Annotated in this window: 50 protein-coding genes, 1 tRNA gene and 2 pseudogenes (1 of these 53 cut by a window edge); 27 read left to right on the forward strand and 26 right to left on the reverse strand. The window is 62.4% G+C overall.

What is annotated here, in order from left to right; genetic code table 11:
* Both serA and RX329_RS06415 read left to right on the forward strand, forming a co-directional pair.
* Window positions 1-948, forward strand: partial view of a phosphoglycerate dehydrogenase gene (gene serA / locus RX329_RS06410; protein ID WP_018453562.1) — the 3' portion only. Its footprint begins 642 nt before the window's first position; the window shows 948 of its 1,590 coding nt (coding positions 643-1,590); its start codon lies off the left edge, out of view; its stop codon occupies window positions 946-948.
* Between the two features lie 151 nt (window positions 949-1,099).
* A complete protein-coding gene (locus RX329_RS06415; protein WP_085360557.1) occupies window positions 1,100-2,272 on the forward strand; it encodes a thiolase family protein in 1,173 nt (390 codons plus the stop codon).
* A 257-nt stretch (window positions 2,273-2,529) separates the two neighbouring features.
* On the opposite strand, the gene RX329_RS06420 is transcribed toward RX329_RS06415, so the two are convergent.
* The 3 genes from RX329_RS06420 to RX329_RS06430 form a co-directional block, all read right to left on the reverse strand.
* Window positions 2,530-3,264 carry a hypothetical protein gene (locus RX329_RS06420; RefSeq protein ID WP_240543164.1) on the reverse strand — a complete coding sequence of 245 codons (735 nt, stop codon included), beginning with the start codon at window positions 3,262-3,264 and terminating at the stop codon, window positions 2,530-2,532.
* Between the two features lie 570 nt (window positions 3,265-3,834).
* Entirely contained in the window at window positions 3,835-4,062 is a 228-nt protein-coding gene (locus RX329_RS06425) for a hypothetical protein (protein WP_085348786.1), read from the reverse strand.
* Window positions 4,063-4,104: 42 nt separating this feature from the next.
* Window positions 4,105-4,293 (reverse strand): hypothetical protein, encoded by a 189-nt coding sequence (locus RX329_RS06430; RefSeq protein ID WP_018453567.1) that lies wholly within the window; start codon window positions 4,291-4,293, stop codon window positions 4,105-4,107.
* A gap of 151 nt (window positions 4,294-4,444) precedes the next feature.
* Here RX329_RS06430 and RX329_RS06435 point away from each other — a divergent pair, with 151 nt between their 5' ends.
* A complete protein-coding gene (locus RX329_RS06435) occupies window positions 4,445-6,448 on the forward strand; it encodes a BTAD domain-containing putative transcriptional regulator (protein ID WP_085360553.1) in 2,004 nt (667 codons plus the stop codon).
* A gap of 3 nt (window positions 6,449-6,451) precedes the next feature.
* On the opposite strand, the gene RX329_RS06440 is transcribed toward RX329_RS06435, so the two are convergent.
* Window positions 6,452-6,919: an MAPEG family protein gene (locus RX329_RS06440; RefSeq protein WP_085383823.1), complete on the reverse strand. Its 468-nt coding sequence runs from the start codon at window positions 6,917-6,919 to the stop codon at window positions 6,452-6,454.
* 117 nt (window positions 6,920-7,036) lie between these two features.
* On the opposite strand from RX329_RS06440, the pseudogene RX329_RS06445 reads away from it, so the two are divergent.
* A pseudogene (locus tag RX329_RS06445) lies at window positions 7,037-7,183 on the forward strand (acetyl-CoA C-acyltransferase); the annotation flags it as partial.
* Window positions 7,184-7,273: 90 nt separating this feature from the next.
* Here the strand turns inward: RX329_RS06445 and RX329_RS06450 are convergent.
* Together RX329_RS06450 and RX329_RS06455 are read right to left on the reverse strand one after the other, a co-directional pair.
* Window positions 7,274-8,317, reverse strand: a complete 1,044-nt coding sequence (locus RX329_RS06450) for an AI-2E family transporter (protein WP_063745866.1) — start codon at window positions 8,315-8,317, stop codon at window positions 7,274-7,276.
* A gap of 316 nt (window positions 8,318-8,633) precedes the next feature.
* Window positions 8,634-12,044, reverse strand: a complete 3,411-nt coding sequence (locus RX329_RS06455) for a PAS domain-containing protein (RefSeq protein WP_085360547.1) — start codon at window positions 12,042-12,044, stop codon at window positions 8,634-8,636.
* A gap of 526 nt (window positions 12,045-12,570) precedes the next feature.
* On the opposite strand from RX329_RS06455, the gene RX329_RS06460 reads away from it, so the two are divergent.
* The 6 genes from RX329_RS06460 to RX329_RS06485 all read left to right on the forward strand — a co-directional run bounded on the left by RX329_RS06460 (window position 12,571) and on the right by RX329_RS06485 (window position 17,740).
* Window positions 12,571-13,002, forward strand: coding sequence for a phasin (locus tag RX329_RS06460; RefSeq protein WP_018453573.1), 432 nt, complete (start codon window positions 12,571-12,573; stop codon window positions 13,000-13,002).
* Window positions 13,003-13,197: 195 nt separating this feature from the next.
* A tRNA-His gene (locus RX329_RS06465) sits at window positions 13,198-13,274 on the forward strand.
* Between the two features lie 95 nt (window positions 13,275-13,369).
* Complete coding sequence (locus RX329_RS06470; protein ID WP_317245545.1) at window positions 13,370-13,897, forward strand: hypothetical protein; 528 nt, start codon at window positions 13,370-13,372, stop codon at window positions 13,895-13,897.
* 141 nt (window positions 13,898-14,038) lie between these two features.
* Window positions 14,039-15,571, forward strand: a complete 1,533-nt coding sequence (gene istA / locus RX329_RS06475; RefSeq protein WP_083843304.1) for an IS21 family transposase — start codon at window positions 14,039-14,041, stop codon at window positions 15,569-15,571.
* A gap of 11 nt (window positions 15,572-15,582) precedes the next feature.
* A complete protein-coding gene (gene istB, locus RX329_RS06480; protein WP_007605871.1) occupies window positions 15,583-16,326 on the forward strand; it encodes an IS21-like element helper ATPase IstB in 744 nt (247 codons plus the stop codon).
* 187 nt (window positions 16,327-16,513) lie between these two features.
* Window positions 16,514-17,740, forward strand: a complete 1,227-nt coding sequence (locus RX329_RS06485; RefSeq protein WP_317245546.1) for a hypothetical protein — start codon at window positions 16,514-16,516, stop codon at window positions 17,738-17,740.
* A 151-nt stretch (window positions 17,741-17,891) separates the two neighbouring features.
* Here the strand turns inward: RX329_RS06485 and RX329_RS06490 are convergent, their stop codons facing one another.
* Complete coding sequence (locus RX329_RS06490; protein ID WP_317246386.1) at window positions 17,892-19,682, reverse strand: adenylate/guanylate cyclase domain-containing protein; 1,791 nt, start codon at window positions 19,680-19,682, stop codon at window positions 17,892-17,894.
* Window positions 19,683-19,893: 211 nt separating this feature from the next.
* A complete protein-coding gene (locus RX329_RS06495; RefSeq protein WP_317245547.1) occupies window positions 19,894-21,843 on the reverse strand; it encodes a hypothetical protein in 1,950 nt (649 codons plus the stop codon).
* 846 nt (window positions 21,844-22,689) lie between these two features.
* On the opposite strand from RX329_RS06495, the gene RX329_RS06500 reads away from it, so the two are divergent.
* Both RX329_RS06500 and RX329_RS06505 read left to right on the forward strand, forming a co-directional pair.
* The gene (locus RX329_RS06500) at window positions 22,690-23,283 is read left to right on the forward strand and encodes a transposase (RefSeq protein ID WP_317245548.1); all 594 of its coding nucleotides are present in this window, start codon (window positions 22,690-22,692) and stop codon (window positions 23,281-23,283) included.
* A 325-nt stretch (window positions 23,284-23,608) separates the two neighbouring features.
* Window positions 23,609-23,836, forward strand: coding sequence for a hypothetical protein (locus tag RX329_RS06505; protein ID WP_317245549.1), 228 nt, complete (start codon window positions 23,609-23,611; stop codon window positions 23,834-23,836).
* A 647-nt stretch (window positions 23,837-24,483) separates the two neighbouring features.
* On the opposite strand, the gene RX329_RS06510 is transcribed toward RX329_RS06505, so the two are convergent.
* The gene (locus RX329_RS06510; RefSeq protein ID WP_317245550.1) at window positions 24,484-25,212 is read right to left on the reverse strand and encodes a recombinase family protein; all 729 of its coding nucleotides are present in this window, start codon (window positions 25,210-25,212) and stop codon (window positions 24,484-24,486) included.
* A gap of 128 nt (window positions 25,213-25,340) precedes the next feature.
* Here RX329_RS06510 and RX329_RS06515 point away from each other — a divergent pair, with 128 nt between their 5' ends.
* The 4 genes and pseudogenes from RX329_RS06515 (at window position 25,341) to RX329_RS06525 (ending at window position 29,301) form a co-directional block, all read left to right on the forward strand.
* Window positions 25,341-26,156 carry a helix-turn-helix transcriptional regulator gene (locus RX329_RS06515; protein ID WP_317245551.1) on the forward strand — a complete coding sequence of 272 codons (816 nt, stop codon included), beginning with the start codon at window positions 25,341-25,343 and terminating at the stop codon, window positions 26,154-26,156.
* Between the two features lie 93 nt (window positions 26,157-26,249).
* A complete protein-coding gene (locus RX329_RS06520; protein WP_317245552.1) occupies window positions 26,250-27,884 on the forward strand; it encodes an ATP-dependent nuclease in 1,635 nt (544 codons plus the stop codon).
* Between the two features lie 359 nt (window positions 27,885-28,243).
* A pseudogene (locus RX329_RS41845) lies at window positions 28,244-28,516 on the forward strand (GIY-YIG nuclease family protein); the annotation flags it as partial.
* Between the two features lie 26 nt (window positions 28,517-28,542).
* Complete coding sequence (locus RX329_RS06525; protein ID WP_085360545.1) at window positions 28,543-29,301, forward strand: hypothetical protein; 759 nt, start codon at window positions 28,543-28,545, stop codon at window positions 29,299-29,301.
* A 121-nt stretch (window positions 29,302-29,422) separates the two neighbouring features.
* Here RX329_RS06525 and RX329_RS06530 read toward each other — a convergent pair whose 3' ends face one another.
* Entirely contained in the window at window positions 29,423-29,953 is a 531-nt protein-coding gene (locus RX329_RS06530; RefSeq protein ID WP_085348779.1) for a hypothetical protein, read from the reverse strand.
* 38 nt (window positions 29,954-29,991) lie between these two features.
* Window positions 29,992-30,396, reverse strand: coding sequence for a nuclear transport factor 2 family protein (locus RX329_RS06535; protein WP_085348778.1), 405 nt, complete (start codon window positions 30,394-30,396; stop codon window positions 29,992-29,994).
* Between the two features lie 490 nt (window positions 30,397-30,886).
* On the opposite strand from RX329_RS06535, the gene tenA reads away from it, so the two are divergent.
* Window positions 30,887-31,561 (forward strand): thiaminase II, encoded by a 675-nt coding sequence (tenA, locus tag RX329_RS06540; protein ID WP_085348777.1) that lies wholly within the window; start codon window positions 30,887-30,889, stop codon window positions 31,559-31,561.
* A gap of 214 nt (window positions 31,562-31,775) precedes the next feature.
* On the opposite strand, the gene RX329_RS06545 is transcribed toward tenA, so the two are convergent.
* The 4 genes from RX329_RS06545 to RX329_RS06560 form a co-directional block, all read right to left on the reverse strand.
* Window positions 31,776-32,846 carry a hypothetical protein gene (locus tag RX329_RS06545; RefSeq protein ID WP_085354353.1) on the reverse strand — a complete coding sequence of 357 codons (1,071 nt, stop codon included), beginning with the start codon at window positions 32,844-32,846 and terminating at the stop codon, window positions 31,776-31,778.
* 240 nt (window positions 32,847-33,086) lie between these two features.
* Window positions 33,087-34,025 carry an AEC family transporter gene (locus tag RX329_RS06550; RefSeq protein ID WP_085348775.1) on the reverse strand — a complete coding sequence of 313 codons (939 nt, stop codon included), beginning with the start codon at window positions 34,023-34,025 and terminating at the stop codon, window positions 33,087-33,089.
* 6 nt (window positions 34,026-34,031) lie between these two features.
* Window positions 34,032-34,955 carry an HpcH/HpaI aldolase/citrate lyase family protein gene (locus RX329_RS06555; protein WP_085360601.1) on the reverse strand — a complete coding sequence of 308 codons (924 nt, stop codon included), beginning with the start codon at window positions 34,953-34,955 and terminating at the stop codon, window positions 34,032-34,034.
* Between the two features lie 2 nt (window positions 34,956-34,957).
* Complete coding sequence (locus RX329_RS06560; RefSeq protein WP_085348774.1) at window positions 34,958-36,124, reverse strand: CaiB/BaiF CoA transferase family protein; 1,167 nt, start codon at window positions 36,122-36,124, stop codon at window positions 34,958-34,960.
* A gap of 324 nt (window positions 36,125-36,448) precedes the next feature.
* On the opposite strand from RX329_RS06560, the gene RX329_RS06565 reads away from it, so the two are divergent.
* Both RX329_RS06565 and RX329_RS06570 read left to right on the forward strand, forming a co-directional pair.
* The gene (locus RX329_RS06565) at window positions 36,449-36,823 is read left to right on the forward strand and encodes a hypothetical protein (RefSeq protein WP_085348773.1); all 375 of its coding nucleotides are present in this window, start codon (window positions 36,449-36,451) and stop codon (window positions 36,821-36,823) included.
* A gap of 459 nt (window positions 36,824-37,282) precedes the next feature.
* Window positions 37,283-37,960 carry a ParA family protein gene (locus RX329_RS06570; RefSeq protein ID WP_007596685.1) on the forward strand — a complete coding sequence of 226 codons (678 nt, stop codon included), beginning with the start codon at window positions 37,283-37,285 and terminating at the stop codon, window positions 37,958-37,960.
* A 129-nt stretch (window positions 37,961-38,089) separates the two neighbouring features.
* Here RX329_RS06570 and RX329_RS06575 read toward each other — a convergent pair whose 3' ends face one another.
* The 5 genes from RX329_RS06575 to trxB all read right to left on the reverse strand — a co-directional run bounded on the left by RX329_RS06575 (window position 38,090) and on the right by trxB (window position 41,950).
* The gene (locus RX329_RS06575; protein ID WP_007596684.1) at window positions 38,090-38,269 is read right to left on the reverse strand and encodes a hypothetical protein; all 180 of its coding nucleotides are present in this window, start codon (window positions 38,267-38,269) and stop codon (window positions 38,090-38,092) included.
* Between the two features lie 96 nt (window positions 38,270-38,365).
* On the reverse strand, window positions 38,366-38,512 hold the full coding sequence (locus RX329_RS06580) for a hypothetical protein (RefSeq protein WP_162847256.1): 147 nt from the start codon (window positions 38,510-38,512) through the stop codon (window positions 38,366-38,368).
* Between the two features lie 172 nt (window positions 38,513-38,684).
* Window positions 38,685-39,593, reverse strand: a complete 909-nt coding sequence (locus RX329_RS06585) for a 4-hydroxy-tetrahydrodipicolinate synthase family protein (RefSeq protein ID WP_085383821.1) — start codon at window positions 39,591-39,593, stop codon at window positions 38,685-38,687.
* Between the two features lie 462 nt (window positions 39,594-40,055).
* A complete protein-coding gene (locus RX329_RS06590; protein WP_007614700.1) occupies window positions 40,056-40,979 on the reverse strand; it encodes a LysR family transcriptional regulator in 924 nt (307 codons plus the stop codon).
* A 5-nt stretch (window positions 40,980-40,984) separates the two neighbouring features.
* On the reverse strand, window positions 40,985-41,950 hold the full coding sequence (trxB, locus tag RX329_RS06595; RefSeq protein ID WP_018453588.1) for a thioredoxin-disulfide reductase: 966 nt from the start codon (window positions 41,948-41,950) through the stop codon (window positions 40,985-40,987).
* Between the two features lie 264 nt (window positions 41,951-42,214).
* Between trxB and RX329_RS06600 the strand changes: the two genes are divergently transcribed.
* Entirely contained in the window at window positions 42,215-42,694 is a 480-nt protein-coding gene (locus tag RX329_RS06600; RefSeq protein ID WP_007596676.1) for an Lrp/AsnC family transcriptional regulator, read from the forward strand.
* Window positions 42,695-42,811: 117 nt separating this feature from the next.
* Here the strand turns inward: RX329_RS06600 and greA are convergent, their stop codons facing one another.
* The 3 genes from greA to RX329_RS06615 form a co-directional block, all read right to left on the reverse strand.
* On the reverse strand, window positions 42,812-43,285 hold the full coding sequence (greA, locus tag RX329_RS06605; protein WP_007596674.1) for a transcription elongation factor GreA: 474 nt from the start codon (window positions 43,283-43,285) through the stop codon (window positions 42,812-42,814).
* Between the two features lie 212 nt (window positions 43,286-43,497).
* A complete protein-coding gene (gene carB / locus RX329_RS06610; protein ID WP_085348771.1) occupies window positions 43,498-46,962 on the reverse strand; it encodes a carbamoyl-phosphate synthase large subunit in 3,465 nt (1,154 codons plus the stop codon).
* 145 nt (window positions 46,963-47,107) lie between these two features.
* Entirely contained in the window at window positions 47,108-48,277 is a 1,170-nt protein-coding gene (locus RX329_RS06615; RefSeq protein WP_085394710.1) for an MFS transporter, read from the reverse strand.
* Window positions 48,278-48,390: 113 nt separating this feature from the next.
* Here RX329_RS06615 and RX329_RS06620 point away from each other — a divergent pair, with 113 nt between their 5' ends.
* Complete coding sequence (locus RX329_RS06620; RefSeq protein ID WP_018453591.1) at window positions 48,391-48,762, forward strand: ArsR/SmtB family transcription factor; 372 nt, start codon at window positions 48,391-48,393, stop codon at window positions 48,760-48,762.
* A gap of 263 nt (window positions 48,763-49,025) precedes the next feature.
* On the opposite strand, the gene RX329_RS06625 is transcribed toward RX329_RS06620, so the two are convergent.
* A complete protein-coding gene (locus RX329_RS06625) occupies window positions 49,026-49,727 on the reverse strand; it encodes a class I SAM-dependent methyltransferase (protein ID WP_317245554.1) in 702 nt (233 codons plus the stop codon).
* 113 nt (window positions 49,728-49,840) lie between these two features.
* On the opposite strand from RX329_RS06625, the gene RX329_RS06630 reads away from it, so the two are divergent.
* Window positions 49,841-50,365, forward strand: coding sequence for a Dps family protein (locus RX329_RS06630; RefSeq protein WP_007596666.1), 525 nt, complete (start codon window positions 49,841-49,843; stop codon window positions 50,363-50,365).
* Window positions 50,366-50,489: 124 nt separating this feature from the next.
* Here the strand turns inward: RX329_RS06630 and RX329_RS06635 are convergent, their stop codons facing one another.
* The gene (locus RX329_RS06635) at window positions 50,490-51,011 is read right to left on the reverse strand and encodes a hypothetical protein (protein ID WP_085360535.1); all 522 of its coding nucleotides are present in this window, start codon (window positions 51,009-51,011) and stop codon (window positions 50,490-50,492) included.
* A gap of 165 nt (window positions 51,012-51,176) precedes the next feature.
* Window positions 51,177-52,367 carry a glutamine-hydrolyzing carbamoyl-phosphate synthase small subunit gene (gene carA, locus RX329_RS06640; protein ID WP_026232561.1) on the reverse strand — a complete coding sequence of 397 codons (1,191 nt, stop codon included), beginning with the start codon at window positions 52,365-52,367 and terminating at the stop codon, window positions 51,177-51,179.
* A 146-nt stretch (window positions 52,368-52,513) separates the two neighbouring features.
* Between carA and RX329_RS06645 the strand changes: the two genes are divergently transcribed.
* From RX329_RS06645 to RX329_RS06665, 5 genes are all read left to right on the forward strand, one after another.
* Window positions 52,514-53,242 carry an alpha/beta fold hydrolase gene (locus RX329_RS06645; RefSeq protein ID WP_085360533.1) on the forward strand — a complete coding sequence of 243 codons (729 nt, stop codon included), beginning with the start codon at window positions 52,514-52,516 and terminating at the stop codon, window positions 53,240-53,242.
* A gap of 33 nt (window positions 53,243-53,275) precedes the next feature.
* Window positions 53,276-53,731 (forward strand): GatB/YqeY domain-containing protein, encoded by a 456-nt coding sequence (locus tag RX329_RS06650; protein WP_018453597.1) that lies wholly within the window; start codon window positions 53,276-53,278, stop codon window positions 53,729-53,731.
* A 160-nt stretch (window positions 53,732-53,891) separates the two neighbouring features.
* Window positions 53,892-55,028, forward strand: a complete 1,137-nt coding sequence (locus RX329_RS06655) for an epoxide hydrolase family protein (protein ID WP_085360531.1) — start codon at window positions 53,892-53,894, stop codon at window positions 55,026-55,028.
* Between the two features lie 118 nt (window positions 55,029-55,146).
* A complete protein-coding gene (locus tag RX329_RS06660) occupies window positions 55,147-56,757 on the forward strand; it encodes an acyl-CoA synthetase (protein WP_094183291.1) in 1,611 nt (536 codons plus the stop codon).
* Between the two features lie 9 nt (window positions 56,758-56,766).
* Window positions 56,767-57,234 (forward strand): MarR family winged helix-turn-helix transcriptional regulator, encoded by a 468-nt coding sequence (locus RX329_RS06665; protein ID WP_018453600.1) that lies wholly within the window; start codon window positions 56,767-56,769, stop codon window positions 57,232-57,234.
* Window positions 57,235-57,282: the final 48 nt, after the last annotated feature.

Raw genomic sequence — 57,282 nt, forward strand, 5'->3', positions numbered from 1 at the left:
ATCATCGACGCAGCCGCGATCGCCAAGATGAAGAAGGGCGTGCGCCTGATCAACTGCGCCCGCGGCGGTCTCGTCGACGAGCAGGCCGTGGTCAACGCTTTGAATTCCAAGCACATCGCCGGCGCCGCTTTCGACGTCTTTGTCGAGGAGCCCGCCACCGCGAATGTGCTGTTCGGTCATCCCAACGTGATCTGCACGCCGCATCTCGGCGCGTCCACCACCGAGGCGCAGGAGAACGTCGCGCTCCAGGTTGCCGAGCAGATGTCGGATTACCTGCTCACCGGTGCGATCTCGAATGCCGTCAACTTCCCCTCCATCACGGCGGAAGAGGCGCCGAAGCTGAAGCCGTTCATCGCGCTCGCTGAAAAGCTCGGTTCGTTCGCGGGACAGCTCACCGAGAGCGGCATCCTTAAGGTCGAGATCACCTATGAGGGCCACGTCGCCGAGATGAAGATCAAGGCGATCACCTCCGCCGTGCTATCCGGCCTGCTGCGGCCGATGCTGGGCGAGGTCAACGTCGTCTCCGCGCCCGTCGTCGCCAAGGAGCGCGGCATGGTGGTCGACGAGATCGTCCGCGCCGCCCAGAGCGACTATGAAAGCTTGATCACCGTCACCGTCACCACCGAGCGGCAGGGGCGGTCGGTCTCGGGCACGGTCTATGCCGACGGCAAGCCGCGCCTGGTCGACATCAAGGGCATCCGCGTCGACGCTGAATTTGGCAAGTCGATGATCTACGTGACCAACGAGGACAAGCCGGGTTTCATAGGCAAGTTCGCGAGCCTGCTCGGCGATGCCAAGATCAACATCGCGACCTTCCATCTTGGCCGCGTTGCGCCGGGCTCCGATGCCATCGCGCTGATCGAGGTCGACGGCGCGGTGCCGGCCGATCTGCTTGCCAAGGTGCAGGCCCTGCCGCAGGTCAAGCAGGTCAAGGCGCTGACGTTCTGATCCGCCGACATATTCCGACCCGCGGAACAACGCCGCCCTCTCGCGAGGGCGGCGTTTTTATTTCTCCCGCGACCGCCGGACATTGTGTACCAATGGCGCCGAGAAACCTCGACCGATGCTCCGGTCAAAATCGTTCGAAAGGGAGAAAACAATGCGTGAAGCCGTCATCGTTTCCTATGCACGCACGGGCCTCGCGAAATCCGGCCGCGGCGGGTTCAACATCACCCCGCCGATGTCGCTCGCGGCCCACGCCATTCACCACGCAGTCGACCGAGCCGGCGTCGAGAAGGACTATGTCGAGGATTGCTATCTCGGCAATTGCGCTCATGGCGCGCCGAACATCGGCCGCCAGGCCGCGCTGCTGGCGGGAATGCCGAAATCGACCGGGGGCGTCTCGGTGAACCGGTTCTGCTCGTCCGGTCTCCAGACCATCGCGATGGCCGCCAACTCGATCCGCTCGGACGGTTCCGACTGCATCGTCGCAGGCGGCGTCGAGAGCATCTCGATGCCGGGCGGCGGCACGCCGAAGGAGACGATCGATCCCGAACTGCTCAAGACGGCACCGGCGATCTTCATGGCGATGATTGACACCGCCGATATCGTCGCCGAGCGCTACAATCTCAGCCGTGAATATCAGGACGAGTATTCGCTGGAGTCGCAGCGCCGCATGGCCGCCGCGCAGCAGGCCGGCAAGTTCAAGGACGAGATCGTCCCGATGAAGACTAAGATGAAGGTGGTCGACAAGGCGACCAAGGCCGAGTCGATCGTCGATTACGTCGTCGACCGCGACGAGTGCAACCGGCCCGAGACCACGCTGGAAGGTCTCGCCAAGCTCGAGCCCGTCAGGGGCCCCGGCAAGTTCGTCACGGCCGGCAACGCCAGCCAGCTGTCGGACGGCGCCGCGGCCGTGGTGCTGATGGAAGCCAAGGACGCGGAGAAGCGCGGCCTCAATCCCATGGGCCGCTTCGTCGCCTGGGCGGCCGCGGGTTGCGAGCCGGACGAGATGGGCATCGGCCCGATCTTTGCCGTGCCGAAGCTGTTGAAGCGTCATGGCCTGAAGATCGACGACATCGATCTCTGGGAGCTCAATGAAGCCTTCGCCAGCCAGTGTCTCTATTCGCGCGACAAGCTCGGCATCGATCCCGCCAAGTACAATGTCAACGGCGGATCGATCGCGATCGGCCATCCGTTCGGCATGACCGGCGCGCGGCTCACCGGCCACATCCTCCAGGAGGGCAAGCGCCGCAAGGCGAAGTGGGGCGTGGTGACGATGTGCATCGGCGGCGGCCAGGGCGGCGCGGGACTGTTCGAAATCTACAGCTGAGATCGAGCCTCATGAATGCGGAAGGCACGGCGTCGCAAGCGCCGTGCCTTGTTGTTTGAGCACCAGGTCAGGCGTGTACTCTTTGGGTCATCGGTTTTGTGGGATGAAGCGGCTGAAGGATGGTAGTCTAAGACAAAGCTTGATGATGAGGGGAAGCGCGAGGACCGGGATGACGCACGCAGCGACATAACCTTCCGCCAGCGACGGCAGACCGAAGCTCGCCGCTGCCCACACGAGCGTGACGTTGCGGTTTCCGCTCACGAGACCGATGGTACCGGCGGTTTGCCACCCAGCCTCGCGAACGTCAGGGCAGCGAGGACGCACAGACCGAAATTGAACACGATCGCCGCGGCGAGCATCACGTCGAAACGCAGGGCGTTGCTGGTCCATTGCGCCCGTATGCCTTGCGAGGTGGCAAGCCCCACGATCATGAGCCCGACAACGGCGATCCCGGTGGCGGCGCTTTGATCGGGCATAACGGGAATCACATGACGACGAAACCTCATGGCTAAGAAGGCCACCAGGCCTGCAGCGCCGATAATGCTGAAGAGCCGGATTGCCAGCCCGCCCATGTCGAATGCAATTCCAAGCCCGAGCACCGTGGCAAAACTCGGAATCGAGATCGGCGTGAGCAAGGTCAGTGCGATGGAAACGAGCAGTGCAAGACGTGGTCGCAAACCGAGCATTCCGGCGATCGCAGCGGCGCTTCCGACCGGCGGCGCCAGCAGTGAAAGCAGAACGCCGGCCCGCAGCGCAGGATCAAGCGGAGCAAAGGACAGCAGAATCGCAGCAGCGAATGGCAGCACCAGGCCAACCCAGGCAAGTACCACGCCCATCAGGAGCGGACGAATGCTGGCTTCAGAGGGGGCAAGACCCGCCGTAAGAAACGAGCCCAGCGTCAGAAGAAATGCCGAAAAAGGCAAAAGATCGTAGCCGAGATGAGCGAAGGGAGTGATCATCAGCCCTGCGCAAAGCGAGATCACCAGGAGCATAGGTCCTTGTCCGCCAAGCGTGGACAATATCCGGCCAACGTACATCTCAGCTCCTCAGGACTTGCGCATCGACGACGATGCGTCTTCAGATTTCAGTCATGTCGGCCACCATTGCGAACGTCAGAAGAATCCGGCGCTCAAATCCAGGCCGTAGGTTCGTGAGAGCACGAACACAAAGGCGCACGCTGCGCATAACAGGAGGGCGTGCTTCGCCAATTCGGCACCGATGACCGAGAGGACCGTGCGGGAAATCGTGCGTATGATTGCTGGCAATGTTGCCTCCTGGTTTTCAAATCCCATGAACCGGCTGCATGTGGCGGCCGTCAGTCGGTGTGCGAAGCGAGGATCAGGGGCGGATCACCTCGCTCGGTCGACGCGCGCTGAATGAGGATCGCGCCGATCACGTGAACGAGGCCGAATCCCAGCAGAACGAGAATCATCAGGCGCGTCTCGCCGCCTGTTCGCTTTCTGTCGTGCGATGCCGGAGATCTGGCCCGAATTGGAGACGCAGCACGGTTGTGATTGTTCACGATTGTCCTCATATGCTTTGCTGTCGCTCGTCCCGATCGCCTACGGCGCCGGCGGGTTCGAAATGTAGTGGGTAACGAAATCGTCGGAGGCCAGGTTGGCTTGGCGCTCTCGGGGCGCCTTGCTCATTGCCGCGAAGGCAATCACCAGCGCCAGGAGCGAGCCATAGAAGGCGACCACTCCAAGTCTCCACATCGCAACCAATCGCTGTTCTTGATCGGACGCGAGAAACCTCTGCGATTGTCTTCCCTGCTGTGCGATGTCGGTCAATGCGACCTCCTGTTTGATGGCTGTTGTGATGCCGGCGTGCGATCAGTCGCCTCCGAAAAGGAGCGGTGCGACGGGCGGCGCCGACTGCGAAGCGGCCCTGAGTGTCGGGTGTGCAAAGGTCGTCAACGCTGCGTCGAATCCGGCGAGAACCACGAACAAGCCAACGACGATCATGATGAGGTGATGCGCGCGCACGCTGACTTCCGGATGAAATTGCTCCGCGTCGATCAACCAACCGGCATCTCGTCGCGATGCGATCTGAACCCACTGTCGTCGTCGCCGGCGTCACTCGGCCGTCACTGCAGCGTTAATATTGTTCGCTAAGGCGGCAATTCGTGTAGGATGTATATCCGTGAGCGCATCTGCTTATTTTTGAGGCGGAATGACCGAAACTGCACCCGCGCCCAGCCCAAGTTTTACTCTCGCACTTCTTGGACGTTTTGAACTGATCGGGCCGGACGGTGCCGTCAGCTTACCGAACAAGAAGCTCGCGGGATTGCTGGCCTATCTGGCCTGCACGGCACCTCAGCCTCAGCACCGCGAAAAACTCTCGACCTTGCTGTGGGGATCGCACTTCGAAGCGCAGGCGAAGCAAAACCTGCGACAGGCCCTGTTCAAGCTGCGTCAAGTTCTTGGTCAGAGTGCTCTCAGGAGTGACGGCGAATTCATTTCGTTGAATGCCGTTGTGATCACCTGCGATGTGCCGCAATTCGAGCGGCTTGTCAGAAAGGGCAGCCGTGACGCGCTGACCGCGGCGGCAGATCTCTATCGCGGGCGCCTCGTCGATGACATCGCGGTCAACGCTGAGGGCTGGAGCGAGTGGGTGGCCGGCGAACGCGAGCGGTTATCGGAGCTGGCTGTCGGCGCGATGGTAGCGCTCGGCGACCAGGAACTGTCCGACGGACGTGCCGGCGATGCCCTGCTCGCCGGCCAGCGCGCCAATGCACTCAACAGCATGCGTGAGGATGCGCACCGCCTGATCATGCGCGCGTTGTCCGCGGCCGGCCGCAACGCCGAGGCGCTCAAATATTATCAGGCCGTCGTTGCCTTTCTGAAGCAAGAGCTCGGCACCGCGCCCGATGCCACAACCAGCGCGCTGGCTGCGGAATTGCGCAAGGTCCAGGAGCAGAAGATCGTTCTGCCGGCAGCGGACCCGACGGCAGACCTTTCGCACCAGGCGGAGCACGTGTTCGGCAACGACAGGCCCTCCGTGGCGGTGCTTCCGTTCCGCAACATGGGTGATGAAACCGAACAGGACTACTTCGCCGATGGCGTCACTGCAGACATCATCACCGCTCTATCGCGCTTTCGCGAGCTGGTGGTGATCGCGGCCGGATCGAGCTTTGCCCTTCGGGACAAGGGAATGACCAGCCGGCAGATTGCGCAGCAACTCGGTGCGCAATACGTCCTGAGCGGTCATATTCGCAAGGCGGGCAACCGCATTCGCGTCTCGGCCGAGCTCACTCATACCGGAAGCGAGGCCCAGGTCTGGTCCAATCGCTACGATCGCCCCCTGGTCGACATCTTCGACCTGCAGGACGACGTCAGCAGCAGTGTTGCCGCAGTCGTCGATCCCGCCGTTCGTAGCGCCGAGATCGAACGCGCACGCCGCAAGCCGCCAACTGATCTTTCGGCCTATGATCTGTATTTGCGCGGCCTTCACCATTTATGGGGCGGCACCCGCGAAGGTATCGTCAAGGCCATCGATCTGCTTCGGCGGTCTCTGAGCCTCGATCAGGAGCGAACGGCGACGCTGGCGGCGCTGGCTTGGGGACTCGTGATGGCTCCGCCGCTCGGCGCCAACATGTCTGCGGATGCCGCGTCCGAGGCGGTCGGTCTGGCGCGCCGCGCCGTCGAGCAGGATAGTGGGGACGCTTTCGCCCACGCTGTCTATGGCTTCACGCTGTTTGGGCCCGCCGGCGACAACGATCAGGGGCGCATTCACGCCAGCGAAGCCGCAAGGCTCAATCCGAGTTCGGCTTTCGCATGGGGTGTACTCGGAATGATCGACAGCATGGGAGGCGATTATGCCAACGCACTCGCATGCCTGCATCGGTCTCTCGTCCTCAGCCCCGAGGACAGCATGCTCCATATGTGGATGACGGGATTGACCGCGTCCTACTTTGCCCTCGGGCAGTACGAGGAGGGCGTTGCCTGGGCGCGCAAGTCGGTTCGGCACAATCCGAGCAACGGCACCGGACATCGCATGCTCGCGGCCAACCTGGTCGGGGTCGGCCGGCTGGAGGAAGCCCGCGAGGTCACCCGGGTTCGCGATGCGGCACAAAAAACGACGATCCGCGATCTGCGCGCCATGCGCTTTTTCAAGCAGCACGAGGCGCTTGAACGCTACCTTTCGGCCCAGCAGATCGCCGGCGTGGCCGACTGAGCCTCAAGCGCCGAGTGCAACGAGCAGCGTGCGCACGGTCATGAAGACCAGGATGACCGAGCCGACGGTCCACAGCATTGCGCGAATGTCGTGAATTTGCCCGGTGAGATAGGCGAGAAAATGCAGCAGGCGTGAGGCAACGTAGCCGTAGAGCAGGCATTGCGCGAGAAGCAGCGACGGCTTTGTGAGAACACAAAGAAAGCCCGCGACCAGGAAATACGGCAGGCTCTCGAGATCGTTCATCTGGATCCGGCGGATCCGCTCCACATCTTCGTTGGGAAGAAGCTGCGCCGGATCGGGTGCGGGATTCAGTGGCGTCTTCTTGATGTCCTCCGGCGAACGGTAGCCGCCCTGGGCCCTCACCATCCGGACCACGGTGAGCCACGACATCGCCACGGCCTTGAGGATGATCAAGCTGGCGGCAACGACATAGGTGGCGAAGAGGGGATCGTGAAGATTGATTCCGTCCAATTTGGTACCCCGCTCCGGCAGGGCCATACTACATGTCCGAGCGGGTTGCGCCACCACGTAAAGGCAGCCGCCAGTCCAGTCCCAGCCTGATCTCGCCTTATGCCTTCGCCAGCGCCGATCGGCCATCCGTTCGGCATGACCGGCGCGCGGCTCACCAGCCACATCCTCCAGGAGGGCAAGCGCCGCAAGGCGAAGTGGGGCGTCGTGACGATGTGCATCGGCGGCGGCCAGGGCGGCGCGGGACTGTTCGAAATCTACAGCTGAGATCGAGCCTCATGAATGCGGAAGGCACGGCGTCGCAAGCGCCGTGCCTTTTGCTTTCTGGCGTGTGCTTGGGGATACGCCCGCGGCAACTCAACCGTTCTTCTCGGGCGCGACAGGTCGGAACACCCACTCGCGCCAGACCACCAGCAACGCCGACATGATCACCGGGCCGAGAAACAAGCCCAGAAGGCCGAAGGCAGCCAAGCCTCCGAAGATCCCGACGAACGCGAACAGAAACGGCAGCCGCGCGGAGTCGCCGACCAGGGTCGGCCAGACGAAATGATCGCCGGCCAACATGACGATCGCGCCCCAGAAGAAGACGCCCGCGGCTGCGAAGCCGCTGCCTCCGCCAGAGACCAGCACCACCGCCGCAGCGGTGAAAGCGAGCCAGGCGCCGAACGGAAGCATGGCGAAGGCCGTGGTCAATATCGTGAATACGATGGCATGCGGCACGCCCGCGACGAAATAGGCCACGCCGATCAATAATCCCTCGCCTGCGGCGACCAGCACCGTACCGTTCACGGTGCCGCGGATCGCATCGACCATTTGCTCGGCGAGACCCTCTCCCGCCTCACCGAAAAGCCGATCGCAGGTTTCCAGCACGCGGTCCGAGATCGACCGGCCGTTGCGCAGCAAGACGAACAAGGCGATCAGCGAAAAGAACAGAAGAAACAGGCGATGAAGCAGCTGTCCGCCGAACGTTCGAAACAGTTCCGATGCGTTGTCTGCGTTGACGCTTTTCAGCCATGCGGTCGCGGCTTTGGGATCGGAAAGATTGCTGCGCCACCACTGCTCGATGCTCTCTGCGGCGATCGGAAGGCGGGCGAGCCAATCAGGCACTTCGATCCCGCTCTCTCCGGCCTGTTTCATCCAGCCCACGAGCAGATCGCCTTGCTGCGCGATCTGATAGACGGCAAGCGACATCGGCGTAAACAGGATGAGGGCGACGACGAGCGTGAAGACCAGCGGGGCCAGGCTGGAGCGGCCGGAGGTCACGCGTGCCGCAAACTTGGTGTAGAGCGGCCACAGGCTGGTTGCGAGTATCGCGGCCCAGATCACCGCGGGCAGAAAGCCCGCCGCCGTCCACAACGCGAGTGCGACCAGCGCAAGGGCAAGCACGACTCGGGCGTTCATGCGCGCGCCTGCGCCGGTAGGCAGCGGCTTTCGCTCAGTCGTGGTCGGGCCTCTGTCGCTCCGCACCGCCTCGCTCCGCTTGGGCGGACGCTGCTTCGATGCCACGGATTTCGCTCGGTCGGTCATTTGAAGTCGCTGGAGTGCGGAGCTGCAGTGTCGAACTGATCAGCAGGAGAAACGCTGGGTCCAGGCTTCAAGCCGCAAAGAGGGGCTTCGGTTCCGCTCGGGAAGAAGTCGCAATGAGCTGGCGCCCTTCGCGGGGCGCGGCTCGGCCGAAGCCGCCCGTGCACCGCGGGCAGGAAATCGCGTTCGCCGCTTACGCCTGCGCCAGTGCCGGTGCGAACACCACCTCGATCAGCGAGCCGGAGTTCGCCGCGCTCTTGATGTTGAAGCGGGCGCGGTTGGCTTCGACCAGGGCCTTGGTCAGCGACAAGCTCAGCGCCGAACTGTCTTCGGCGTCGCCGGGCGGCGGCGTGCGGAACGGCTCCATCGCGGCGGCGACTTCGCGCTCGCTGAGGCCGTGACCGGTGTCGCGGATGCGAAGTGCGACCTCGCCGCGGTCGGTGAGCGCGGTCGAGACGATGACCTGGCCGCCGGCGCTGGCGAGCCGGATCGAGTTCGAGATCAGGTTCATGGTGATCTGCCGCATCGCGCGCGCATCCGCGCTCACCTGCGGCAGGGCATGGCCGAGCGAGGTGCGGATGATGATGCGCTCGCGATTGGCCTGCGGCTGCATCACGACCACGCAGGCCTCGACCAGATCATTGAGGTTGAGGTTGGCGAAGTTGAGGTCGAGCTTGCCGGTCTCGATCCGCGACAGCTCGAGCAGGTCGTCGATGATGGCGATGACGCGCTCGCCGGAGGCGCGGATGTCCTTCATGTACTCGCCGTAGCGCTCGTTGCCGAGCGTGCCGAAGCGTTCCGAGATCATCACCTCCGAGAAGCCGATGATGGCGTTGAGCGGCGTGCGGATCTCGTGGCTGATCCGCGCCAGCATGTCGGCCTTGGCATTGGCCGCGCCGTCGACCAGACGTCGCGCCTGCGTCAGCTCGCTCTCGCCCTGCTTGCTGTGCGAGAGATCGCGGAACACGGCGAAGAAGTTCGGGCCGTCGGGCCGGGTGCGGCCCATGATCATCGCGAGCGGAATGACGCCGCCCTTCTTCTCGCGCCCCAGCACCTCGCGGCCGTGGTCGAGCAGGCTCGCGATGTCCTGGCTCTTGAGGTTTTCCAGATAGTCGATCACGACATGCTGGCTCTCCGGCGCGAACAGCGTCACCAGATTCTGCTGCATCAGCGTCTCGCCGTCATAGCCGAACAGCGCCTCGGCGCTGCGGTTGCAGGCGTGGATGTTGCCTTCGGCATCGAACATCACGATGCCCTCGGCCGTGGTGTCGAGGATCGCGGCGAGATCTTCGGCGGCCGCCTCGCCGGCGTCGGGCTCCGGCGCGGTGGGGAAGGTCTCGGGGACAATGGTCTCCGGGACAACGGCCTCGGCGACCATGGTCTCCGCGATGACGGGCGCAGCCTGCGGCAGCGCGCAGATCAGCGCATGCGCGCTCTCGCCGTCCCAGTCGATCGCGTGCAGATGCGCTTCGGTGGTCGGCAGCGGCGCTTCGCCATTGGCGAGCGTCGCGCTGATCGTGACAGGCGTGCCTGCCTGCGACGTGCTGCTGGCCGCGGACACGCCAGGCTCGACATAGAGCGCGTCCAGCCCGCCGGCATTCTCCAGTGCGCTCAGGCTGGCATAGCCCATGCGCGCGAGGAACGCGGGGTTGGCGTAGAGCAGGCGGTCGAGTCGGTAGATCAGGATGCCGCTCGGCAGCAGGTCGAGCAGCGCGCGGTCGCGCCTGCTGTGGCCGTGCGCGGGCGGCGCGGGCGCGGTCAGCCATTCGGCGGGCGCGTGCGGCGTCTCAGGCTCCGGCGTGGGCGTCGGCGCTTCAGGCGTGATCTCGGCATCCGGCGGCTCGGACGATGCCGCGATGGTTTCCTTGTCGCGTTCGAGGCGCTCGGACAATTGGCGGGCGAGCTCGTTGAACGCGCTGTTCTCGACCGGCGTCAGCGTCGGCGATCGCGTGTCGCCGGGCGCTCGGAACGGCAGGACATTGGGAGGCGTTTCCACTGGCGTTTCCGGATCGGTTGGATGTGAATTCGCGTCGGTTGTGGGGTCGGTCAGTTCGGCTTCAGGCTCGGGCTCAGGCGCGGGCGGCTCGATCGGCGGAGGCGGCGGCTCGGGCTCTGGCTCGGGTTCGACCACATTGGCGGACAGGCTTTGCGGCGCCGCCGGTTCGGCCAAAAGCTCAAAGCGCCTGAGCGCATCGAGCCGGTTGAGGCCGTCGAGATCGCGGCAGACGCCAAAACCCCTGAAGCCCGCGAAATTGCGGTCGCCGTCATAAACCGGAAGCCCGGCAAGCTCGACCGGCAGATGCTCGCCGCCATCGGCGGGCCAGTTCACGGTGATCCCGGCCCAGGTATCCTTGCTCGCAAGCGCCTGCGCCACGCGGCTCTCAGGATCGAGCGCGAAGGCGTCGGCGATCTCGCGCCAGGGGCGGTCGAAGCCGGCGGCCGTGCGCGGGCCGATCAGGTGGATGAATTCGTCAGACAGAAGCACAAAGCGGCCCTCTGCATCCGCCTTCCAGAGGAAGCGCAGCGGATGCTGACGCGGTGCGGGCGGCTCTTCGTGGCCCGACGGCGGCTCGACCATGCCGGTCACGGTCGGCGCTGCCTGCGGCGACACCATGGCTTCGGCCGAGTTTTCAACCGGAGTTTCTGGCGCGGCTTCGCCCGCTTGCTCGACGGCTTGCTGGATCGAGACGATCTCGGTCGCCGGCTCGCTTGCGGGCGGTTCGTGCGCGATCGTTGCTTGCGGCGCGTCGACCGGCTCGGCAAAGGCGTCGAACAGCGCGATCTCTGATGGCGCCTCGTGCGACGGCGCGGCTTGCACATCCTGCGGCACGGCGGCTGGAGCAGCGGCCGGCGCAGCCTCATGCTGAGCGATGTCTTCTCGGGCGATCTCTTCGCGCGCGACCTCTTCAGTGGCCTCGGGCTCGACCTCATCAGTCGCAGCCGCCGCCTGCTGCACGGCAGGCTCGATCAGCGCGACCAGGCCGACATCGGCTCCGCTGCCGACACGCTGCAGCACCATCTGCCCGATGCCGATCGGCGTCTCGGCGCGGCCCTGGCGAAGCGCGTCGCTGCGCGCCTGTTCGAGGCCGCCCTCGGTGAGATCGCGGAAGCCGAGCAGGGTGCGGGCCGTTTCGCTGGCGCCGACGAACAGGCCGTCGGGTGCGAACGCCGCCATCGGCGTCTTGGCGCCGTCGACCAGACGAAGCAGCCGCTCGACCAGCGGCATGGTGCGCAAGCCGGGGTCCATCGCGGTGACCAGCACGGCGCGGCCGCCATCGGCGAAGTCGAGCCGGGCGCAGGCGCAGGTCATCAGAGTGCCCAACCGCGCGCCGAAGCCGCGCAGCCGTTCGAGCCGGATCGCGCCGTTCGGAGGCAGCCGGCCGGCAAGCCGGATGATCTGGCGGCGGTGGCTGTCGGCGGGCCCGAAGGTCTTGTCTGCGAGCGCCGTGGCATGGGCCGCGCCGAACAGTCTTGCCCCGACCGGATTGGCCCAGAGCACGCGCGTGCCGTCGATCGACCAGAGCCAGACGGGCAGCGGCGAGGTCGCGTGCACGGCCAGCCGGGGATCGCCCACGCCTCGCAACTGGAAATCCGAACTCGTCATCCGACCGGCTTCGCGTCCCGCTTGTGCGCATCAGGCTGCCGGGAATGACAGCCTTAAGAAAGGGTTAGTATCGCCCGCAGGGCCGGGCAGGTCCACGGCCGAAGCCTAGCCGCCAAGGCCTAAAGCCGCGATAACCTTAATGTCCCTGACCCCGCAAGCCGTAGCCCGTTCGCATCCCCATCCTTCGAGATCTCCGCGTCCCCAGATACCCATGCCGCCCAGCCTCATCCTGAGGAGACCGCGCAGCGGTCGTCTCGAAGGACGAGGTGCGCGCTCAGGCAGCACCTGATTACCTCAACCACCGGTTCCCCAGCCCAGGAACCTCATCCTCCCCGCGATTAAATTTGCGCAATGCACCCCAAAACCCGTTGCGTTGCACAATGTTGACATCTTAGGCAGGCATGGTCCCCGCGCTGGGCGAGCCATCATTCGTTTTGTGTTTCCAGTCTTCGCACCCGTCACCCGGTTGGCCGGCGGGCGCGCCTGAAGGCTCACTCCGTTTTTTCATTAGTGTGAGGGACAAAGCATGACAGGTACGACTGATCCATTCTCCGCCTCCGTCATTCCGTTCGAGGTTCCGGAGCAGATGCGTGCGTTCGCCGAAAAGGGCGTGTCGCAGGCCCGCGAGAACTACGCCAAGTTCAAGGACGCTGCCGAGACCCACAACGGCACCGTCGAGGCCGTGTTCGCGTCCGCCCACAAGGGCGTGAGCGAATACACCGCCAAGCTGATGGAGTTCGCGAAGGCCAACACCAAGGCCCATCTCGACTTCACCCAGGAGCTGTTCAGCGTGAAGGCGCCGCAGGATGCGTTCGCGCTGTGGACCAACCATTCCAAGACGCAGCTCGAGACCTTCCAGGCCCAGGCCCGGGAGCTCGCCGAGATCACCCAGCGCGCGGCCACTGCCGCCGCCGAGCCGATCAAGGCTTCCGCCGCGAAGCTCTACCCCGCCGCTTGATCTGGCGCGGCCGTCTCAATTAAGAAACCCGGGCCTAGAGCCCGGGTTTTGCTTTGGAAATAACCTCGCTTGCGGGACGTTTTGAGGGTGTTGCGGCCTTGCCAAAAACGCCCGTTGCACCTAGTTTCCGCCCCGTCCAGCCCCCCTCGGTGACCGGCCCTATCAAGGGCGCCCCTCGGGGCGGCTCGCAAGGATGCAGTTGTAGCTCAGTTGGTTAGAGCGCCTGTCTGTGGAACAGGAGGTCGGTGGTTCGAGCCCACCCAACTGTACCAGGCTGGGAAATTTCCCCGCAATCCCGGTATCTTACTGATAGACCTGACGTATTTGCGCCGCCAAAATACAAAAGGCTGCACAAATGGCGTTGCGAATGGTTGCGTTGAATAGGATTGCTGACGGTCGTTGGTTTGCTCGCAAGGTCATCCCCGAAGACGTCCGCGAGGAATACCAGCGGCTCTACGGTCACAAGCGCGAGGCGCATCTCAAGCTCCCAGCCGACACATCGAGGCACGAGGCGAAGGCCCGGCTCGGGGAGTGGGAGGCTGAGGTAGAGACGCGGATCGCCACCTTGCGAGCCCAAAGGAACGGTGAGGGCCAGCCGCTCACGAAGCTCAATGCAATTGCTCTCGCGGGCCGTTGGTACATCTGGTTCATAAAGCAGTACGAGAATGATCCCGGCCCAGCGAAACGTTGGCGAGAGACGGCCGACTACTTCGTGTGGGATGTGCTGCGGGACGAGGCCCCGGACAGTTACGAGGAAGACCCCAGCTCAGACCCGCACGGGGACTGGGAGAAGGCACCCGAGGTTCGTGAGGCTGTGCGTCCGCATGTGGCTGTGCGGATTCCGATCGATGTCGCCCAGGATTCCGAGATGATCTCGCCCACCATTCCGATTTGAAGTCGCCCACCCGTTCCGAAATGATGTCGCCCACCATTCCGGGATGATGTCGCCCGGGTGACGAGGCCTCTTCTGGCTCCCATAGGGTCAACTCTTTCGGCTTTGCGAAGGGGACCCTGGATGCCGACGGAGAGGCTTGCGATGCGCCGTGTGCGCGATGTGATCAGAATGAAGGCGGCCGGGCTGCCGAGCCGCGAGATTGCGCGACGGGTGGGCGCGGCGCCCTCGACGGTGCGCCTGGCGCTCCGGCGGTTCGAGGCCGCGGGCTTGAGCTGGCCGTTGCCAGACGACGTCACCGACACGGTTCTGGAACTTCGCCTGTTCGCGAAGACCGGCAATGGCAACCGTCAGGGTCACCGCCGCATCGCCGAGCCCGACTGGGCGACCGTGCACCGCGAGCTCAAACGCAAGCACGTGACGCTGTCGATCCTGTGGGAGGAATATATCGCCACCGAGCCCGGCGGATACCGGTACTCGCGCTTCTGTGAGCTCTACCGCGCCTGGGAGGGCCGCCTGTCGGTGACGATGCGCCAGGCCCATGCGGCGGGCGACAAGTTGTTCGTCGACTATGCCGGCGATGGCGTGCCGGTGGTGGTCGACCGCCTGACCGGTGAGCGCAGAACGGCGCAGATCTTCGTCGCCGTGCTCGGCGCATCGAGCTTCACCTACGCACAGGCGACGTGGACGCAGGGGCTCGCCGACTGGATCAGCGCCCATGTTGGCGCCTTCGCGGCGATCGGCGGCATACCGGCGCTGGTGGTGCCCGACAACACCAAGGTCGCGGTCATTAAGGCGAGCCTGTACGACCCGCAGATCAATCGTACCTACGCGGAGATGGCGGCGCATTACGGCACCGCCATCTTGCCGGCGCGGCCGCGCAAGCCGCGCGACAAGGCCAAGGTCGAGCAGGCCGTCCTCATCGTCGAGCGCTGGCTGCTCGGCCGCCTGCGCCATCGCACCTTCTACAGCCTGGCCGAGGTCAATGCGGCGATCGGCGAACTGCTCACGAGGCTGAATGAGGAACGGCCGATCCGGCGGCTCGGCGTGACACGCCGCCGGTTGCTCGAGGAGGTCGACCGGCCGGCGCTCAAGCCATTGCCGGCGTCCCCCTATGTCCTCGCCGAGTGGCGGATCCGCCGCGTCAGTCTCGATTACCACGTCGAGGTGGAGAAGCATTACTACAGCGTTCCGCATCGCTTCGCCCGCGCCGAGGTCGAGGTGCGGTTCACGGCCCGTACCGTCGAGATCTTCCACAAGGGCGAGCGGATCGCCGCGCATCAGCGCATGAGCGGCAATCACAAACACACCACCGTGCCGGAGCACATGGCCTCCAGCCATCGGCGCTACGCCGGCTGGACCATCGCGCGTATCCGCCAGGACGCCGCCGCGATCGGGCCGGCGACCAGCGCGTTGTGCGACCTCATTCTCGACGAGCGCTCGCACCCCGAGCAAGGCTTCCGCGCCTGCCTCGGCATCCTCAGGCTCGCCGCCTCCTATGGGCGCGAACGGCTGGACGCCGCGGCTGCGCGGGCAATCGACATCGGCGCGCGCACCTATGGCTCGGTCAAGTCGATCCTCGCCAACAATCTCGATCGGCGTTCTGCTCACCAGCGTTCCGCGGACGATGCGCCGATCCTGCATGCCAACATCCGCGGACCGCGCTACTACAATTAGGAAATCATCCCTTGCTCACCCATCCGACCCTCGACCGCCTCAACGCCCTCGGCCTCCACGGCATGGCCAAGGCCTTCGCCGACATCGAAGCCACCGGTGAGGCCGCAAGCCTCGGTCACACCGAATGGCTTGCGCTGCTGCTCGAACGTGAAGCCTCGCTGCGGCACGACAAACGGCTCGCCACTCGCCTGCGCTACGCCAAGCTGCGCCAGCAGGCGTGCGTCGAGGACATCGACTACCGCACCCCGCGCGGTCTCGACCGCCCGCTGTTCGCTAAGCTTGTCGAGGGCCGCTGGATCGACGACCACGTCAATCTCCTGATCTGCGGCCCGGCCGGCGTTGGCAAGAGTTGGCTCGCCTCGGCGCTCGGCCACAAGGCCTGTCGCGACAATCGCTCCGTGCTCTATCAGCGCGTCCCGCGACTGTTCGACGATCTGGCGCTCGCCCGCGGCGACGGCCGCCATCCACGCCTGTTGCGCGGCCTTGGCCGTGTCGATCTGCTGATCCTCGATGATTGGGGACTCGAGCCGCTCGACGCCGGTGCCCGTCACGACCTCCTGGAAATCCTCGAAGATCGCTACGGTCATCGCTCCACCATCGTCACCAGCCAGCTCCCCGTGGACCAGTGGCATCTGCTCATTGGAGATCCCACCTATGCCGACGCCGTGCTCGATCGCCTCGTCCACAATGCCCATCGGCTCGACCTCACCGGTGAGAGCCTGCGCCGAACCCGGCAATCCGCCCGAAAGACCTGAGCCCGTGGCGCTGTGGACATGCCGCTGCGCTTGGACAACGCAATCGCGTTGCCCACATGCCCACAGCAACCGCAGAAGAAGAAAAACAGGTTGAAGTCGCGATTCCAGATTGACCACGCGGCTTGACCGATGCCAGAGAACCAGCCGGCCAGAACGCCTCGCCGCTGGGCGAGATCAAATCGGAAAGGTGGGCGACATCGTCTCGGAATCCACGGGCGACTTCATATCGGTACGCCTGGGCGACTTCGTCGGAATCCGCATGGCTGAGCTGGCGCGCACCGCGAGTTTCCTTGCCAGTGAGGGTAAGGCCCTGAATGACACGGCCTACGCACTGTTCGTCGATGCCGTTAGCGACAACCTGTTGCCCGCGCTGTCGGTACTGGAGAAGCGCGCGAACGGCGACTACTCCCGAGACGAGACGCCCGATACGTTTCCTGCCTTCAAAGATAGCCACGCGCGCGCCTCTGGCGTGAGCTGTTGGGACTTATTCGAGGCTTATGTTCACGCGGTCAAGCCAGCGCCGACTACGGTTACGCGATGGCGCGCCGTCTTTCTCGCCATGCAACAGCGGTTCGCCGAGGCGGGTGCCGATGGGATTACGGAGGACGCCGCACGGGCCTGGATACACGGCCAAATCACAGAGGAGCGTCAGGCCAGCACGGTGCGTGAGGTTTGGCTGTCCGCGTCGCGTACCGTGTTCGGCTGGGCACGCGTTCATAAGCGGATCCGTGAGAACCCATTCAAAGAGGTGAAGGTTGACGTTCCGCGGAAGGTTCAAAAGCGAGAGGACGGCCGCAGCTTCACCACAGAGGAGGCAAGCACGATCCTCAAGGCCAGCCTTACTTATCAGAAGCCCGCTACGCCCACCGAGAGGGCACGCCGTTGGGTGCCGTGGCTATGTGCCTACTCAGGTGCGCGGTCGGGCGAGATCACTCAATTGCGAGGTGTGGACATCGAAAACCGCGAAGGCGTCTACGTCATGAAAATCACGCCGGACGCGGGAACGACCAAGACGCGTCAAACGCGCACTGTACCGCTTCATGAACACCTAATCGCCCAAGGCTTCATCGACATGGTTCAGCAGGTAGGGCAGGGCGCGCTGTTTTACAACGACATGACGGTTCGAAAGCAAAGCAGCGATCCTCTGAAGCCGTCGCGCTCTCGTGCAGCCACCACACGAGCGCATCTTGGGACTTGGGTGCGCGGCCTCGGCGTCGATGATCCTGACATCAGCCCAAACCATTCGTGGCGTCATCTGTTCAAGCGGATTGGTGACGAGATTGGGATGCCCGAGAAGTACAACGACGCCATCACGGGACATGTGGCACCAACTCAAGGCAGGAAGTATGGGCCACCCAAGGTTTCGACCTTGGCCGTCGCCCTCACGAAGTTCCCTCGATACAAGCTGGATTGATAGTGTTTGCTCCGAGCGCACGCGCGGTGCCGAGGTAACCCGATGAAGGCGCAAGGCCGCTCAGGGCTCGCGAGAACCGCGTCGGCTAAAGCACGAGGAGCGGACGTGGCCGGAGTAGTTCGGCAGGTCGCAGTTTGACCCAAAAGCGACATCAGCCCTCAGGTACCCCGGCCAAGCGCAAGCCCTCGTAGATGCGCTCGCGCTCCGCGAGATAGATTGAGTTATTACTTAGCGCTGCGTTGCGAAACCTACGTAACGTGTAGCTTGGAAAGAGGGCAAGTCCTGCTTGGGCTGCGGCGTGCGCCTCGTCCAGCTGCCCTAAATTCGCTAGTGCAGCGGCAAGAGCGAAGTGGGCGAACGGCAAATTGCGATTGCCATCGATGCTCCGGCGAAGCCACACAACCGCTTCCGCGTCAGCACGGATAAGTATTTTGGCGGTACCGAGAAACATTATCCAATAGTACGCGTTCGCATCGCGGGGCGAGAGGCGGAGCGCCTCCTGGACATGAGCTTCAGTTTCGGCGGCACGACCGGTGTAGAGTTTGGCTAACCCAATGCAGGCGTGGGCATAGGCCAAATTTCGATCCAGCGCCAGCGCATGCTCGCACTCAGCAATACCTTCCGCCCCGCGGTTCGTACTGATTTTGGCAATGCCGAGGTACGCGTGAGCAGCAGCGCTTTCTGGAGCCAGGGAAAGGGCCTTGATCAAGGTTGCTTCAGCCATCCCGAACCGAGCCGTCCGGTCTTCAGGGACAAGACCGTTGCCAATTGCCATGTCAACTAACGCAATGCCGAGCAGTGCTCGGACGTGACTGGGCTCGAGCGCCAAAGCACGCTCGAAAAAGCCACGTGCTTCTGTGAGGTTCTCAGGAGTCTGTCCCTTGTTAAAGCTGGCCCTACCTAGAAACTCCAAGTCCGTTGCATCAGGATGCAGCGAGCGCTCCGCTCGTCGCGCCTCAGCTACTAACAGTTTATCATCCACCGTGTTAGCGAGCCTACAGACGATTTCGTCCTGCACATCGAACAAATCGGCTACGGACTTATCGAAGCGTTCGGCCCACAAATGATTGCCAGATTCGGCATCAATGAGCTGCACGTTCACCCGAAGCTGGTTGCCAGAGCGCTGCACCGAACCTTCAAGCGCGTAGCGAACATTCAGCTCACGGCCGACTTTTTTGAGATCAAATGCTTTGTCCTTGTACGTAAATGCCGTGTGCCGTCCGATGACGAATGACCCGTCGATGCGCGACAAGTCCGTGGTCAGGCTCTCGGTCACACCATCGACGAAGTAGTCTTGCTCGGCATCCCCGCTGAGGTTGGCGAAGGGCAGCACAACGATGGAAAGACGAGGTGGCGAAAGCGGGATCAGTCTGAGGCCGTCAGCCTGTATCGCCGGGCTAAATCCATCCGGGATTGCGGCATACGCTCGGACCGGGCGGGAAATGTTTTTGAGGGTTTGCTCGCCCAGATCGGCGAACTCAATGCCGACCTTGCCTCGGATTTGGTCGTAAGCAGAAGACGAGATGCAAATGCCGCCGGGTTCTGCGATGCTCTCGAGCCGTGCCGCAATATTGACGCCATCTCCAAAGATGTCATTGGGCTCGACGATGACGTCGCCGATGTTCACACCCACCCGGAAAGCTATACGTCGGTCTTTCGCATCAGGGATTGTAAATTCCTTTATGCGGGTCTGGAACTGAATGGCAGCTCGAACAGCCTCGACCGCACTCGCAAACTCTGCCAAGAACCCGTCCCCGGTGTTCTTAACGATGCGGCCGCCGTGTTCCGAAATGGCGGGCTCGACAGCGTCCGCGAGCAGCGCCGTCAGCTTGGCGTGGGTCGCCTCTTCGTCATGATGCATGAGTCGCGAATAGCCAGCCACGTCGGCAGCCACTATCGCCGACAACCTGCGTCCGACCCGGCTTGTCCGCTCTTGCACCATGGCGCGCGATCCAATCCACAGCAGACCATACGACGGATCGCGTTCCAAGGGGAGTCCCGCCCAAGCTGATGTCGGTTGTTGGCCCATAGCGGCATCTCGGCTAACTCGCCTCCTATGTCCGCCCTTGCGTTCTAAGCGGACGTGCCACGATACACGGAAGAAAGGCCGCACCAGAGGCTCCGAATGGAAACCGTGGTGCGGCCAGTGCTGATCAGGCGGCCTTCACGAGGAAGCTCTTCGCTCCCCTGCCTTTACCTTCCGAACCATACGTCACCCCAATGGACCGCAGGGCCAGCGTGGTCCCGTGGTTCTCGTCACGAAGCAGCTTTTGCAAGTCTTTGCGCTGCTGAGGCTTCAAGCTGAACTCTCGGCCGATCACGTTCATGTAGGTGCGGCCGGGATTACGGTGTGCCATGTAGGTCACCAGCCGCTCGTGAGGTAGTCCTGAGCGCTTCACACGAACCTTTGGGCCATCTGGCTCGAACGACCAGTCTTGTACGGCGACGTTGGGCAGTTCCTGCCGAATGTAGCGCAGTATCTCCGAACCACGCTCGCCGGTCGGCAGCACAATGAACACGTCCGTAGGAGCGCAGCGGCCTTGCACGTCGATGACCTTGCGGAGCCGAACGCGTCCGATGGCCTGCACGATGGACGCAGCGAGGTGACGCTGCTGGAGAAGCTCACGGACGTTCACATGCCCCTTCCATGAGGGATTGTCGTGCCAGTCGTCAGCTTGCACACCTTGGAATGCAAAGAAGACGTTGGTGCCCCACACGTGGTCTCTGAACGGGAGGCCCATGATCACCGCTGTGTCGTAGTCCTTGAACTCATTGCTGCCGTCTACTGCCCCCCAGTGCGTTGCTGAAGCCGCTTTCACACCGAGGTCATCCGTAGTCGGTACGAGGTGCTTCACCCGCTTATGCACGACGAAGAGGACCTGCTGTTCCGGGGTAAGCCGCTGAGCAAGGTTCTCTTGCAGAGCCGCAAACCGAGACTTGGCCAGTTCATCCATCGCCGTCTTACCGATCCTCTCTATGCGGGCCACGTGCAGCGTCACGTTGCTGTAGTCCCGAACTCCCCGAGGTGTCGGAATGATGTCAGCGCGATCCTCCATTAGGTCGTACATGAGATCCACGCCAGCCGTAGCGTCGAGCACCACGGGCCCAGGTAGCTCCAAGGGCACCGCGAGCGCCGACGAGTTCAGGGTGTGCTCGTTTCCCCTCAAGGCCATAAAGGCGTGTTGGTCGAGCAGCTCTTCAGCAGCGGCAAGCGTCTTGTCATACCGCTTCGCTAAACGGTCGCGCTCCTGCTCGTCATCCCTGCCAATGATCCGGTCGTAGGGCAGCTTGCGCATCTCAGCGCGGAGGGCGGAGAGGTCCACAGCGGCCGGACTGCCGCCAGCCTCCCACGCCAGGGCGGTCCCAATCCGAAAACCATCATTGACACCGGCGTGGAACAACATCTCCTCACGTAGGATCTCCAAGGCTTCCACCTCAGTGGGGTAACTGAGCCGCATGTCGTGCGTGATGTGGCCGACCACCCGGCTCAGCTCGTCGAGCTTCACCTGACTGTGCTTCACGACGTTGGCCAAGGCCTCATCAACGATGGTGAGGAGCCGTCGCCCGCCACGCCATTCTGTCAGTCGATGCCACCTATCGGCGTTGACACCGGACAAGGTCTCCTTCGCCCTGGTATAGGCTTCGTGGGTGATGACAACAATATCGCTGTCCGCCAGTTGCTCAGGGGTGGCCCTATGGTCCGTGTGGTCCGCTATGGCAACATTGCGACCTACGTAAGAATTGATTTGCGTCACCACCTCATCAACCTGAGCCTTGAGGCGAGTTACAATCATGACACCAACTGGTCTGACACCATCAGTGACACGAGCATTAAGCTCAGCTTGGAGGCCAGCATACACCACAGCTCCCATGGTCTTCCCTGAGCCGGTAGGCGGATTCAATACACGCCACCTGCATGGTTGATCTTGAGCGGTAGCTATAATTGATTGACTGTAGGTGTTGGCCATAATGCGCCAGAGCTTCCTTAGGGGCTCACTGGCCGGCATGTTGAACTCTTCGGTCCACCGAGTGGTGAACCTGTCAACGAACATCTGCGGCGACACGAGAGCATATTGCTCGTGTTGGCCGATATAGGCTTTCATGGTTTGGAACTATTCCGTGAATAAATGGGGGTGCGATCCCTAAAGGATAGTTCTTTAGAGGTTGGCCCCCCATTACGGGAAAGGAAGGCACATAGGGCCACAGGGTGACCGTGCCGATTACTTTGTGCATCTGTGGTGTAGATGCCTCTGATAGTGCTCCACTTCCGAGCACAGGTATTGTTACAAAGGTGGTCGGTGTTACCGCTCCTGAGCAACCTATTTAGGTGCCCCACAGGATTCACAGGGAAGCCTGACGATTCGTTTCAGACTGTATGGGCCTCTCTCCCTGTGCCACCTCCTCTAAAGCGCTTCAGGGATTCCCGTGGCGGCTGTGAGAGGCATTGGTGCCCGCAAGGCCTCCTGTGCATTACGTAATGTGTCACCGGTTTTTGCGGGGGACCGTGGGCTCCTGTCTCTGCGGGCTCTCGCCTTCGGACGCGTGCCCCCTCAGCTTCCCACGGCTGACGAATGAAGCAAGGAGGGGCCGAGGGGAGGTCGATTGCCGTCAAGTGATAGGCTCTTTCAACAGCTCTCTGCTGAGCGGCGTCAGTCCTCCACCGTCGACCGTGTTGGAGGGGATAAGGCATCCTGTGTAGTCCATCAGGGGACCTGCGGATTCGCTTTCCTCCACAGGTGGGGGCGCCTTGCCGCTAAGTGCTTGGCATCTTGGGCAATGGTATTCAGAAAGGCGGATTTTGTGTGCACCTAACGAAACGGCGGATCGAACAGGTTGCCTTCTGGTCTATAACGCCGGGACGTCCGCATCTAACCCCTTGATTGACCGTCCACACACTCCCAATGATGGCGTAGGGATGTGTAGCTGACGAAACAGCATATTCCCCGATCATGCCGGAACCCACTGTCCATTTGCCCTCTCCTTTCGAAAATGACGCCGCGGCTCGAAGCCTCTTGGAACGCCTAAGGTGGCCCCACGGTGCCCAATGCCCCCGCTGTGGCGCCCACGATCCAGAGGTGTTTCTGATCGGCGGTGAGAAGCACAGCCACCGCGAAGGGCTCTATCAGTGCAAGCGGTGCCGCAAGGGCTTCAGCGTTACCGTGGGCACCTCCTTTGAGCGTCTGCGGATACCCTTGAGCACCTGGGTAAACGCGGCCCGCGCCTTCAGCTCCGATGGCAAGCCGACGCTCTTGGAGATCCAGTCTGAACTCGGGGTGGCCTATAGGACCGTGCTGCGCATGCGGGATGTCATCGAGCGTGCTGCGCGGTCGTACAGGGGGCACAAATACGGCTTCGGGGCATGGCCCCAGGAACTGATGCACCATAAAACAGAGAACCGCGACAAGACGATACAGGCCACCGTGCTCAAGAAAGCGCTGCCGTCGCTTAAGTCGGGTGAAGCGAACCGTACCGAGCGACTTCTGCGGCTCCTCCTTGCGGCTCCGAAGATGACACCGCGGAAACGGCGGCCCCCTCTGGTGTAGGTGCATGCGCTTGATCGTTAAGGCATTGGCCCAGCGGGTAAAGGTACTCGGAAAAGGGGTGTTTTGTGTGCAGCTAACGAAATGCCGCTAAAGACGACCACTCGGCCGATTCCCTTTCCAGCCCTCTCTGGTGAAGGTCAGGGTGACTTGCCGCTAAGTCCTTGATGTTTTCGGAGATGCCCCACGAAATCAATGGGTCCTATGTGCAATCGAGGCCCGATGGGACGGGCGACCACGAATGGCCTTTTTTGCTGTTTTCGCGTGAATCCGGGAACCCGCGGCCTTAACCTGGATTAAGCTCCAAGCGTTTGGTGAGGGATTGGCGATGGGCATCGAGCGAACGCATTCCCCGAAACACTGGCGTATGCGGGCCGAGGAGTTTCGCACCAAAGCGGACTGCTGCGAGCATGCTCAGACCCGAGCCACGCTTCGCCAGGTTGCCGAGAATTACGACGAATTGGCTCAGCGCGCCGAAAGGATCGTCAGCGTCAAGGAGCTGGACGAGCGCCGCCGTTTAGAAGCTCAAGGGTCGCGTAGCCACGTCATCGGATGAACTAAGGTCGCTTGCAGTAGCATCCAAATAGGAACGCTCGTCTGCGATCACCGTCGTTAGCTACCTGTGTGAGCTAACGGATCTGTAAATGATAGGCCTTGGTTCCAAATTACCCCCCCCCCGCCCAACGCAGTTCGAGAGCTGCCAGCACTGTGGCGGCTATTTGTTGCGGGCCGATAGCTTCCTCCACATCGCCACCGGCAAGACGATCCGGGTCTTCAAATGTACGGATTGCAAGAAGCTGACTTGGGACGATTAAGCCCGCTTCAGTGACCGGCCGTCAGAAAGCGACGTCCCCAAAATGGTGGCCCATCGCGACCGCGGCGAAGGGGAAGTCGGGACGACCGGCGCATAGCGGACAACGACCAACGCGCCCTGAATGTAGAATCACACCGCAATCGTAAGCTCCGCCGCCGCCGCCCTTCAAGCCAAGGAAGCTTGAAGTCGCACGGGGGCGCGATGCTGAATTAGGATCCCTTACTCAAGGAGGGACCCGTTGATTTCAGATTCGTGCGGGCGCGCTTCGCCTCAACCGCTGCGGTAGATCAGCCACAGGCCGACGATGAGGAGCACGCCTGGGCCCTTGGGAGCCTGGAACGCAGTGAGGAGTGTGGAGAGCAGCACCAGCATTGTACCAAGCGCTGACATCATTGCGCTCCACGTGTGCCCGAGAGGATCGCCAGGGGAGGTGAAGGCCTCGCGAGCATCAGCTTGACGGCTGTGGGCGCGTACGGCTTGCCCGTCTTCGTAATGTGTCCTGCTTCGGCAAGGGCAGCGGAGATGTCCCTTAGAGACCGCTTGCCGCCTTTAGGCCTCGCGCGGGCCAGCTTGCGGGCCAACTCAACCGTCTCGGGCCGTTCCTCGGCGATAGACTTCCGCCCCTCCACTTTCACCCCCGCGCGTCGCTTGCGATCCCGAGCGCCCTTCAGCTTCGCCACGAGCATGGCCTTTTCGAACTCCGAGACGGCACCAAGCACCTGCCTGATGAGGCGGGCGGTTGGGGTGTCGTCCAAGAAAGATGTGGGGCTATCGGCAGCAATCAGATCAAAGCCGCGCGCTTTGAGCATCGCGAATCCCACCTCTTGAACCATGAGGTCCCGCGCGAAGCGATTAGCCGTCTCAACTATGATGGTCTTTGTGCCGTTCGCCTCCAAGGCCTCCAGCATCTCCGCAAACCCAGGCCGGGTATCTATGGGGTCGGAGCCCTTCACAGCCTCATCATAATAGGCTCCCACCAGATCGATGCCGGCGCGCTTCGCAAAACCCTCGATGGCCTGTAGCTGCCTTCGGCCGCTGTCCTTGTCCTCCCCGATATTAGATGCTGAGGATGTCCTCAAATAAGCAAATGCCTTGGTGGATTTCGCATTCTTTGCCATAGCTTACCCCAGATTGAAGTATCTCTTTCCTGAGAAATAGATACGAAAATCGAACTGCAGGCAAGCGTTGACACGTAACCGTGTTACACATAATTGTGTATGTGTACACTTAAGCGTGTCGAGGGCGCATGTTCGAAAACCGGATCAAAGAGCTTCGCAGGGCAAAGGGCCTCACTCAGCACCAACTCGCCGAGGCGGCCGAAACGAGCCAACAACAAATCCAGCGGATCGAAGCCGGCCATCAGCTCGCTCGGTTCGATTTGGCCACGAGGATTTCGGCGGCCCTCGGTCACCCGATCGGTAAAGTGTTCCCGTCCGCTGAACTACCGCTTGCACGCATGAGAAGGCGCGCAGCCGCGCTTGATGATGAGAAAGCGAGCAAGGAGTTGGAGGCAGCGGGCCTCGACATGGAGCCGGAGGTCTGGACCGTCAAATACAGGCTGCGCGGTGGTGCAGAGGGAACCTTTCGTATCGCAGGTCCTGACGTGAGCCGCTTGAACTCGATCCTACAGGATGATGCGGAAGATGGCTTCGTAGTGCTTCCTTCCTTTGATCGACAATACGCCTTGAACGTGAAGCACTTGGTCTTTTGCCAACTGCTGTTTGACCGCCCGTCTATCGAAGTGGAGGCGCCGCCTGAGAAGAGTTTTGAGGTGCTCTTTCACTTAGTAGATCAGCGCGAGCCCTTGCGGTTCGACGTCGATCCAGACACCAACTTGCTCGAACGAGAAGAAGATCCCGATCCGCTCTCGGTCCAGCTTCAAGACCTATTTTATTACGCAGAGATGGGGGAGCACCGACGTCGTTTGAGCTTCGTCGATCTGGACGGTGAAAGAGCGTTCTTCCGGTCAGATGATGTCAGCATGTTCTCCGTGCCTCTTTGGCTCATTGAACCCAATGTCTCTGACGAAGACGACGAGACGGAGAGCGACCAAAATGATTGACAGCTCACTCGGCGGGCCGTTGCCCTTGCTTCAACACGCGCTTGCGCCGCGAGCGCCCATTGTGTTCTTCTGCACAATCCTGGGGCGCGCTCTATGAAAACGGCTCGATTAACGCTTAAGAACTATCGCGGATTTTCCGATCAATCTCCCGCCACCGTCGAAATTGGAGGCGGGCTGACCGCGCTTCTTGGGCCAAACAATGCTGGGAAATCATCACTGAAACTGCTCTTTTACGAGCTGCGCGCACTCTTCGGTACGTGGTTGAACGGCGTCAATTCGAGCCCCAGCCTACTCACTAACATCAGCGGCCAAGCTGTATCGATAAACTATCCCGACACGTCAGATCCCACTGAAATCTTCAACAATTCTAACGAGCGTGACATCACCGTCGAGATTGAGGTTCTCGATCCGACGCAAGAACCGGGCGAATTGCAGCTTAGACAGAACGCGGTTCGTCACGTCGTGCACAAGTTGGTGGCTACGTGTGCGCGCAACTCGCCGAATTCATGGCACGCTAAAATCTTCTCTCGCTCGGCAGGTAACGCGCCTCTAAAATCGCCGAACGGCTATACGGAAGCCAATGTGCCCTTTTGCTACTACAATGGCGAGGGCTCACAGCTGTTCGACTGTAGAGACCTGCTTGAAATTGTGCGGGCGTTTCGAGACGCGAGATACTATGGAGCGTTCCGCAACACGCTAAATCAGGGGTCCAGCAACTACTATGATTTCCAGATCGGAACGGCTTTCATCGATCTATGGAACAACTGGAAGACGGCGGGCAACAAGTCTCACTCGCGTGCAATCACAAAGATCACTGAAGAGATACGAAGGCTGTTTGACTTCAGGCAGCTGGAAATCAATGCGTCAGTGTCACTGAAGACGCTCTTGGTGACAATCGATGGAAACCAATACCGACTTGGTGAGATGGGTTCGGGTATCAGCCAGTTCATCATGGCGCTGGGAAATGCTGCCACGTCGGCACCCTCGATCATTTTGATTGATGAGCCTGAAACCAACCTGCATCCGGCGCTTCAGATAGATTTCCTACTGACTTTGGCTCAATACGCTTCGGTTGGGTGTGTATTCTCAACGCACTCTGTCGGGTTGGCTCGATCCGTTGCCACTTCAATTTTTACCGTCCAGAAGGGCAACAATGGACCCGTGGTCCGGCCGTTTGAGGCCACTCACAGTTACGCGGAGTTCTTGGGTGAGCTGAGTTTTTCGGCCTTTCGGGACATGGGTTGCGACAGGATATTGCTGGTTGAAGGCGTAAACGATGTTAAGGCGGTCCAGCAGCTGCTCCGACTGGTCGGCAAGGAACACACTACAGTGATCCTTCCACTCGGTGGCGACCAACTGGTGGCTGGCGGTAGGGAGCATGAACTCGAAGAGCTGAAGCGTCTATCCGAGAACGTCTATGCTTTGGTTGACAGCGAAAGGCCTGATGCGTCGGCCGCAGCCGCCCAGCGGCGGGTCCAATTCGAGCAGATTTGCAACCGGATTGGCTTTGGCGTCTGCGTTACGCAAAAACGCGCATTGGAGAATTACTTCCCCGATAGTGCCGTAAAGGCAGCATTTGGTGCCAGCTTCTCAGCACTCGGTCCATACGACAGACTTGACCAACATCCGAACGGTTGGGCCAAGTCCGACAACTGGAAAATCGCGCACCACGTAAAGGAAGAAGACCTCATGCAGACAGATGTCGGTCGGTTCTTATCTGAAATCTAACGTCCGTGAGAGCCTTGGCGAAATACAAAAGCCTGCTACAAATGGTGTGTCTCGCGGCGAAAATAACGTAGATCTATCAAGGGCTAAGCTGGTTGTAAGTGGTACCCACCCAACTGTACCAGCGATGAGAATTGCGCCGTCCCAGCATCCTGTTGATAGACTTGCCGGATCCTACGGTACGGATCGGTGCGAAACGCATCAAAATCGGCCTGCCCACCCCACTGAGCTAACTATACTTGCAATCTGAGTCGCGGGAGCGGGGATCAAATGACCCAACAGGCCGGATGCACTTCCCCTCACTGGGGGATTGCTCGAAATGATGGGGTTGGGTTTACGCGGTTCGCTGGGGCGGCTTCGTAAAAGTTGGAAAGACTACTGATCCGCGTCGTCGTCTATTGCGTGAGGCTCGCACATGGTGCCCGGGCGAATTAGACGAGCTTCTCGCGAAGCCCTTCTGGAACATCACGAAGCTGGAATATTCGCTACATGCTGCTCTTGCAGAGCACTGGGAACACGGAGAGACAAGCTGGCGACGCGTCAGAAGCGCCGGACGATTAATCGTTCTTGCTCGAAAGCAGCTCATGCGCTCGGGCAGGGGGATGAGGGACGACATCCCGAAGAGAGCGCCATAACGGTCTTCGCTGCGGAATTGCGATCGATGTTTAGAAAATTGTCGAAAGCAGAACGGATCGATTTAGCCAAATCAAAGATCGCGAGAGTTCTGGATCATTTCCTCTATGTTCTTGAGCTGCACTCAAACAACTCGTTTGTGGTCTACTCCAACACGCTTACGTCACAAATTCCGCAGTCATATGCCGCGAATGCTTTTGAAGTCTTCCAACGTAGTATGCATCAGATCGAGATCGTGCGGCTCTGCGCGCTTTGGGACTCGGCAGATTCCGACAAAGAAAACATTCCGACCGTCATCGAACTGATCGATGATGAGGAAATCTTAGATCTCCTAGCGCATGAAACACGGAAGTATTGGGGCGATAGCTCAAGCCGCATCCTGAATACATCCGACGACCCTGAGATTGCTGCAATGGTTCAAGAAGCCGTCAATAGGTCCAATCGAGAGTTCGGTAATGAGCAGGCCGCGAAAGCGAAGATCGAGTTGCAAGGATCGATATCGCACGCGCGCGAAATAATTAACTCGGCTAGGTTGGCATCGATAATGAATATCCGTGATAAGCATCTTGCGCATTCTCTCTCGACAACCCGCCGGGAGAAGCGTGGCCCGGTACAGCCCATGAGGTATGGGGACGAAACGCAAATTTTAGAGGCTTCGATTCCAATTGTCGAACGGCTTTACTGCTGGGTTGCCGGGAAGAGCTTTTCGATTGCGGATTCACAGAAAATAAACCGCGACAACGCCACCGCACTTTGGACTGGGTGCAAGTTCATCGTCGCGCGATGATCCTCAGGATCCCGTGCGCGAGTTCTTTTATCTTTCTGATGGCGCCCGTCCGTCCGGCTTGGGTATGTGAGATAAATTTAGGTGTGCACCAAACTCCCGATCCTGACGGGTGCACACAGGTTTACGACGGGAGTTCGCCCTTAGCGTGGGTTCCGATCCACACCATTTGCTCTGCCGAGGGTCGTTGGCGTCCCGGTTTCTCGAAAAGAACGCCTGGCGCCTTTTCGCGCAAATCCGTGAGGGCGGCGAGTCGATGATGGCCATCGACGAAATGAAGTGTGTTACCATCACGCATCGCCAGTGCCGGGTTGGCGAATGCTCCTTTTTCGAGAATGTGCTGGAACGGTCGACGGTACTGTCCCTTTTCAACATCGCTCGCGGTGTTGGCATATATTGGATCAGAAACGGCTGCTATCCGTTGTTGCGTGACATCGGTTAGTAGCGTGCGGTCGCAATCGACTTTCTCTTGTTTCCATTCTACCTCGGCCCACCATGAGAGCGGGCGATTGCCGAGGATCCCGCCCCAGCGATCTGTGCCGAAGGGCTCCGCCGGCGGCCACCCAATGTCGTTCGCGAAATAGAGAAGCCACTCCTCGATAACCATATCGGGCCACTTTGGCAGCTTTTCCTTGATCTGCTCAACGGTTACCATCGCCCCAGTCCTATTCCATGTCGAGACCTCATCGCGCTTCAGGAGATCATCGCCTTGATCTGCGCAGTGTCCGCGAACTCAATCAATTCAACGATCTTGCCGCCCTGAAATCTGAACAGGTCCAGGATCTCGGTGCTGGAAGCCCGCCCGGTCGGACGGTATCGAACGTCGACGCGGGAATGGACAGCAACGCGATCTCCGTCCACCAACTCGGCCAGGATCTCGCGACCTTCAAAGCCGAATTCATCGATCAATTTACTGAAGGCGCCACGCAGGGTCTCATGTCCCTGCATACTCCCTGTCAGTTCGAGCGCGCTCTTGTCGCCCATCAGGGTGAACAGACCCTCGGGATGAAAGGCTGTCACCAAGCCCTCGGCGTCACTGCCGTCGCGCGCCGCGTAAGCGCTTCTGATCAATGCCAGCATCTCTTCACGCTGTCCCATGTCACCCTCCCTGCAGGACGTATCAAGGCAGCCTAGCGACCTTTGCGTGTAAACGCAAAATCATCGAATTGAGGGGGGCGAGGGCTCAGCACGCCACGAAGCAGGGTCGTTCGCTTTCGTTCCCGAGTTCAGGAGAAAACGGTGTCAGGCTACGCCCGAACCTTTTCACGACCTTGGTGTTTGTGTTGCGGCAGGACGGACAACGCTGAGGAGCTGAGACATGAACGGAATTATCTATCTGGTCGGACTCGTCGTCGTGATTGGTGTGGTGCTCTCGTTCCTGGGCCTGCGCTGATTGGCTATTTGGGCGTTGGTGCGGCGCACTCTCCAGCATTGCGGTGACAGTGCACAAAGCTCTCGACGCGGGGAGTGTCCGCAACGCCGCTCAAAGCCAGTATTGTGCGCGGTCACCGTAGCTCCTCGGTCGGCAATGCGCTATCGGTAGCGAACCAAAGACGTTTACCGACAAGCAAGCCGGGCAAAAAAGATCGTGAGTTTCTTCGAGCGTCTCAAGACAGCAGCCTCCGTCGAATGGCGGGCTTACACCGAGCATCCCTTCACGAACGGATTGGCGGACGGTTCGCTCCCCAAAGCGGCGTTTCGTCACTACCTTGTTCAGGACTATTTGTTCCTCATCGAGTTTGCTCGCGCCTACGCGCTCGCGGTCTACAAGTCGCCTCGACTTGCCGACATGCGTGAAGCTGCGGCCGGCCTTTCGGCCATCCTTGACGTCGAGATGAACCTGCATGTGAAGCTCTGTGCCGATTGGGGTCTGTCCCCGACCGACCTTGAACAGGCTCCTCCGGCGGCCGAGATGCTGGCCTATACACGCTACGTGCTCGACGCGGGAATGCGCGGCGATCTGCTGGCTCTCAAGGTGGCGCTTGCCCCCTGCGTGATCGGGTACGCGGAGATCGCAACGCGGCTCGCCTCGCTCCCCCTCGCGGCCGCTGCGACGAACGCCTACCGCGTCTGGATCGCCGAGTATGCCGGCGCGCCGTACCAGGAGGTCGCCGCCAAAGCGCGGGAGCACATGGAGCATCTCGCCGATCTCTACGCCACGCCGGCACGCGAGACAGAGCTGATTGCGATCTTCAAGGAAGCCACCCGACTCGAGGCAGACTTCTGGGAGATGGCCTGGCGCGAGGGCCAGCGTGTTCAATAATTCTTTCGGCCGGCCAGCAGCGTGCCCGGAGCCACCGCAACTGACACCGGGTTCACCCGCCGCTGATACTGCACCGCGAAGATGTACGTATTCGCGCAGGTCGGCACCTGCAGTGGCTCGAGCGCGCATCCCGCCAGGATGCTCGGCTTCTCGCCCCCTTGAAGCACGAAGCCACAGCTTCGTCGGGAAATCAGTCTGCCAGCTACCCGCCCCATCACGGCGTCGGGGCGACCACATCCTTGAAGTCAGACAAAGCGCGAATGGCTGCCGTTCTGTTCAACACAAATCGCTTCACTTCCTCTTGCTGGCTCGAACTCAAATCCGTCCAGTGATGTTTTTCAGTTGGGAAGCTGATCAGAAGGCCTTCGCTGCGGTGCTGTGCGACTTGGACAGGAACGACGTCATCAGGTGTGTCGACGAGATACTGGTCTGACGGATGATTTTCGGCTTTGAGTGTTCCGGATTGCACCTGATTGGATACCTCGGGAATACCCAACGAGAAACCGAGCGCCTTCAGATCGAAGACCAATGAGCCGGGATGAGTATCGACGCTGACGAACTGGAGAAAGCTCGTCTGCGACTTGGTCACGCCGGTTTTAAGATGACCGTGAACGACCCGCACGAGCTGGCCTTCCGATCCGTTGATCCAGTCGTCGAAGTCCATGAGCGGCGTCGTGAACACGACCGGCTTGCCCACTTGCGCATCCCGCAATTGTTTGGGATCGAACTTGTCGAAGCTCACGGGCGACACCTTGGGCACCTTCTTGAACATGCCGGCACCGATGGTCAGATCACCGCCGATAATCGGCCCAAAAAGCGAAAGTTCGCGCCCTGTACTCAAGTTCTTGATCTTCACGCGGAGCAAGCTCGATTTGACGCCGATACCCGAGGCGCCAAAGAGCGCTGCGATTTTCATCTCCCAGAAGGTGCTCGGCGCATAAACAAGCCGAGGCGGACGGTGCACCTTCTTGTAACCGCCCGTACCTGTCCAAACCAGGTCGACCATGAGGACGACACTGCGATCGATGGCGGCGTTATCTTCGCCGGCCGTCGGAAACGGTTCCGTGCTCCCGACTGCCTTTTGGCCAAGCGCGACGGGCAATCCCGGCAGCTGCATTTTGACGATGGGATCGACCTGGTCGAAGATCGTTTTCGCCCTGAATTCCGACAGGCGCTGATTCAATGCGGACGCCGCCGCCTTCGTGCGGGCACCTCTCCAGCGTCGGCTGGCGTGACCAACGCATGTGATGCGGACCGAAACCGTCCCATCTTTGGGAATGCCCATGGAACTGCTCCTATATTGCAGATCTCTTTTTGGTCAGCTGAGCGTTTCGACCGGTTCAATGCGCCGAAATGGATTTATCACGCGTGTGCTGTCAGGGGTTCCACGCAGATCACACAGCTTTGGACAGCGACGACAAGGTGTCGCCACGAACGCTGATGTGCGGATTGCGTTCGGTGCCAAACAGCTGGACGACATCAAAGAAGTTTTTGCTCCAAAGCGAGTTATCGCGCACAGCCTGCCTCACCTCGCCACCACCCACACCACCACCGGCAACGTCACCGCCGCCAGCAGCGTGCCCAGCGCCACCGCGCCCGACACCGGGTTCACCAGCCGCTGATATTGTACCGCGAAGATGTACGCATTCGCGCCGGTCGGCATGGCCGCGAACAGCACGACCACGCCGGCTGCGAGCGGCGGCAGGTCGAGCAGTTTTGCGAGCACGAAGGCGGCCGCCGGCATCGCCAGCAGCTTGAGCGCGCTCATCACGACCACGCTCAACATCTCGCCCTTGACCTCGAACCTGAACAGATTGATGCCGAGCGCGATCAGCGCCGCCGGTGATCCCGCCTGCGCCAATAGCTCGACGGTCCGGTCGACGACGGGATGAAGGCCGAGGCCGGTGAGGCGCCAGACGAGGCCGAAGCCGATCGCGAGCATGATCGGGTTACGGGAAAGATCCAGCAGCACCGGCACGATCAGCGACGCGGCCGAGGCGGTCTGCTTGCGGTCGACCAGCTCCATCTGCAGCGTGCCGCAGAGCCAGAGCAGCGGCGTGTTCACCGACAGGATCAGCGCCATCGGGCCTGCCGCCTCATTGCCGAGCGCCGAGAGCGTGAGGGGAATGCCGAGCATCACGATGTTGCCGTAGACCGAGCCGATCGCGAACACGACGCCGTCCTCGCGATCCTCGCGCCGTTGCCGCAGCAGCGCCGAGAGGATGAGCGCCGCGATCCAGGTCAGCGCGAGCGCGCCATAATAGGCGCCCCACATCCGCCAGGGGCTGACGCCGGAAAATTCCGAGACGACGATGGTGCGGAACAGCAGCGCGGGAATCGCGATGCTGAAGGCGAATTCGGAGATGCCCTTGTGCGCGGTCTCCGAGACGAAGCGAAACAGCACCGCGGCATAGCCGGCCGCGATCAGCGCAAACACCGGCGCGACGATCAGCACCGTGGTCATGCGCCGCTACGACCCCATCTCGATGATCCTGCGCGCCATCCGCACATTGGCATAGTCGATCATCTTGCCGTCGAGCGTCACCGCGCCCTGGCCCTGCGCCTCGGCGTGCTCCATGGCCGCGACCACCCGCCGCGCGTGCGCGAGCTCGGTGTCGGACGGGACGAACGCCCGCAGCGTCGGCTCGATCTGGTCGGGATGGATCACCTGCTTGCCGTCGAAACCCATCGCAGCCGCCTTGAGCGCGCTGCTTTCAGTCAGTTTGCCGTCCCGGAACGCGCCGCACGGACCGTCGATCGCGCGTAGCCCGAACGCGCGCGCGGCCACCAGCAGGCGCATCATCGGATAGGCGAACAGATCGAGCGGCGCCGAGGCATAGCCGCTCTGGGCGGAGCCCACGTGGCGGTAGCCGTCCGGCGACGCGCCGATTTCCGAGGAGCGGGCGCCGATCGACGCCGCGAAATCGCCGACACCGAGATGAAGGGCCGCGACGCTGTCGTGCGCGGCGGCGAGCGCGTCGACATTGACGAGACCCAGCGCGGTCTCGATCAGCAGTTCGAGCGCAACAGGCGAGGGGCGATCGGGCGCGGCCGCACGCAGCTGATCGGCAATGGCGGCGATGTCGCTCGCCCGCTCCGCCTTCGGCACGATCACCGAATCCAATCTGGGAAGCGCAGCGAGCGTGCCGATTTCCTGCGCGATGAAGGGGCTGTCGACGGCGTTGAGCCTGACCGCGACGACCTTGTTGCCCCAATCCAGAGAAGATAAAGCCCCCGCAGCTTCCTCCAGCGCCGCGCCCTTCTCGGACGGCGGCACGGCGTCCTCGAGGTCCATGAACACCGCATCCGCGGCCGAGGTAGCCGCCTTGGCGACGAGACGGGAGCGATGCGCGGGAACGGCCAGATAGACCCGCGTCGGCCGCTGAGGGGCCATCGTCATGTCTCCTTTGCGAGACCGAGTTCGCTGAGGATGGATTGGTTGTGTTGCCCGACGTCAGGCACGGGATCCATCCGGGGCGACAGGCCGGGAATGGTGAGAGCCGGCAGGAAGCTCATCACCGGGCCGCAACGAGATCCCACCGTTTGCACCCGGGAGCGGGCGCGGAGCTGCTCGTGCTCCAGGAACGCCTCGACCGAATTCAGATGCGCGTTGGCGATCGAGGCCTCGTCGAGCAGCCGCAGCACCTCGTCACTGGTCATCGCTGCAAAACGCTGCTCGATATGGACCTGCAGATCGTCCCTGTTCTGCATGCGCAGCGGATTGCTGCGGAAGCGGGGGTGGTCGGCAAGGGCCGCCTCGCCAAGCACGACGGCGCACAGCGATCGCCATTCCCGGTCGTTCTGGATGCCGAAGAAAATCGTGTTGCCGTCTCCGACGCGGAACGGGCCATACGGCGCTATCGTTGCGTGCCTTGCCCCGGTTCGCGGCAGTGGCCGGCCCGTACTCTGCGTGTAGAAGGCGGGATAGCTCATCCAGTCCGTGATGGAATCGAACAGCGAGGCCTGGAAGGCGGTGCCCTTGCCGGTGCGCTCGCGGCGATATAGCGCCATCAGCACGCCGTTGAGGATGTACATGCCGGTGGCGATATCGACCACCGACAGCCCAACCTTGGCGGGCTCCGCCTCGGTGCCGTTGATGGCGAGAACGCCGGCCTCGCACTGCACGAGGAGATCGTAGGCCTTCTTGTTGCTGTAGGGACCGCCCGCGCCATAGCCCGACACGTCGCAGGCGATGATCCGGGGAAACTTCCGCAGCAGCGAAGCGGCATCGAGGCCCAGCCGCTCCGCCGCACCGGGCGCCAGGTTCTGGATGAAGACGTCGGCCTGCGGCAGCAGGGCCTCGAGCACCTTCTGGCCATCAGGGCTCTTGATGTCGATGGCGAGGCTCTCCTTCGACCTGTTGGTCCAGACGAACTGGCTCGACATCCCGTTCATCACGTGATCGTAGTCGCGGCAGAAATCGCCGTCGCCCGGCCGCTCGATCTTGATGACGCGGGCGCCCCAGTCCGCAAGATGCCGGCTGGCCAGAGGAGCCGCGATCGCCTGCTCGAGCGAGACCACCGTCACGCCCGACAGCGGCAGGTCCGCCTCATGTCGCTCCATGCAATCGTCTCCGCTCCTGCTCACGCTTTTGTCCAGCGCAGGAGACAAGCCGACCACCCCACGCACGTTCTGTGATGATGGCATCATGCTCCTGTTTTGCCCGACGAGTCAAACGCGATTTCGTAAAATCCGCAAAAATGCGATCCGCAAAGTTCAATCGCCACATGGACTTGGCTACTGTGCATGGGGTTGTTTTCGCGTTTTTGTTTTTGGGGGGTCCCTGTTGCCGAGACCGCACACGTCGCGGCTTTCGCATCTCCCCTCGGTTGCCAACGAACCCCCGTTCACCCACTATCGCCTCCGACTCGACATTTGGGGGGATCGATGCCGGCGTTCCGCTTTAAGAAATCCGTGAAGACATACACGGCTGCTGCGATCACGGGGATCGCCTTGGCCGTCCTGATCCAGCCGGGTGAAGGCTTTGCCTACTCCCAGGAGGAGCAGCAGGCCTGCACGCCGGATGCGATGCGGCTGTGCGGCGAGTTCGTTCCGAACGTCGACGCCATCACCGCCTGCATGATCCAGAAGAAGTCGCAGCTCTCGCCGCAGTGCCGCGCGTTCTTCCGGCCTGGACCGGAGCCGGGCATGGCGGCCGCGCCCCGCGCCGGCAAGCCGACCAGCATCGCGCCCAGGAGCTCGGCCCGGACGGCGAAGAAGAGCACCAAGCCGGCCAAGAAGAAGAAAGCCAGCGAAGGCTGAACGCGGGCGCCGCGTCCCTTTTTGAAACTCGATCATGCCCGGGCCACAGCGCGCAGTGCGTTTGAAGTCCCGGGCATTTGCGTGTCTGACTCCTCGCTCGCTGTCTTCTGAGTCAAACTGACCCAGGCATCAGCCCCACACCAGCCCCCCGGACTCCTTTTGTTCGCCTCCGCATGCGGACGCTTGCGACAAGGCGGGATGGAAACGGCTAGCGGAACGGATTGCGCGGCGAGGTTGCATTCCGCTTCGTCTTGCCAAGGCTGCTCAAAAAACGCACGATTGCTGGCGTGAAAGGTGTTGCGATGCAGCTCGCAGCCGTCGTCGCACGCAGTAGTGTGACTCAAAAGCCAACGCGCTTTGTTATTTCATGGCGCCAGCATAACTTATGATAAATTTTTCTTTCCCGAATCACCGCGGTGATTCATTTTCGCCGCCTGGGGTCAATCTGGAGGCAGAGGTATGAACGTTATTGTTTTTGCATCGCGTAAAGGTGGCTCAGGCAAGAGTACCCTGGCCGCGCATCTCGCCGCGCAGATCAAGGCGACCAAGCCGATCCTGCTCGTCGATGCCGATCCGCAAGGCTCGCTCACGCTGTGGCACAAGCTGCGTGGCACCAACGAGCCGCCGATCAAGTCCGCGGTGAACTCGGTCAGCGGCATCGTCTCCGCGGCCAAGCGCGACGGTTATGAATGGGTGTTGATCGACACGCCGCCAAACCTGTCGGCCGTCGTCGACGACGCCATCCGCAATGCCACCATGGTGGTGATTCCTGCCCGTCCCGGCGTGTTCGACGTCAACGCGGTGCAGGAAACCATCCAGATGTGCCGTGCGGCGCGCAAGCCCTACGCGGTCGTGCTCAACGGTGCGCCGGCGCGCCGCGACGAGTCCGAAAGCCCGATCGTCACCATCGCCCGCGAGGCGTTGGCGAAGTTCCGTGCTCCGGTGTGGGGCGGCCAGATCACCAACCGTTCGGATCTGCTGATGGCGCTGAGCCACGGCGAGGGCGCGCGGGAATATCAGGCCGAGAGCCGTGCGGCGCAGGAAATCGCAAGGCTGTGGGCGGCGATCGAACGTTCGGTGAAGGCTATTCGCGGCACGGCGTCGGCGTCCGGCGCAATGCACAAGCAGGCGGCGTAATTTTCATAAATCATTCCCCGGACGAAAAACGCGCGGACCTCCGCGCGTTTTGCGTTTTCGGGCGAGCACGATCCGGAAAAGTGTGAAGCGGTTTTCCGATAAGATCGTGCTCAAGAAAGTGGATGGAAGTTACGCCACCATCAGCATGTAGAACACGATCACCGGCGACAAAGTGAGGATCACCGACCAGATGCCGGCGGCCCAGAGAATGTCCTCGGTGGTAAAGCCCTGCTGTCCAGCGTCGTAATGCGACGCCATCTCGTTATGACTATTCACAAACGCCCCCGCGATTTCTTCGCTTATGGGCATGAACGCTACACGGGATATTTTAAAATTCCGGGTCGCAGTTTCGCGCGCTTTTGAACACAGCTGCTACCACGAGTTAACCATCGCGGCGCGCTGGCATCATGCCAGCCAGACCCGAAACACCAGCACCGGCATCAGGCCGAGCATCACCGCCCAGAAGCCGAACGACGACACCACCACAATTCCCCGCAAGAAATCAGCCGACGCGAACGTGTCTGCCGCCGTCGGGCGGATGCGTTGCCCCATGATCATTCCCCCATTGAAAAGACTTTGAATGAAGACGATAGGCGCGTTTGCGTAAACGAGCCGTGGATGCGCCATGCGGCAGCAGCGAAGGCCGTTGGGGCGGGGTTAACCACGGTGCGTCTTCCCTTCTCCCGCAAGAGAGAAGGGAAGCCTGCCGGGAGAGGTGAAGCATCTAAGCCGCGACTTGCATCCGCCGTTCGATCTCGCAATCGAGCTGCACGGCGAGTTCGCTGCCGATCTCGACCATCGGCAGGCGCACTTCGGGGCTGTCGATCAGGCCCGCGCGCCACAGCCAGTATTTTGCCGGGGCGGGACTGGGCTCGGTGAACAACAGGCGCGTCAGGTCCGCGACCTCCTGCCAGCGCGCCAGCGCTGCATCGTGATTGCCGCGCTTCAGCTCGGCATGGACAGCCGCGAACGTCGCGGTCTCGAGATGGGCTGACAGCACGATGCCGCCATCGGCGCCGTCGCTGAGCGCCTCGAAATAATTCGCATCCTCGCCGGTCAGCACGCGAAAGTCCGCAGGCCTGTCGCGCAGCAGCGCGATGGATTGCTCGCGGCTTGCGCCGCAATCCTTCAGGCCGATGATGTTCGGATGCCCGGCAAGCCGCAGCAGCGTCTGGTTGGTGATGTTGACCGAGGTGCGATAGGGGATGTTGTAGAGCGCGAGCGGCCAGGCGGCGTGATCGGCGAGCGCCTCGAAATGCGCCAGCAACCCGCGCTGCGACGGCCGCACGTAATACGGACTCGCGATCAGATAACCGTCGATCGGCCAGTCCGCGGTCTCGTCGAGACGCTCCTTCAGCCGCGAGGTGTCCGCGCCTGAAAGTCCGAGGCAGATCGGAAGCTTGCTGTGGCCGGTGGTCAGCTCGTCGCGCGCGATGGCGACGAGGCGTTCGAGTTCGGCTTCGCGCAGAGTCATGCCTTCACCGGAGGTCGCCCCCAGGATGAAGCCGTCGACGGCCTGCCCGCTGTAATGCCGTGTCAGCCGGCGCAGCGACCTCTCGTCGAGGGCACCGTCGCGAAACGGCGTGATCAGCGGCAGCCAGAGCCCGTGCAAATGTTCCTGTAGTCCGGTCATGTTCCATCTCCTTCTCGGGAAAAATCCTGAGACGGGGCACATGAAAAAACCCCGTCCAGGCGGCGGGGTTTTCGAAGTTTCGGCTCGCGATGACGAAGGCTGTTAGCGCGCGCAAAAATCCGAGGTCCCCGAATGGGGGCCTTTTTTCGAGGCGATTGCCTGCGACGAGATTGCGCACGACTTCGTGATCATTCGCAAATGATGCGGGGTAAGCATGGAACTGTCAATACACGTGGAGGGCGAAGGCCGGATTTGCCAAAAAAAAGCCGGGCTCGATCGAGCCCGGCTTAAGGTATTGGCCACGTGAGGCCGACACAATCACCTTCCAAGAGGGATTACTGAACTCCCGCGCCACTGGAGGAGGGGGACAAATGCGCAACGCGAAGGCTCAGCGTAGAAACATTATGGGCTAGCCTCGCGCCATGCATCAAGCGTCCAAGCCGCATGTCAGACATGCGGAAATCAGGACGGCCAGCGCTGCGCTTTGCTCACCACGAAGTCGCGGAACACTTGCACGCGCGCGACCGTCTTCAGCTCTTCCGGATAAACAAAATACGTATCGAGCTGGATCGAATCCGATTCGCCGAACAGCTGCACGAGGCGGCTCTGTTCTTCGATCAGATAGTCCGGCAGCGCCGCGATGCCGAGGCCCTGCTGACAGGCGCGGACGAGGCCGAGAATGTTGTTGACCCTGAAATAGGCTTCGCGCGGACCCGAGCCGTTGCGCCCCGCTTCGACCAGCCAGTTGCGGTTCTGAAGATGCGGGGCGAAGTTGCCGTCAGAGAGCGTGATGATGCGGTGGGAGTCGAGCTCCTCCAGCGTGCGCGGCGTGCCGAAGCGCTTGATGTAATCAGGCGAGCAATAGGCGTGGAAGCCCATCGCGAACAGCTTGCGCTGAATGAGATCCGGCTGCGTCGGCTTGCGGGTGCGGATCGCGACGTCGGCCTCCCGCATCGACAGGTCGAGCTCCTCGTCGGTGACGATCAGCGAGATCCGGATTTCCGGATAGAGCGCGGTGAATTCGCCGAGCCTGGGGATCAGCCAGTTGATGCCGACGCCGGGCGTGGTGGTGATCTTGAGATCGCCGCTCGGCCGCTCGCGGCTGTCGGTCAGTTTCGCGCGCGCCGCCTGCAGCTGCATGAAGACGTCATGGGCGGTGCGGAACAGGAGGTCGCCCTGTTCGGTGAGGATCAGGCCGCGGGCGTGGCGGTGGAACAGCGAGACCGAGAGCTCCTGCTCCAGTGCCGAGACCTGGCGTGACACCGCCGATTGCGACAGGCCGAGCTGCTCGCCCGCGTGCGTGAAGCTGCCCGCTTCCGCCGCGGCGTGAAACACCTTCAGCTTGTCCCAGTCCATATCCGTAAATCCGTCGCGTGTTCTTGCCATGATGTCTATTCCGCTGCCGCGCGCTCGCTGGCGCGCAGGGCCAAAAATCGTTCCGCCTCGAGCGCCGCCATGCAGCCGAGGCCGGCCGCCGTGACCGCTTGACGATAGGTCTCGTCGGCGACGTCGCCGGCGGCGAACAGGCCGGGGACCGAGGTCGCGGTCGAGTTCGGGGCGACCTCGACATAGCCCGACGGTTTCAGCTTGACCTGCCCAGCCACGAGCTCGGTCGCCGGGGCATGCCCGATGGCGATGAAGACGCCGTCGGTCGGCACATCGGTCAACGCGCCGGACTTGACGTTCTTCAGTCGCACATGGGTGACCTTGTTCGGGTTCTCGGTGCCGCAGATCTCGTCGACGGCTGAGTCCCAGACCACCTTGATCTTCGGGTGCTTGAACAGACGCTCCTGCAGGATGCGTTCGGCGCGGAAGTGATCGCGACGATGCACGATGGTGACCTGCGAGGCATGGTTGGTGAGATACAGGGCTTCTTCGACCGCGGTATTGCCGCCGCCGACCACCACGACTTGCTTGTTGCGGTAGAAGAAGCCGTCACAGGTGGCACAGGCCGACACGCCGCCGCCCTGGAATTTCGCTTCGGACGGCAGCCCGAGCCAGCGCGCCTGGGCGCCGGTGGCGAGGATCACGGTGTCGGCGAGATAGACGTCACCGCTATCGCAGGTGAGGCGAAAGGGTCGCTGCGAGGTGTCGAGCTTCGTCACCAGATCGGTCTTGATCTGGGTGCCCACATGCAGCGCCTGCTTCTCCATCTGCTCCATCAGCCAGGGGCCCTGGATCACGTCGGCGAAGCCGGGATAGTTCTCGACGTCGGTGGTGATGGTGAGCTGGCCGCCTGCCTGGATGCCCTGGATCAGGATCGGCTCGAGCATCGCGCGCGCGGCGTAGATCGCCGCCGTGTAGCCTGCGGGGCCGGAGCCGATGATGACGACCTTTGCATGGACAGCGGCGGACATTTCGACAGATGCCTTTCACGGGGGACTGCAGCGCGGGCGCGGAACGTGCCGGGAGGCCTCGCGGAGGCGCTGAAATATCAGAGGTAATCTAAGCCTTCTGGTGAGCTATGCAAGAATTGCATTCCCTATCGGCGGATTTTTCCAACAGGGAACAAAAGTCGATTGCGCTGCACGCGCAATAAAATTGCGCCGGTCGTGCGGTCTGGGCTATGAGGATTGCGACAAAGCCACCGATACCGCCGCAAGACCAGGAGTTCCAATCACGTGTCGCGGAACCTAGACGAGATCGACCTGAAGATTCTCACCGAGATTCAGGCCGACGGTCGAATCACGAATGTCGAGCTGGCCAAGCGCGTCGGCATTTCGCCCCCGCCCTGCCTGCGCCGCGTGCGGGCGCTGGAGGAGGAGGGGTATATCCACGGCTATCGCGGGCTTCTGGATGCACGCAAGCTCGGCTTCGACGTCACAGTGTTTGCCGCAGTGCACCTCTCCAGCCAGGCGGAGGCCGATTTGCGCGCCTTCGAGGAGTTCGTCCGCGCCGAGCCGCTGGTGCGCGAGTGCTGGATGCTGTCGGGCGAAGTCGATTTCATCCTGAAATGCGTCGCACCCGACATGGCCACCTTCCAGGATTTCGTCACCCACCTGACCGCCGCCCCGCACGTCCGCAACGTGCGGACCTCGCTGGTGCTGCACAATTCGAAATACGAGGCGGCCGTGCCGCTCGACGTGAGAGGAAGAAGGTAGTTCGTCCTCTCCCCGCAGGCGGAGCGAGGTGGAGTAAGCCGCACCCCCTCGGCAACACTAGATACAAAAGGCCGCGCATCGCGCGGCCTTTTCAAATCACGCGCGACGGCAAATCGTTTACCGCCACTCCACCTTGGTGATCTCATAAGCCTTGGCGCCGCCGGGTGCGTTGACCTCGACTGTTGAGCCCTTCTTCTTGCCGATCAGCGCGCGCGCGAGCGGCGAGGTGATGGAGATGCGGCCCTTCTTGGCGTCGGCCTCGACCTCGCCGACGATCTGCCACACCGTCTTCTTTTCGGTGTCCTCGTCGACCAGTGTCACGGTCGCGCCGAACTTGATGGTGTCGCCGGACAGCTTCGAGATGTCGATGATGTCGGCGCGCGCCAGCTTGTCCTCGAGCTCGGCGATGCGGCCTTCATTGTGGGACTGCTCTTCCTTCGCGGCGTGGTATTCCGCGTTCTCCGAAAGGTCTCCGTGCGAGCGCGCCTCGGCGATATGCTCGATGATCCGCGGACGGTCCTCCGACTGGCGCTTCTTCAGTTCTTCCCCGAGCGCGGCAAAGCCGCCCGCTGTCATCGGTACCTTTTCCATCTCTTCTCTCGTCCTTCGGTCGCGCGCGCCCTGAAAAGTCAGCGCGCACGCAACTTGATTCGTCAGTCTGTCCGGGGGCTCAACGCGCGTGCCGCCGAACGTTCATATGGGCTTGGCACCGGAACAGAACAACCATATGGCCGGACAGTTCCTCCGGCCATAGTGGCTTCACCGCCAATCACTTAACAGAAGGTTGGGCCTTCCGCTCGCGATCAGGTTTCCGAAAAGTAGCTCTGCAGGGTCCGAACCTCAAGGTCCCCGCCCAGATAGGCGCGGATGCCCTGCGCGGCCGCCACGGCCCCAGAAAGAGTGGTGTAATACGGCACTTTATGCAAGAGGGCCGCGCGCCGCAGAGAACGGCTGTCGGCGAGCGCCTGCGGGCCTTCGGTGGTGTTGAAGACGAGCTGGACGTCGCCATTGGTGATGGCATCGACGATGTGCGGCCGGCCCTCCAGCACCTTGTTCACCTTCTCGGTCGGGATCCCCTGGTCGGTCAGGAAGCGGGCCGTGCCCGACGTCGCCAGCACCTTGAAGCCGAGCGAATGCAGCTCGCGAACGGCCTCGGTGATGCGCGTCTTGTCGCTCTCGCGAACCGAAACGAACACCGTGCCCTTGCGCGGCACCCGCGTGCCGCCGCCGAGCTGGCTCTTGGCGAACGCCACCGCAAAGGAGCGGTCGATGCCCATGACCTCGCCGGTCGAGCGCATCTCGGGGCCGAGCACGGTATCGACCCCGGGGAAGCGGGCGAACGGAAACACCGATTCCTTCACGCCGACATGATCGAGGTTCGCCTTCTTCAGGTTGAAATCGGCGAGCTTCTCGCCGGCCATGATGCGCGCCGCGATCTTCGCCACCGGCGTACCGACCACCTTGGCGACAAAGGGCACCGTGCGAGAGGCCCGCGGATTGACTTCGAGCACGTAGATCTCGCCGTCCTTGATGGCGTATTGCACATTCATGAGGCCGACGACGTCGAGGCCGAGGGCCAGCTCGCGGGTCTGCCGCTCCAGCTCCTCGATCATCTTGTCGTCCAGCGAGTGCGGCGGCAGCGAGCAGGCGCTGTCGCCGGAATGGATGCCGGCTTCCTCGATGTGCTCCATGATGCCGACGATGAAGGTGTCCTTGCCGTCGCAGAGGCAGTCGACGTCGATCTCGGTCGCATCGGACAGATAGCGGTCGAACAGCAGCGGATTCTTGCCGAGCACGGTGTTGATCTGGCCGGTCTTGTCGTTCGGGTAGCGCGCCTTGACGTCGCCCGGCACCAGCTCCGGCAGCGTGCCGAGCAGGTAATCACTGAGCTGGTTTTCCTCGCGGATGATTTGCATCGCGCGGCCGCCGAGCACGTAGGACGGGCGCACCACCAGGGGCAGCCCGAGATCGGTTGCGACCAGGCGCGCTTGCTCGACCGAATAGGCGATGCCGTTCTTGGGCTGCTTCAGCCGCAGCTTGTCGAGCACCCGCTTGAAGCGGTCGCGGTCTTCCGCAAGGTCGATGGCGTCGGGCGAGGTGCCGAGGATCGGCACTTCGGCGGCTTCCAGCGCACGCGCGAGCTTGAGCGGGGTCTGGCCGCCGAACTGCACGATGACGCCGTGCAGCGTGCCGTTGGTGCGTTCCTTCGCGATGATCTCCAGCACGTCCTCGGCGGTGAGCGGCTCGAAATAGAGCCGGTCGGCAGTGTCGTAGTCGGTCGACACCGTCTCCGGGTTGCAGTTCACCATGATGGATTCGTAGCCGGCGTCGTGCAGCGCGAAGCAGGCGTGGCAGCAGCAATAGTCGAACTCGATGCCCTGGCCGATGCGGTTCGGTCCGCCGCCGAGGATGATGACCTTCTTCTTGTCGGACGGCGAGCTCTCGTCCGCAGGCGCGCCCGCGAACGGCGCCTCATAGGTCGAGTACATGTAGGCGGTGGGCGAAGCGAACTCGGCCGCGCAGGTGTCGATGCGCTTGTAGACCGGGCGAACGCCGAGCGCGTGTCGCTTCGCCGTGACCTCGGCCTCCGTCGTCTCTGCGATCACCGCGAGCCGGGCATCGGAGAAGCCCATGGCCTTGAGCGTGCGCATGCCGAAGGCGTTGCCCGGCAGGCCGTTCTTGCGGACCTTCGCTTCCATCTCGACGATGCCGCGCATCTCGCTGAGGAACCACGGATCGATCTTGCAGGAATTGAAGATCTCCTCGTCCGACCAGCCGAGCCGCATCGCCTGCCCGACCTGGAGCAGCCGGTTCGGTGTCGGCGTGCCCAGCGCAGCGCGGATCGCATTCTTGTCGTCGTCGCGGCCGAGGCCTTCGATCTCGATCTCGTCGAGGCCGGTGAGGCCGGTCTCGAGCCCGCGCAATGCTTTCTGAAGGCTTTCCTGGAAGGTGCGGCCGATCGCCATGACTTCGCCGACCGACTTCATCGACGTAGTCAGCGTGGTGGAGGCACCGGGGAATTTCTCGAAAGCGAAACGCGGCACCTTGGTGACGACATAGTCGATCGTCGGCTCGAACGAGGCCGGCGTGGCGCCGCCGGTGATGTCGTTGGCGATTTCGTCGAGCGTGTAGCCGACCGCAAGCTTGGCGGCGACCTTTGCGATCGGAAAGCCGGTGGCTTTCGAAGCCAGGGCGGAGGAACGCGACACGCGCGGGTTCATCTCGATGACGACCATGCGGCCGTCTTCGGGATTGACGCCGAACTGCACGTTGGAGCCGCCGGTCTCGACGCCGATCTCGCGCAGCACCGCCAGCGAGGCGTCGCGCATGATCTGGTATTCCTTGTCGGTCAGCGTCAGCGCCGGCGCCACCGTGATGGAATCGCCGGTGTGAACGCCCATCGGATCGAGGTTCTCGATCGAGCAGACGATGATGCAATTGTCGTTCTTGTCGCGCACCACCTCCATCTCGTACTCTTTCCAGCCGAGCACGGATTCTTCGATCAGCACTTCGTTGGTGGGAGACGCATCCAGGCCGCGCTCGATGATGTCGAGGAACTCTTCCTTGTTGTAGGCAATGCCACCGCCGGTGCCGCCCATGGTGAAGGAGGGGCGGATGATCGCGGGCAGGCCGATCTCGGACAGCGCCATCAGCGCCTGGCCAAGCGCATATTCCTGGTAGCGCTTGCGGCGGTCGCTTTCGCCGAGTGTCCATTGCCGCTCGAGTTCTTCGAGTGCAGCGCCCGATGCCTTGGCGCGTTCGGCCTGGTACTTGTCGCGGAAGGACTTCTTCAGGGCGGAGGCGTTGGCGAGCCGCGACTTAGGCGTCTCGAGCCCGATCTTGGTCATGGCCTCGCGGAACAGTTGGCGGTCCTCGGCCTTGTCGATCGCGTCCGCGGTGGCCCCGATCATCTCGACGTCGAACTTGTCGAGCGTGCCTTGCTGGCGCAGCGACAGCGCGCAGTTCAGCGCGGTCTGTCCGCCCATGGTCGGCAGCAGCGCGAAGCCGCCGGGAATGACGTGACGTTCCTTCTCGATGATTTTCGCGACGATCTCTGGCGTGATCGGCTCGATATAGGTCGCATCGGCCAATTCCGGGTCGGTCATGATGGTGGCCGGATTGGAATTGACGAGGACGATGCGATAGCCCTCTTCCTTCAGCGTCTTCACCGCCTGGGTGCCCGAATAGTCGAACTCGCAGGCCTGGCCGATCACGATGGGACCGGCGCCGATGATCAGGATGGTGGTGATGTCTGTACGTTTGGGCATCAACTCTCGCCGAAGTGGAATTTGGGCACAAAAAAAGGGCGCGCCTGCTGCGCGTCCCTTTGGCCGAGAGCGCGGTGGTCCCCCCTCGCGCGCGGGGTGGGTCTTAGACCAGTTTTCGGGGCGGCGAAACCCCGAAAAACGCCCATCAACCGGCAATTTTGATCGGTTTTGGCCGGGCCTGCCAACCGCGGGCGAGATGGACCAGAAGAGCGGCCGAAACGCTCAATCCGCCGACCCAGCCGAGATCGGCGGGGCTCCACGCCGCAAGCACGGCGCCGCCCAAGGCTCCGCCGATCGCAAAGCCGAGATACATGGCCGAGGCGTTGAGTGAGAGCGCGATCATCGAGGCGTGCGGCTCGATCCGGATGATGCTGGCAACCTGGGCCGGGTAGAACGCCCATCCCGAGATGCCCCAGAGGAAGATCGCACCCAGCACCCCGTAATGCGTCTGTCCCGGCATCAGCTTCAGGACCAGCGAATGCAGGATCAGCGCGCTGGCCATGCCGGCAAGTCCGAGACCTGCTGTGGCGAGCGTGCCGAGCCGGTCGGCCAGGACGCCACCGAGCATATTCCCGATCGCGGCGGCGCCGCCGAACACCAGCAGCGCCAGGCTGATCTGCGACGCATCGAATCCAAGGCCGCGCAGCGGGACCGCGAAATAGGTGAAGACGGTGAAGCCACCGAGCGCCCATAAAATCGTGATCAGAAGCGCCGTCAGGACATTGCGGTGACGCGCCACTGCCAGCCGATCGCTGAGCGAGGCCGTGTTGCGTGGCAGGCCGCGGGGCAGACCGAGCAGGAGGCCGGCGAGCGCAACGGCACCGATTAGGGCGACCATGGCAAAGGTCGCGCGCCAGCCGAGCAGGCTGCCGACGAGATTGCCGAGGGGAACGCCGATGACGGTCGCAACCGTGAGGCCCGAGGTAACCAGCGCCACCGCGCGGCCGCGTCGCTCCGGCGCGGCGACGGCCACGGATACGGCCAGCGCGGTCGGCATGCACAGCCCTGAGCCCAGCGCCATCAGCATGCGCGAGGCCAGCAGCAGGGCGTAATTCGACGCCACCATCGCCGCGAGGTTTCCGGCGATGAAGGTCGATAGCGCCAAGGCCAGCACGGTGCGGCGGTCGATATTGTTCAGTGTGACCGCCAGGATCGGCGAGCCGACCGCATAGGTGAGGGCGTAGGCCGTCACCAACTGTCCGGCGGCGGGGACGGAAATCGCCAGGTCCGTGGCGATCGACGGCAAAAGCCCAGCAATGACAAAGCCTTCCGTGCCGATCGCAAAGGCTACCAAGGCCAACCAGAATACGCTCATCCGAGAAATCCCTATGTTCAACGTTTATTGAACTATTGATGGGACCACGTCAGGAGTCAATTGGTTCAAGAACTATTGAACATCTAGGGCCATTTCGCTATGATCTTCGGACCATGAGCCGCACCCCACCCCACCCCACCCGCGAGCAGATCGAGCTGCCGATGGTTTTGGATTGCCTCAGCGATCCGATCAGATTGGCGATCGTGTACCAGCTCGCGCAGCAGGAACGTGTCAGCGGCGAGCTGTGCTGTGGGGATTTCAACGGGCTCAGCGGCAAGTCGAATCTTGCCTATCACTTCGCCAAGCTGCGCGAATGCGGCCTGATGCAGACCCGCGTCGCCGGCACCAACCGATTCGTGCGCCTGCGCCGTGAGGATCTGGACGCACGCTTTCCGGGCCTGCTCGATGCCGTCATCATCTCTGCGGCAAAGGATGCAGACCGGCTGCGGCTTGTGTCGGAATGTGAAGTGGTTGAGGCTGATTGAGGATTGGGCGGCCAGTCCCTCTACGCTTGCGCTTCGCTCCAGCTACGCCGGACACGCTTCGCCCCTGCGGGTCTTGCGTGGCTGCGCCACGCGTAGCCCCGTGAGGGGCGAAGCGTGGAGACCCGGCCTGGATTTGAACCAGGATAAAGAGCGATGCATCGCCCTCGCGTAGACACTTCCGCCACCGGGCCGCGGCGATCATTACCGATCGGGGTGCGACAAGCCACCTCAGGCAGACGTTATGCTTAACGGATCCACCAAGCTCAACGGACCAGCGGCGGCCGCGCGACGAACGTCATGCGCCAGCTATTGTGGCCGATATTGCGGTGAGCGCGCTGGACCGCGAAGCCGGCTGCCTTGAGCTTGGCGGTGATCTCCTCCTCGCTGTAGCGCTGTAGCCCGATCCGCGTGCGCAGCTGGCGGTAATCCGACAGTGCGGTGCTGATCAGCCCGATCAGCGCATCTTTCAAAAAGCCGTGACGCAGGCCGAAGCTGAGCAGCGCTGTGACGTCCCTGAACATGCCGACATTGGGCTGGAGGATATCGCCCAGCACGAGCTTGCCCGAGGGCTTCAGGATACGGGAGAAGTTGAGGAGCGCGGCGTCGAGCTCGTCCGGCGTCATGTATTGCGCGACCGAGTTCATCACGACGAGATCGATCGACTGCTCCTGCATCTTGCGGACGTCGTCGAGCGAGCGGACGCGGATTTTCGTGTTCGGGGCAAACCGCGCGATCAACCGGCCGCGCACGCCCGGCGCGGGCTCGGCGAGGATTAGCTTGCCGCAGGCCGCCGCGACCTGGCTCGCCGACAGCGACTCGCCGCAGGCATAGTCGAGCACGGTCGCCTCGGGCGAAGAGATGTAGCCGATGATGTCCCGCGCGATGATCTGGAAGTGCAAGTCGCGATGCAGCTTGCTGACATAGATCGTGTGCGTCGAGTCGTAATAATCGATCCAATCGTCCATGGTCGTCGAGGGCCCCGGCCAAACGGTTCCGCTGCAGGAACCGGCGCTGCCCGCCTGCGTTAGGGGTGCGGCGGCGCGCCGTCAATGTCTGCGTCCTAACAGGAAGGTTTCCCGTGAGCAAAGCTCCACAAAAGGTCTCGCCCGACCTCGACACGCCCACCGATCTGTCGTCCCAGGCGGTCAACAAGGTTTCGGAGGCACTGAACGTGCTTCTGGCCGACGCGTTCGCGCTGTATCTGAAGACCAAGAATTTCCACTGGCACATCAGCGGCCGGCATTTCCGCGACTATCATCTGCTGCTCGACGAGCAGTCCGACCAGATCTTCGCCACCACCGACCAGCTCGCCGAGCGCGTCCGCAAGATCGGCGGCACCACGCTGAAATCGATCGGGCAGATCGCCAAGCTCCAGACCATCAAGGACAACAACGAAGACTATGTCCCGCCGCGCGAGATGCTGCGTGAGCTGATGCAGGACAACAAGCATGTCGCCGCCGCAATGCGCAAGGCGCACGAGGTCTGCGACGACGCCGGCGACGTCGCCAGCGCCAGCATCCTCGAGAACTTCATCGACGAGACCGAGCGCCGCACCTGGTTCCTGTTCGAAGCCACAAGACAGGAAGGCGCGAACGAGGCGTAGGGGCACGCTGTCGGAGGGTGGCCAAAGGCGCGCTCTTCGCGCGCCGTGCCCACTATCTCTCCGCAGTTCAAACTGTTTGGTGGGCAGGCTTCGCTTTGCCCACCCTACTGCACCGTCTTTGTAGCTACCGCCACAACGGCATCAACGCCCCGTTCTTGCCCGTCACCGGATCGGCCGGCGGCCGCGCGACGTTTGGAATCGTCTTCAGCGCCTTGGCGTGGTTCTCCGGTGTTGCGCGGGTGACCTCCATCTTCGCGCCCGGCGGATAGGCGCCGATCACGCAGAAATCCGCGCTGGCCTTGATGCGTTGGTGACCTGTGCCGGCGGGCAGGATCGCGACGTCGCCGGCCTTGATCTCCAGCTCCTGGCCGTGGTCGCCGCCGAAGCGGACGCGCGCGCTGCCACGCGCAACGCCGAGCACCTCGTGCACCGTCGCGTGATAATGCAGATAGTCGAAGACCCCATTGCGCCACGTGCCGCCCCAACCGTTCGCTTCGAACAAGCGTTCGATCGTCTCTTCCGGCTGTCTGGAATCAAGCTTCACCGCGGCCTGGTAGACCAGGAAGGGGAGGATATTGTTCGGCACGAGCCCGTCATCCTCAAATACGATGGCGAGCGGCTCGGCATTGTCGCGGACGACAGACATAAGAGGCTCCTGCGTGAGCGTAGCAGTGATCAACGAAGGGAGTTAAGCGGCGTTCCTCGTTCCGCTGTCATTCCGGGTTCGCGCTGCGCTGCGCCCGGAACGACAAGAGCCCGGGCGAAGGCCCGGGCTCGATGTCGTCAAAGCAGTTGCAGGAGAGCGCGCGCCCTACACGCTCTTGTTCTGCCGCATCAGATCGGCAAAGCGCTGGAACAGATAGTGCGAGTCGCGCGGACCCGGTGAGGCCTCGGGGTGGTACTGCACCGAGAACACCGGCTTGCCGTCGAGCTGGATGCCGCAATTGGAGCCGTCGAACAGCGAGATGTGGGTCTGCGTCGCGCCCGTCGGCAGGGTGCTCTCGTCGACGGCAAAGCCGTGGTTCATCGAGGTGATCTCGACCTTGCCGGTGGTCTCGTCCTTCACGGGATGATTGGCGCCGTGATGGCCCTGGTGCATCTTCTTGGTCTTGGCGCCGACGGCGAGGCCGAGCATCTGATGGCCAAGGCAAATTCCGAATGTCGGCGTGCCCGACTTGATCACGTCCTGGATCACGGGCACGGCATATTTGCCGGTCGCGGCCGGATCGCCGGGACCGTTCGACAGGAACACGCCATCCGGCTTCATCGCCAGGATATCCTCGGACGACGTCGTTGCCGGCACCACCGTTACCTTGCAGCCGACGCCGGCGAGCAGGCGCAGAATGTTGCGCTTGATGCCGTAATCGATGGCGACCACGTTGAACTCAGGCTTGTCCTGGCGGCCAAAGCCCTTGTCCCAGAGCCAGGGCGTCTCGTCCCAGGTGAAGCGCTGGCCTGAGGTGACCATTGGCACCAGGTCCATGCCCTCGAGGCCGGGCCATTCGCGCGCTTCTTCCTTCAAGCCGTGCAGGTCGAACTCGCCGTCCCTGGCGTGCGCGATCACGGCGTTGGGCATGCCCTTGTTGCGGATCAGCGCGGTCAGCGCGCGGGTGTCGATGCCAGAAAGGCCGATGATGCCGCGCGCCTTCAGCCACTGGTCGAGGTGCTTGGTGGCGCGGTAGTTCGAGGGATCGGTGATCGCGGTGCGCAGGATCACGCCGCGCGCGCCGGGCGTGGCGGCCATGTTCACCGTCTCGATGTCGTCGTCGTTGGTGCCGACATTGCCGATATGCGGGAACGTGAAGGTGATGAGCTGGCCGGCATAGGAGGGATCGGTGAGGATCTCCTCATAGCCGGTCATCGCGGTGTTGAAGCAGACCTCGCCGACGGCTTGGCCTTCGGCGCCGAGGCCAAAGCCTTCGAGCACCGTGCCGTCGGCAAGCACCAACAGCGCGGTCGGTTTGTGGTCCGGCCAAGCGTGATCGTTATCATGTTGTGTCATGAGCCCGGTTCATAGTCCCCGCGGGCGCTGCCGTCAAAGCGGAGATGCGCCGATTCACATGCGTTTTTGCATATTTGACAGGTCGGCTTGGGCCCCTAAGCTCCGCAGCATAATTTCCGGCAAATTCCGGGGCTCGGGAGGCAATAATGGACCAGACGACGCCGATTCTGCTGGTTCCGGGATTAGCCTCCTCGGCCCGGATCTATGCACCGGTGATCCCGTCGCTGTGGCAGTTCGGCCCGGTGATGGTCGCCAACCATATTCGCGATGACAGCATGGCGGCGATCGCCCGGCGGGTGCTGAGCGAGGCGCCGCCGCGCTTCGCGCTCGCCGGCCATTCCATGGGCGGCTACATCGCCCTCGAGATCATGCGCCAGGCGCCCGAGCGGGTGGCCAGGCTCGCGCTGATCAACACTCAGGCGCGGCCCGACACGGAGGAGGCGACCGCACGCCGCCGCGGCCTGATGGAGCTGGCCCGGCGCGGGGAGCTGCGTGCCGCGCGCGAGGAGATGTTTCCCGAACTGGTGCATCCGTCGCGCCGCAACGATGCAGGCATTCGCCAGCTCGTACACGAGCAGGGCGATGACGTCGGCGTCGAAGGCTATCTGCGGCAGCAGACCGCGATCATCGCGCGGATGGATTCACGGCCGACGCTTGCGACGATCAAATGCCCGACATTGGTGCTGACGGGCGATCAGGACAACACGATTCCCAACGCATTCTCGAAGGAGATGGCGGAGGGCATTGCCGGCGCAAGGCTCGTCGTTCTGGAGAATTGCGGACACCTGCCGCAACCGGAGCAGCCTGCGGCGACGGTGCGGGCGCTGGTCGAATGGCTGGGAACCCCGGTTGTCTCCGGGCTGCGAACGGCCTAGATCAGGCGTCGGATATTCTAGGGGATCACGATCATGCTGCGCGACGACATCAACAATGCGGTCAAGGAGGCCATGAAGGCCAAGGAAGAGCGCAAGCTGTCCACGCTGCGCATGGTCAACTCGACCATCAAGAACGCCGACATCGAGGCGCGCGGCAACGGCAAGCCGCCGCTCTCGGACGCGGACCTGCTCGGCGTGTTTCAGAAGATGATCAAGCAGCGCCAGGAATCGGTTGAGCTCTACGAGAAGGGCGGCCGTGCCGAACTCGCCGCGCAGGAGCGCGACGAGATCGCGGTGATCTCCGCGTACTTGCCGAAGCAGATGTCGGATGACGACGTCAAGAAGGTGATCTCGGACGCGATCGCCGAGACCGGCGCCGCCGGCATGAAGGACATGGGCAAGGTGATCGCCGTGTTGAAGACCAAGTACGCCGGCCAGATGGATTTCGGCAAGGCCTCTGGTTTGGTGAAGGCTGCTCTGACGGGCTAAGCGGCCGCGCCGAAGGTTTGCCAGGAGCTGACAGACTATCATCCTGGTCATGCCCGGCCTTGTGCCGGGCATCCACGTTCTTCAAAATGGAGAGAAAGAACGTGGATGGCCGGGACGAGCCCGGCCATGACGAGAACCTCCGATGAGCAGGGCCTCTCCCATGACCGCCATCAAGCCGTTCCGCATCGCCATCAGCGACGACGTCCTCACCGACCTCAAGTCGCGCCTCGCCCGCACGCGCTGGCCGGAGGCGGAGCTGGTCGATGATTGGAGCCAGGGCGCGCCGCTGGCATGGATCCAGGAAATCTGCACCTATTGGGCTGATGGCTACGACTGGCGCGCGCGCGAAGCAAAACTCAACTGCTTCGAGCAGTTCACCACCGAGATCGACGGGCTCGACATCCACTTCCTGTATGTGCGCTCGAAGGAGCCGTCGGCACTGCCGCTGATCATCACCCATGGCTGGCCCGGCTCGATCGTCGAATTCCAGAAGGTGATCGCGCCCTTGGTCGATCCTGTCGCGCATGGCGGCAATCCTGCCGATGCCTTCCACGTTGTCTGCCCGTCGCTGCCGGGCTTTGGCTTTTCCGGCAAACCCAAGACCACCGGCTGGGGCGTCGATCGTATCGCCGCGACCTGGGCCCAGCTGATGGACCGGCTCGGCTATACCAGATACGGCGCGCAGGGCGGCGACTGGGGCTCGGCAGTGACGACCTCGCTTGGCATGCAGGACGCCGAGCATTGCGCCGGCATTCACGTCACGCTCGCCTTCAACGCCGCGCCGAAAGTCGAGGGCGAACCGACGCCGGAAGAGAAGCGCGCGCTCGCCGGCCTCAAGCATTACGTCGACCTCGACTCCGGCTATTCGAAGCAGCAATCGACGCGGCCGCAGACACTCGGCTACGGCTTGACGGATTCGCCGAGCGGGCAGGCGGCCTGGATTCTGGAAAAATTCTGGGCCTGGACCGATTGCAACGGTCATCCCGAGAACATCTTCACCAAGGACGAGCTGCTCGACAACGTCATGCTCTACTGGGCGACGGAGACCGCGACCTCGTCGGCGCGGCTCTATTGGGAAAGCTTCGGCAAGCGCCGGACCACGCCGGTCGTCAAGGTGCCGACGGGCGTGGCTGTCTTTCCCAGGGAGATCATCACGCCGGTGCGGCGCTGGATGGAGCCGAACTTCCGCAACATCACGCATTGGAGCGAGATGGAGAAGGGCGGCCATTTCGCCGCATTCGAGCAGCCGGAGCTGTATGTCGGCGAGGTCAGAAAGTTCTTCCGGACGGTGCGCTGAGACGCATTCTCCGTCAGGCCCGGACTTGTCCCGGGCATCCGCGCCCTTAAACTCAGGTCAAACAAGAACGTGGATGGCCGGGACAAGTCCGGTCAGACGACGCTGCCGGGAAACGACCATGCTCACCGAAGCCAGCACCTATGACGAGCTCTACGGCAATTTCCGCTGGGAGATCCCGGCGCGCTTCAACCTGGCGGAGGCCTGCTGCGATCGCCACGCCGACGGCACCGGCCGGCTGGCGCTGGTCTATCTCGACGAGAACGGCGCCACCACGCGCACATCCTTTGACGAAGTCGCGGGGATGTCGCGCCGCTTCGCCAATGTGCTGAAGGCAGATGGTCTTGCCCGCGGCGACCGCGTCGCGGTGTTCCTGTCGCAGTCGCTGGAGCTGCCGATCGCGCACATGGCGGCGTTCCGATCGGCGATGATCTCCATTCCGCTGTTCGCATTGTTCGGCGAAGACGCGCTGGAATTCCGCCTGTCGAACTCGCAAGCCAGGGCGATCGTCACCGACGAGGGTGGCTGGGAGAAGCTTTCGAAGATTCGCGACCGTCTGCCGGAGCTGAAGAAGGTCTACATCGTTGGCGAACGAACGCCGGCGGGTACGACATCGTTCTGGAATTCGGTCAAGGCTGCATCGCCCGACTTCAGGCTCGTGGACACGTCTGCTGACGATCCCGCGCTGATCATCTACACCTCGGGCACGACGGGCAATCCGAAGGGCGCGCTGCACGCCCACCGCGTCGTGCTCGGACATCTCCCCAATGTCGAGATGTGCCACAACTTCCTGCCGCGCCCCGGCGATCTGATGTGGACGCCGGCGGACTGGGCCTGGATCGGCGGCCTCATCAACGGCCTGTTCGCGTTCTGGTACCACGGCATTCCCCTGGTCGGTCACCGCGCGCGAAAGTTCGAGCCGCAAGCGGCGATGCAGATGATGGCCGATCTCGGCGTGCGTAATGTGTTCCTGCCGCCGACCGCGCTGAAGCTGATGCGGCAGGCCGGCGTGACGCATTCCGGCGTCAAGCTGCGCAGCATCTTTACCGGCGGCGAGTCCCTCGGCGGCGAGCTGCTCGGCTGGGTGCGCGAGACCTTCGGCGTCGACGCGCACGAGGTGTTTGGCCAGACCGAATGCAATCTCGTGATCGGCAGCAACGCGAATCTGTTTCCGATCCGCCCCGGTTCGATGGGCAAGGCGACGCCGGGTTTCGACGTCCGCATCGTCAATGACAGAGGCGAGGAGCAGCCACGTGGCCAGCGCGGCATCATCGGGGTGCGCCAACCCTGTCCTTGCACGATGCTCGAATACTGGCGCAATCCGGAGGCAACGTCGAAGAAATATGCCGGCGAGTTCCTGCTCACCGGCGATCTCGGGGTGCAGGACGAGGACGGTTACTTCTGGTACGTCAGCCGCGAGGACGACGTCATCACCACCGCCGGCTATCGTGTCGGCCCGTCCGAGATCGAGCACACGCTGATGAAGCACCCGGCGGTGGCGATGGCGGCGGTGGTCGGCATTCCCGATCCGATCCGCACTGAATCGATCAAGGCCTGGATCGTGCTGCGCCCGGGCTTTGCCGCCAGCGACGCACTCGCGCGCGAGATCCAGGAGTTCGTCAAGGTGCAACTCGCCGCCCACGAATACCCACGGTTCGTGGAGTTCGCGGAGACACTTCCAATGACCGCCACCGGAAAGGTGCTGCGGCGCGAGCTGCGGACGAGGGGTTAGCTTCCTGCAATGGCAAAGACGTCTCAAGCCGCGGGGCTTCACCGCGCTTCACTTGCGAAGCTGAGCGAACTCGATGCGGCGCTGGAGCTCATGTATTACGGCTGGCGCGGGATGACACTCGAAGCCGACGCATATCTCGCCAAGCAAGGACTGTCGCGCCCGCACCATCGCATCCTCTACGTGGTGGCGCGCCGGCCCGATATCGCGATCGGCTCGCTGATCGAGATCCTCGGCATTTCCAAGCAGGCCCTGAACCGGCCGCTCAATTTGTTGCTTGAGCGCAAGCTCCTGACCTCAAAACGCTCGCCCGAGCAGCATCGCTCGAAGCTGCTGCGCCTGACGGCCGCGGGGCAGCGCATCGAGCAGCGCGCATCGGACCACGAGCGCAAGGTGCTGCGCGAGGCGTTCGATCGCGTCGGAGCGACAGGTGCGGCTGCGTGGATGGGCGTGATGGAGGCGATCGCCGACACCAACTGACGATTCCTGAAGTCAATATGGTTGACATGAGGAGTGGGCTTTGCCACT

Source organism: Bradyrhizobium sp. BWC-3-1 (genome assembly GCF_032917965.1).
Classification (GTDB): domain Bacteria; phylum Pseudomonadota; class Alphaproteobacteria; order Rhizobiales; family Xanthobacteraceae; genus Bradyrhizobium; species Bradyrhizobium canariense_D.

Bases quoted from the DNA above. Each gene is read 5' to 3' on its own strand.
- RX329_RS06655 (WP_085360531.1), top strand. From the start codon at position 53,892: ATGACCGCCATCAAGCCGTTCCGCATCGCCATCAGCGACGACGTCCTC.
- RX329_RS06450 (WP_063745866.1), bottom strand. From the start codon at position 8,317: ATGAACGCCCGAGTCGTGCTTGCCCTTGCGCTGGTCGCACTCGCGTTG.
- RX329_RS06560 (WP_085348774.1), bottom strand. From the start codon at position 36,124: ATGGAGCGACATGAGGCGGACCTGCCGCTGTCGGGCGTGACGGTGGTC.
- RX329_RS06550 (WP_085348775.1), bottom strand. From the start codon at position 34,025: ATGACCACGGTGCTGATCGTCGCGCCGGTGTTTGCGCTGATCGCGGCC.
- RX329_RS06455 (WP_085360547.1), bottom strand. From the start codon at position 12,044: ATGACGAGTTCGGATTTCCAGTTGCGAGGCGTGGGCGATCCCCGGCTG.
- RX329_RS06570 (WP_007596685.1), top strand. From the start codon at position 37,283: ATGAACGTTATTGTTTTTGCATCGCGTAAAGGTGGCTCAGGCAAGAGT.
- carA (WP_026232561.1), bottom strand. From the start codon at position 52,367: ATGACACAACATGATAACGATCACGCTTGGCCGGACCACAAACCGACC.
- RX329_RS06420 (WP_240543164.1), bottom strand. From the start codon at position 3,264: ATGCTCCTGGTGATCTCGCTTTGCGCAGGGCTGATGATCACTCCCTTC.
- RX329_RS06650 (WP_018453597.1), top strand. From the start codon at position 53,276: ATGCTGCGCGACGACATCAACAATGCGGTCAAGGAGGCCATGAAGGCC.
- RX329_RS06490 (WP_317246386.1), bottom strand. From the start codon at position 19,682: ATGGTGCAAGAGCGGACAAGCCGGGTCGGACGCAGGTTGTCGGCGATA.
- RX329_RS06525 (WP_085360545.1), top strand. From the start codon at position 28,543: ATGTTTAGAAAATTGTCGAAAGCAGAACGGATCGATTTAGCCAAATCA.
- RX329_RS06585 (WP_085383821.1), bottom strand. From the start codon at position 39,593: ATGACCGGACTACAGGAACATTTGCACGGGCTCTGGCTGCCGCTGATC.
- RX329_RS06635 (WP_085360535.1), bottom strand. From the start codon at position 51,011: ATGTCTGTCGTCCGCGACAATGCCGAGCCGCTCGCCATCGTATTTGAG.
- RX329_RS06435 (WP_085360553.1), top strand. From the start codon at position 4,445: ATGACCGAAACTGCACCCGCGCCCAGCCCAAGTTTTACTCTCGCACTT.
- RX329_RS06555 (WP_085360601.1), bottom strand. From the start codon at position 34,955: ATGGCCCCTCAGCGGCCGACGCGGGTCTATCTGGCCGTTCCCGCGCAT.
- RX329_RS06505 (WP_317245549.1), top strand. From the start codon at position 23,609: ATGGGCATCGAGCGAACGCATTCCCCGAAACACTGGCGTATGCGGGCC.
- RX329_RS06500 (WP_317245548.1), top strand. From the start codon at position 22,690: ATGCCGGAACCCACTGTCCATTTGCCCTCTCCTTTCGAAAATGACGCC.
- RX329_RS06510 (WP_317245550.1), bottom strand. From the start codon at position 25,212: ATGGCAAAGAATGCGAAATCCACCAAGGCATTTGCTTATTTGAGGACA.
- carB (WP_085348771.1), bottom strand. From the start codon at position 46,962: ATGCCCAAACGTACAGACATCACCACCATCCTGATCATCGGCGCCGGT.
- RX329_RS06460 (WP_018453573.1), top strand. From the start codon at position 12,571: ATGACAGGTACGACTGATCCATTCTCCGCCTCCGTCATTCCGTTCGAG.
- RX329_RS06565 (WP_085348773.1), top strand. From the start codon at position 36,449: ATGCCGGCGTTCCGCTTTAAGAAATCCGTGAAGACATACACGGCTGCT.
- RX329_RS06615 (WP_085394710.1), bottom strand. From the start codon at position 48,277: ATGAGCGTATTCTGGTTGGCCTTGGTAGCCTTTGCGATCGGCACGGAA.
- RX329_RS06545 (WP_085354353.1), bottom strand. From the start codon at position 32,846: ATGGGCATTCCCAAAGATGGGACGGTTTCGGTCCGCATCACATGCGTT.
- RX329_RS06520 (WP_317245552.1), top strand. From the start codon at position 26,250: ATGAAAACGGCTCGATTAACGCTTAAGAACTATCGCGGATTTTCCGAT.
- RX329_RS06625 (WP_317245554.1), bottom strand. From the start codon at position 49,727: ATGGACGATTGGATCGATTATTACGACTCGACGCACACGATCTATGTC.
- trxB (WP_018453588.1), bottom strand. From the start codon at position 41,950: ATGTCCGCCGCTGTCCATGCAAAGGTCGTCATCATCGGCTCCGGCCCC.
- RX329_RS06645 (WP_085360533.1), top strand. From the start codon at position 52,514: ATGGACCAGACGACGCCGATTCTGCTGGTTCCGGGATTAGCCTCCTCG.
- RX329_RS06575 (WP_007596684.1), bottom strand. From the start codon at position 38,269: ATGCCCATAAGCGAAGAAATCGCGGGGGCGTTTGTGAATAGTCATAAC.
- RX329_RS06495 (WP_317245547.1), bottom strand. From the start codon at position 21,843: ATGAAAGCCTATATCGGCCAACACGAGCAATATGCTCTCGTGTCGCCG.
- RX329_RS06515 (WP_317245551.1), top strand. From the start codon at position 25,341: ATGTTCGAAAACCGGATCAAAGAGCTTCGCAGGGCAAAGGGCCTCACT.
- RX329_RS06580 (WP_162847256.1), bottom strand. From the start codon at position 38,512: ATGGGGCAACGCATCCGCCCGACGGCGGCAGACACGTTCGCGTCGGCT.
- RX329_RS06470 (WP_317245545.1), top strand. From the start codon at position 13,370: ATGGTTGCGTTGAATAGGATTGCTGACGGTCGTTGGTTTGCTCGCAAG.
- RX329_RS06620 (WP_018453591.1), top strand. From the start codon at position 48,391: ATGAGCCGCACCCCACCCCACCCCACCCGCGAGCAGATCGAGCTGCCG.
- istA (WP_083843304.1), top strand. From the start codon at position 14,039: ATGCGCCGTGTGCGCGATGTGATCAGAATGAAGGCGGCCGGGCTGCCG.
- RX329_RS06660 (WP_094183291.1), top strand. From the start codon at position 55,147: ATGCTCACCGAAGCCAGCACCTATGACGAGCTCTACGGCAATTTCCGC.
- RX329_RS06535 (WP_085348778.1), bottom strand. From the start codon at position 30,396: ATGGGACAGCGTGAAGAGATGCTGGCATTGATCAGAAGCGCTTACGCG.
- RX329_RS06530 (WP_085348779.1), bottom strand. From the start codon at position 29,953: ATGGTAACCGTTGAGCAGATCAAGGAAAAGCTGCCAAAGTGGCCCGAT.
- RX329_RS06665 (WP_018453600.1), top strand. From the start codon at position 56,767: ATGGCAAAGACGTCTCAAGCCGCGGGGCTTCACCGCGCTTCACTTGCG.
- RX329_RS06415 (WP_085360557.1), top strand. From the start codon at position 1,100: ATGCGTGAAGCCGTCATCGTTTCCTATGCACGCACGGGCCTCGCGAAA.
- RX329_RS06590 (WP_007614700.1), bottom strand. From the start codon at position 40,979: ATGGCAAGAACACGCGACGGATTTACGGATATGGACTGGGACAAGCTG.
- greA (WP_007596674.1), bottom strand. From the start codon at position 43,285: ATGGAAAAGGTACCGATGACAGCGGGCGGCTTTGCCGCGCTCGGGGAA.